The 51,829-nt window shown below is 42.7% G+C and carries 84 protein-coding genes and 1 tRNA gene (2 of these 85 only partly in view); 30 read left to right on the plus strand and 55 right to left on the minus strand.

The features are described from left to right. The 3 genes from MJ761_RS06325 to MJ761_RS06330 form a co-directional block, all read left to right on the plus strand. Positions 1–215, plus strand: partial view of an exonuclease domain-containing protein gene (locus MJ761_RS06325; protein ID WP_093093714.1) — the end only. Its footprint begins 1,075 nt before the window's first position; only the last 215 of its 1,290 coding nucleotides appear in the window; the start codon falls outside the window, past its left edge; its stop codon occupies positions 213–215. Positions 216–380: 165 nt separating this feature from the next. Next, the gene (locus tag MJ761_RS10970; RefSeq protein ID WP_353736168.1) at positions 381–722 is read left to right on the plus strand and encodes a helix-turn-helix domain-containing protein; all 342 of its coding nucleotides are present in this window, start codon (positions 381–383) and stop codon (positions 720–722) included. After that, positions 605–1,624, plus strand: coding sequence for a tyrosine-type recombinase/integrase (locus tag MJ761_RS06330; protein WP_369796864.1), 1,020 nt, complete (start codon positions 605–607; stop codon positions 1,622–1,624). The genes MJ761_RS10970 and MJ761_RS06330 overlap by 118 nt, the downstream gene beginning before the upstream one ends. Positions 1,625–1,917: 293 nt before the next feature. On the opposite strand, the gene lysC is transcribed toward MJ761_RS06330, so the two are convergent. The 52 genes from lysC to MJ761_RS10980 form a co-directional block, all read right to left on the minus strand. Next, positions 1,918–2,178: an Rz1-like lysis system protein LysC gene (gene lysC, locus MJ761_RS10975; protein ID WP_420853895.1), complete on the minus strand. Its 261-nt coding sequence runs from the start codon at positions 2,176–2,178 to the stop codon at positions 1,918–1,920. After that, a complete protein-coding gene (locus MJ761_RS06335) occupies positions 2,069–2,404 on the minus strand; it encodes a hypothetical protein (protein WP_239392887.1) in 336 nt (111 codons plus the stop codon). Before MJ761_RS06335 ends, lysC begins: the two co-directional genes overlap by 110 nt. 2 nt (positions 2,405–2,406) lie before the next feature. After that, positions 2,407–2,838 carry a M15 family metallopeptidase gene (locus MJ761_RS06340; protein WP_176715114.1) on the minus strand — a complete coding sequence of 144 codons (432 nt, stop codon included), beginning with the start codon at positions 2,836–2,838 and terminating at the stop codon, positions 2,407–2,409. A 167-nt stretch (positions 2,839–3,005) separates the two neighbouring features. After that, complete coding sequence (locus MJ761_RS06345; protein ID WP_143557892.1) at positions 3,006–3,341, minus strand: hypothetical protein; 336 nt, start codon at positions 3,339–3,341, stop codon at positions 3,006–3,008. Further along, positions 3,338–3,814 carry a hypothetical protein gene (locus MJ761_RS06350; protein WP_093093823.1) on the minus strand — a complete coding sequence of 159 codons (477 nt, stop codon included), beginning with the start codon at positions 3,812–3,814 and terminating at the stop codon, positions 3,338–3,340. Before MJ761_RS06350 ends, MJ761_RS06345 begins: the two co-directional genes overlap by 4 nt. 69 nt (positions 3,815–3,883) lie before the next feature. Beyond that, entirely contained in the window at positions 3,884–4,477 is a 594-nt protein-coding gene (locus MJ761_RS06355; RefSeq protein WP_239392886.1) for a tail fiber assembly protein, read from the minus strand. A 9-nt stretch (positions 4,478–4,486) separates the two neighbouring features. Continuing rightward, positions 4,487–5,401, minus strand: a complete 915-nt coding sequence (locus tag MJ761_RS06360; RefSeq protein WP_239392885.1) for a phage tail protein — start codon at positions 5,399–5,401, stop codon at positions 4,487–4,489. Then, complete coding sequence (locus MJ761_RS06365; RefSeq protein ID WP_218060225.1) at positions 5,398–6,006, minus strand: baseplate wedge 1 family protein; 609 nt, start codon at positions 6,004–6,006, stop codon at positions 5,398–5,400. The genes MJ761_RS06360 and MJ761_RS06365 overlap by 4 nt, the downstream gene beginning before the upstream one ends. Before the next feature lie 20 nt (positions 6,007–6,026). Beyond that, complete coding sequence (locus MJ761_RS06370; protein ID WP_093092951.1) at positions 6,027–7,223, minus strand: baseplate J/gp47 family protein; 1,197 nt, start codon at positions 7,221–7,223, stop codon at positions 6,027–6,029. After that, positions 7,220–7,573: a contractile injection system sheath initiator gene (locus MJ761_RS06375; RefSeq protein ID WP_093092949.1), complete on the minus strand. Its 354-nt coding sequence runs from the start codon at positions 7,571–7,573 to the stop codon at positions 7,220–7,222. The genes MJ761_RS06370 and MJ761_RS06375 overlap by 4 nt, the downstream gene beginning before the upstream one ends. Beyond that, positions 7,570–8,283 (minus strand): Gp138 family membrane-puncturing spike protein, encoded by a 714-nt coding sequence (locus MJ761_RS06380; protein WP_093092947.1) that lies wholly within the window; start codon positions 8,281–8,283, stop codon positions 7,570–7,572. The genes MJ761_RS06375 and MJ761_RS06380 overlap by 4 nt, the downstream gene beginning before the upstream one ends. Next, entirely contained in the window at positions 8,264–9,157 is an 894-nt protein-coding gene (locus tag MJ761_RS06385) for a baseplate hub protein (RefSeq protein WP_093092945.1), read from the minus strand. Before MJ761_RS06385 ends, MJ761_RS06380 begins: the two co-directional genes overlap by 20 nt. Next, complete coding sequence (locus MJ761_RS06390) at positions 9,147–9,425, minus strand: phage baseplate plug family protein (protein ID WP_093092943.1); 279 nt, start codon at positions 9,423–9,425, stop codon at positions 9,147–9,149. Before MJ761_RS06390 ends, MJ761_RS06385 begins: the two co-directional genes overlap by 11 nt. After that, positions 9,422–10,051 carry a phage baseplate protein gene (locus MJ761_RS06395; protein WP_093092941.1) on the minus strand — a complete coding sequence of 210 codons (630 nt, stop codon included), beginning with the start codon at positions 10,049–10,051 and terminating at the stop codon, positions 9,422–9,424. The genes MJ761_RS06390 and MJ761_RS06395 overlap by 4 nt, the downstream gene beginning before the upstream one ends. A gap of 209 nt (positions 10,052–10,260) precedes the next feature. Further along, positions 10,261–11,151, minus strand: a complete 891-nt coding sequence (locus MJ761_RS06400; RefSeq protein ID WP_093092939.1) for an LAPAL motif-containing putative phage structural protein — start codon at positions 11,149–11,151, stop codon at positions 10,261–10,263. A 167-nt stretch (positions 11,152–11,318) separates the two neighbouring features. Further along, positions 11,319–11,909 carry a DUF4236 domain-containing protein gene (locus MJ761_RS06405; RefSeq protein WP_093092937.1) on the minus strand — a complete coding sequence of 197 codons (591 nt, stop codon included), beginning with the start codon at positions 11,907–11,909 and terminating at the stop codon, positions 11,319–11,321. 75 nt (positions 11,910–11,984) lie between these two features. Beyond that, positions 11,985–12,509: a hypothetical protein gene (locus tag MJ761_RS06410; protein ID WP_093092935.1), complete on the minus strand. Its 525-nt coding sequence runs from the start codon at positions 12,507–12,509 to the stop codon at positions 11,985–11,987. Between the two features lie 37 nt (positions 12,510–12,546). Continuing rightward, on the minus strand, positions 12,547–12,960 hold the full coding sequence (locus MJ761_RS06415; RefSeq protein WP_093092933.1) for a DUF4431 domain-containing protein: 414 nt from the start codon (positions 12,958–12,960) through the stop codon (positions 12,547–12,549). Next, entirely contained in the window at positions 12,957–15,593 is a 2,637-nt protein-coding gene (locus MJ761_RS06420) for a phage tail tip lysozyme (protein ID WP_093092931.1), read from the minus strand. Before MJ761_RS06420 ends, MJ761_RS06415 begins: the two co-directional genes overlap by 4 nt. Beyond that, on the minus strand, positions 15,574–15,708 hold the full coding sequence (locus tag MJ761_RS10870; RefSeq protein ID WP_255356357.1) for a hypothetical protein: 135 nt from the start codon (positions 15,706–15,708) through the stop codon (positions 15,574–15,576). Before MJ761_RS10870 ends, MJ761_RS06420 begins: the two co-directional genes overlap by 20 nt. A gap of 74 nt (positions 15,709–15,782) precedes the next feature. Beyond that, a complete protein-coding gene (locus tag MJ761_RS06425; protein WP_093092929.1) occupies positions 15,783–16,205 on the minus strand; it encodes a hypothetical protein in 423 nt (140 codons plus the stop codon). After that, positions 16,205–16,654: a phage tail fiber protein gene (locus MJ761_RS06430; protein WP_093092927.1), complete on the minus strand. Its 450-nt coding sequence runs from the start codon at positions 16,652–16,654 to the stop codon at positions 16,205–16,207. The genes MJ761_RS06425 and MJ761_RS06430 overlap by 1 nt, the downstream gene beginning before the upstream one ends. 17 nt (positions 16,655–16,671) lie before the next feature. Beyond that, positions 16,672–17,190 (minus strand): phage antirepressor N-terminal domain-containing protein, encoded by a 519-nt coding sequence (locus tag MJ761_RS06435; protein ID WP_093092925.1) that lies wholly within the window; start codon positions 17,188–17,190, stop codon positions 16,672–16,674. A gap of 90 nt (positions 17,191–17,280) precedes the next feature. Further along, the gene (locus MJ761_RS06440; protein ID WP_093092923.1) at positions 17,281–18,747 is read right to left on the minus strand and encodes a DUF3383 domain-containing protein; all 1,467 of its coding nucleotides are present in this window, start codon (positions 18,745–18,747) and stop codon (positions 17,281–17,283) included. Between the two features lie 8 nt (positions 18,748–18,755). Continuing rightward, entirely contained in the window at positions 18,756–19,244 is a 489-nt protein-coding gene (locus MJ761_RS06445) for a phage neck terminator protein (RefSeq protein WP_093092921.1), read from the minus strand. Then, positions 19,232–19,612, minus strand: coding sequence for a hypothetical protein (locus MJ761_RS06450; RefSeq protein ID WP_239392884.1), 381 nt, complete (start codon positions 19,610–19,612; stop codon positions 19,232–19,234). The genes MJ761_RS06445 and MJ761_RS06450 overlap by 13 nt, the downstream gene beginning before the upstream one ends. Next, entirely contained in the window at positions 19,599–20,180 is a 582-nt protein-coding gene (locus tag MJ761_RS06455) for a hypothetical protein (RefSeq protein WP_093092917.1), read from the minus strand. The genes MJ761_RS06450 and MJ761_RS06455 overlap by 14 nt, the downstream gene beginning before the upstream one ends. A 1-nt stretch (position 20,181) precedes the next feature. Continuing rightward, the gene (locus MJ761_RS06460) at positions 20,182–20,589 is read right to left on the minus strand and encodes a DUF4054 domain-containing protein (protein WP_093092915.1); all 408 of its coding nucleotides are present in this window, start codon (positions 20,587–20,589) and stop codon (positions 20,182–20,184) included. Between the two features lie 9 nt (positions 20,590–20,598). Beyond that, positions 20,599–20,910 carry a hypothetical protein gene (locus tag MJ761_RS06465; protein WP_093092913.1) on the minus strand — a complete coding sequence of 104 codons (312 nt, stop codon included), beginning with the start codon at positions 20,908–20,910 and terminating at the stop codon, positions 20,599–20,601. A 54-nt stretch (positions 20,911–20,964) separates the two neighbouring features. Next, complete coding sequence (locus tag MJ761_RS06470) at positions 20,965–21,966, minus strand: DUF2184 domain-containing protein (RefSeq protein WP_093092911.1); 1,002 nt, start codon at positions 21,964–21,966, stop codon at positions 20,965–20,967. A gap of 12 nt (positions 21,967–21,978) precedes the next feature. Beyond that, on the minus strand, positions 21,979–22,452 hold the full coding sequence (locus tag MJ761_RS06475) for a structural cement protein Gp24 (protein ID WP_093092909.1): 474 nt from the start codon (positions 22,450–22,452) through the stop codon (positions 21,979–21,981). 17 nt (positions 22,453–22,469) lie between these two features. Next, positions 22,470–23,603, minus strand: coding sequence for a DUF2213 domain-containing protein (locus MJ761_RS06480; RefSeq protein ID WP_093092907.1), 1,134 nt, complete (start codon positions 23,601–23,603; stop codon positions 22,470–22,472). Next, on the minus strand, positions 23,600–24,397 hold the full coding sequence (locus tag MJ761_RS06485) for a phage head morphogenesis protein (protein WP_093092905.1): 798 nt from the start codon (positions 24,395–24,397) through the stop codon (positions 23,600–23,602). Before MJ761_RS06485 ends, MJ761_RS06480 begins: the two co-directional genes overlap by 4 nt. Then, positions 24,354–25,895 (minus strand): DUF1073 domain-containing protein, encoded by a 1,542-nt coding sequence (locus MJ761_RS06490; RefSeq protein ID WP_093092903.1) that lies wholly within the window; start codon positions 25,893–25,895, stop codon positions 24,354–24,356. Before MJ761_RS06490 ends, MJ761_RS06485 begins: the two co-directional genes overlap by 44 nt. A 1-nt stretch (position 25,896) precedes the next feature. After that, positions 25,897–27,240, minus strand: coding sequence for a PBSX family phage terminase large subunit (locus tag MJ761_RS06495; protein WP_093092901.1), 1,344 nt, complete (start codon positions 27,238–27,240; stop codon positions 25,897–25,899). After that, complete coding sequence (locus tag MJ761_RS06500; RefSeq protein ID WP_218060224.1) at positions 27,233–27,781, minus strand: terminase small subunit; 549 nt, start codon at positions 27,779–27,781, stop codon at positions 27,233–27,235. The genes MJ761_RS06495 and MJ761_RS06500 overlap by 8 nt, the downstream gene beginning before the upstream one ends. 63 nt (positions 27,782–27,844) lie before the next feature. Then, on the minus strand, positions 27,845–28,300 hold the full coding sequence (locus MJ761_RS06505) for a hypothetical protein (RefSeq protein ID WP_093092899.1): 456 nt from the start codon (positions 28,298–28,300) through the stop codon (positions 27,845–27,847). A 55-nt stretch (positions 28,301–28,355) separates the two neighbouring features. Further along, complete coding sequence (locus tag MJ761_RS06510) at positions 28,356–28,769, minus strand: hypothetical protein (protein WP_093092897.1); 414 nt, start codon at positions 28,767–28,769, stop codon at positions 28,356–28,358. A gap of 203 nt (positions 28,770–28,972) precedes the next feature. Further along, complete coding sequence (locus MJ761_RS06515) at positions 28,973–29,509, minus strand: hypothetical protein (RefSeq protein ID WP_093092895.1); 537 nt, start codon at positions 29,507–29,509, stop codon at positions 28,973–28,975. Then, positions 29,484–29,927, minus strand: a complete 444-nt coding sequence (locus tag MJ761_RS06520) for a recombination protein NinB (RefSeq protein WP_218060223.1) — start codon at positions 29,925–29,927, stop codon at positions 29,484–29,486. The genes MJ761_RS06515 and MJ761_RS06520 overlap by 26 nt, the downstream gene beginning before the upstream one ends. Further along, positions 29,924–30,505 (minus strand): recombination protein NinG, encoded by a 582-nt coding sequence (locus MJ761_RS06525; RefSeq protein WP_093092893.1) that lies wholly within the window; start codon positions 30,503–30,505, stop codon positions 29,924–29,926. Before MJ761_RS06525 ends, MJ761_RS06520 begins: the two co-directional genes overlap by 4 nt. A 3-nt stretch (positions 30,506–30,508) precedes the next feature. Then, entirely contained in the window at positions 30,509–31,024 is a 516-nt protein-coding gene (locus MJ761_RS06530; protein WP_093092891.1) for a DNA N-6-adenine-methyltransferase, read from the minus strand. Beyond that, positions 31,021–31,257, minus strand: coding sequence for a hypothetical protein (locus MJ761_RS06535; RefSeq protein WP_141683437.1), 237 nt, complete (start codon positions 31,255–31,257; stop codon positions 31,021–31,023). The genes MJ761_RS06530 and MJ761_RS06535 overlap by 4 nt, the downstream gene beginning before the upstream one ends. A gap of 2 nt (positions 31,258–31,259) precedes the next feature. Further along, positions 31,260–31,535, minus strand: coding sequence for a hypothetical protein (locus MJ761_RS06540; protein ID WP_093092887.1), 276 nt, complete (start codon positions 31,533–31,535; stop codon positions 31,260–31,262). Next, entirely contained in the window at positions 31,532–31,816 is a 285-nt protein-coding gene (locus tag MJ761_RS06545; protein WP_093092885.1) for a hypothetical protein, read from the minus strand. Before MJ761_RS06545 ends, MJ761_RS06540 begins: the two co-directional genes overlap by 4 nt. Next, a complete protein-coding gene (locus MJ761_RS06550; protein WP_093092883.1) occupies positions 31,813–32,115 on the minus strand; it encodes a hypothetical protein in 303 nt (100 codons plus the stop codon). Before MJ761_RS06550 ends, MJ761_RS06545 begins: the two co-directional genes overlap by 4 nt. Then, positions 32,112–32,330, minus strand: a complete 219-nt coding sequence (locus MJ761_RS06555; RefSeq protein ID WP_093092881.1) for a hypothetical protein — start codon at positions 32,328–32,330, stop codon at positions 32,112–32,114. The genes MJ761_RS06550 and MJ761_RS06555 overlap by 4 nt, the downstream gene beginning before the upstream one ends. Next, the gene (locus tag MJ761_RS06560) at positions 32,327–32,596 is read right to left on the minus strand and encodes a hypothetical protein (protein WP_093092879.1); all 270 of its coding nucleotides are present in this window, start codon (positions 32,594–32,596) and stop codon (positions 32,327–32,329) included. The genes MJ761_RS06555 and MJ761_RS06560 overlap by 4 nt, the downstream gene beginning before the upstream one ends. A 12-nt stretch (positions 32,597–32,608) precedes the next feature. Then, complete coding sequence (locus tag MJ761_RS06565) at positions 32,609–33,250, minus strand: hypothetical protein (RefSeq protein ID WP_093092877.1); 642 nt, start codon at positions 33,248–33,250, stop codon at positions 32,609–32,611. Beyond that, positions 33,250–34,101, minus strand: a complete 852-nt coding sequence (locus tag MJ761_RS06570; protein WP_093092875.1) for a helix-turn-helix domain-containing protein — start codon at positions 34,099–34,101, stop codon at positions 33,250–33,252. The genes MJ761_RS06565 and MJ761_RS06570 overlap by 1 nt, the downstream gene beginning before the upstream one ends. 9 nt (positions 34,102–34,110) lie before the next feature. Next, the gene (locus MJ761_RS06575) at positions 34,111–34,329 is read right to left on the minus strand and encodes a helix-turn-helix domain-containing protein (RefSeq protein ID WP_093092873.1); all 219 of its coding nucleotides are present in this window, start codon (positions 34,327–34,329) and stop codon (positions 34,111–34,113) included. Beyond that, on the minus strand, positions 34,319–34,555 hold the full coding sequence (locus tag MJ761_RS10980; RefSeq protein ID WP_093092871.1) for a transcriptional regulator: 237 nt from the start codon (positions 34,553–34,555) through the stop codon (positions 34,319–34,321). Before MJ761_RS10980 ends, MJ761_RS06575 begins: the two co-directional genes overlap by 11 nt. A 153-nt stretch (positions 34,556–34,708) precedes the next feature. On the opposite strand from MJ761_RS10980, the gene MJ761_RS06580 reads away from it, so the two are divergent. Continuing rightward, a complete protein-coding gene (locus tag MJ761_RS06580) occupies positions 34,709–35,458 on the plus strand; it encodes a S24 family peptidase (protein WP_093092869.1) in 750 nt (249 codons plus the stop codon). Positions 35,459–35,568: 110 nt separating this feature from the next. Further along, positions 35,569–36,306: a S24 family peptidase gene (locus tag MJ761_RS06585; protein ID WP_093092867.1), complete on the plus strand. Its 738-nt coding sequence runs from the start codon at positions 35,569–35,571 to the stop codon at positions 36,304–36,306. A gap of 572 nt (positions 36,307–36,878) precedes the next feature. Here the strand turns inward: MJ761_RS06585 and MJ761_RS06590 are convergent. Both MJ761_RS06590 and MJ761_RS06595 read right to left on the minus strand, forming a co-directional pair. Beyond that, positions 36,879–37,391 carry a hypothetical protein gene (locus MJ761_RS06590; protein ID WP_093092865.1) on the minus strand — a complete coding sequence of 171 codons (513 nt, stop codon included), beginning with the start codon at positions 37,389–37,391 and terminating at the stop codon, positions 36,879–36,881. Positions 37,392–37,401: 10 nt separating this feature from the next. Continuing rightward, a complete protein-coding gene (locus MJ761_RS06595) occupies positions 37,402–37,581 on the minus strand; it encodes a hypothetical protein (RefSeq protein WP_141683436.1) in 180 nt (59 codons plus the stop codon). A 244-nt stretch (positions 37,582–37,825) separates the two neighbouring features. On the opposite strand from MJ761_RS06595, the gene MJ761_RS06600 reads away from it, so the two are divergent. The 22 genes from MJ761_RS06600 (at position 37,826) to MJ761_RS06700 (ending at position 49,231) form a co-directional block, all read left to right on the plus strand. Further along, a complete protein-coding gene (locus MJ761_RS06600; RefSeq protein WP_093092861.1) occupies positions 37,826–38,122 on the plus strand; it encodes a hypothetical protein in 297 nt (98 codons plus the stop codon). Positions 38,123–38,150: 28 nt separating this feature from the next. Continuing rightward, entirely contained in the window at positions 38,151–38,390 is a 240-nt protein-coding gene (locus MJ761_RS06605; RefSeq protein WP_093092859.1) for a hypothetical protein, read from the plus strand. 12 nt (positions 38,391–38,402) lie between these two features. Then, entirely contained in the window at positions 38,403–38,645 is a 243-nt protein-coding gene (locus MJ761_RS06610) for a hypothetical protein (protein ID WP_093092857.1), read from the plus strand. 89 nt (positions 38,646–38,734) lie between these two features. Continuing rightward, complete coding sequence (locus MJ761_RS06615; RefSeq protein WP_093092855.1) at positions 38,735–39,412, plus strand: DUF5710 domain-containing protein; 678 nt, start codon at positions 38,735–38,737, stop codon at positions 39,410–39,412. A gap of 8 nt (positions 39,413–39,420) precedes the next feature. Continuing rightward, on the plus strand, positions 39,421–39,660 hold the full coding sequence (locus tag MJ761_RS06620; protein ID WP_093092853.1) for a hypothetical protein: 240 nt from the start codon (positions 39,421–39,423) through the stop codon (positions 39,658–39,660). Between the two features lie 51 nt (positions 39,661–39,711). After that, positions 39,712–40,455 carry a SprT-like domain-containing protein gene (locus MJ761_RS06625; protein WP_093092851.1) on the plus strand — a complete coding sequence of 248 codons (744 nt, stop codon included), beginning with the start codon at positions 39,712–39,714 and terminating at the stop codon, positions 40,453–40,455. 61 nt (positions 40,456–40,516) lie between these two features. Continuing rightward, on the plus strand, positions 40,517–40,837 hold the full coding sequence (locus tag MJ761_RS06630) for a hypothetical protein (RefSeq protein ID WP_176715087.1): 321 nt from the start codon (positions 40,517–40,519) through the stop codon (positions 40,835–40,837). Positions 40,838–40,839: 2 nt separating this feature from the next. Next, entirely contained in the window at positions 40,840–41,037 is a 198-nt protein-coding gene (locus MJ761_RS06635) for a hypothetical protein (protein ID WP_093092847.1), read from the plus strand. Between the two features lie 4 nt (positions 41,038–41,041). After that, positions 41,042–41,236, plus strand: a complete 195-nt coding sequence (locus MJ761_RS06640) for a hypothetical protein (protein ID WP_093092845.1) — start codon at positions 41,042–41,044, stop codon at positions 41,234–41,236. Positions 41,237–41,375: 139 nt separating this feature from the next. Next, positions 41,376–41,780 (plus strand): zinc-finger-containing protein, encoded by a 405-nt coding sequence (locus MJ761_RS10985; RefSeq protein ID WP_353736167.1) that lies wholly within the window; start codon positions 41,376–41,378, stop codon positions 41,778–41,780. After that, positions 41,707–42,693, plus strand: coding sequence for a recombinase RecT (locus tag MJ761_RS06645; protein WP_239392881.1), 987 nt, complete (start codon positions 41,707–41,709; stop codon positions 42,691–42,693). The genes MJ761_RS10985 and MJ761_RS06645 overlap by 74 nt, the downstream gene beginning before the upstream one ends. Before the next feature lie 91 nt (positions 42,694–42,784). Beyond that, positions 42,785–43,333, plus strand: a complete 549-nt coding sequence (locus MJ761_RS06650) for a translocation protein TolB precursor (RefSeq protein WP_239392889.1) — start codon at positions 42,785–42,787, stop codon at positions 43,331–43,333. 11 nt (positions 43,334–43,344) lie between these two features. Continuing rightward, entirely contained in the window at positions 43,345–43,812 is a 468-nt protein-coding gene (locus MJ761_RS06655; protein ID WP_093092839.1) for a single-stranded DNA-binding protein, read from the plus strand. Positions 43,813–44,247: 435 nt separating this feature from the next. Then, positions 44,248–44,466, plus strand: a complete 219-nt coding sequence (locus tag MJ761_RS06660) for a hypothetical protein (RefSeq protein WP_093092837.1) — start codon at positions 44,248–44,250, stop codon at positions 44,464–44,466. Between the two features lie 116 nt (positions 44,467–44,582). Beyond that, on the plus strand, positions 44,583–44,924 hold the full coding sequence (locus MJ761_RS06665) for a hypothetical protein (RefSeq protein ID WP_093092835.1): 342 nt from the start codon (positions 44,583–44,585) through the stop codon (positions 44,922–44,924). Positions 44,925–44,978: 54 nt separating this feature from the next. Continuing rightward, entirely contained in the window at positions 44,979–45,251 is a 273-nt protein-coding gene (locus MJ761_RS06670; RefSeq protein WP_093092833.1) for a hypothetical protein, read from the plus strand. Positions 45,252–45,311: 60 nt separating this feature from the next. Next, the gene (locus MJ761_RS06675; protein WP_093092831.1) at positions 45,312–45,722 is read left to right on the plus strand and encodes a hypothetical protein; all 411 of its coding nucleotides are present in this window, start codon (positions 45,312–45,314) and stop codon (positions 45,720–45,722) included. 43 nt (positions 45,723–45,765) lie between these two features. Continuing rightward, complete coding sequence (locus MJ761_RS06680) at positions 45,766–46,896, plus strand: DNA cytosine methyltransferase (RefSeq protein ID WP_093092829.1); 1,131 nt, start codon at positions 45,766–45,768, stop codon at positions 46,894–46,896. 30 nt (positions 46,897–46,926) lie between these two features. Next, positions 46,927–47,490 (plus strand): DUF7168 domain-containing protein, encoded by a 564-nt coding sequence (locus MJ761_RS06685; RefSeq protein WP_093092827.1) that lies wholly within the window; start codon positions 46,927–46,929, stop codon positions 47,488–47,490. 13 nt (positions 47,491–47,503) lie between these two features. Then, positions 47,504–47,743: a hypothetical protein gene (locus tag MJ761_RS06690; RefSeq protein ID WP_093092825.1), complete on the plus strand. Its 240-nt coding sequence runs from the start codon at positions 47,504–47,506 to the stop codon at positions 47,741–47,743. A 46-nt stretch (positions 47,744–47,789) separates the two neighbouring features. Continuing rightward, entirely contained in the window at positions 47,790–48,182 is a 393-nt protein-coding gene (locus MJ761_RS06695; protein WP_239392880.1) for a helix-turn-helix transcriptional regulator, read from the plus strand. An 8-nt stretch (positions 48,183–48,190) separates the two neighbouring features. After that, a complete protein-coding gene (locus tag MJ761_RS06700; RefSeq protein WP_239392879.1) occupies positions 48,191–49,231 on the plus strand; it encodes a tyrosine-type recombinase/integrase in 1,041 nt (346 codons plus the stop codon). 88 nt (positions 49,232–49,319) lie between these two features. Here MJ761_RS06700 and MJ761_RS06705 read toward each other — a convergent pair. Continuing rightward, positions 49,320–49,395 (minus strand) — tRNA-Ala (locus MJ761_RS06705). A gap of 250 nt (positions 49,396–49,645) precedes the next feature. On the opposite strand from MJ761_RS06705, the gene mltG reads away from it, so the two are divergent. The 3 genes in view from mltG to holB are tightly spaced (at most 14 nt apart) and all read left to right on the plus strand, a layout consistent with a single transcriptional unit that may run on beyond the window. Beyond that, positions 49,646–50,650, plus strand: coding sequence for an endolytic transglycosylase MltG (mltG, locus tag MJ761_RS06710; protein WP_093092821.1), 1,005 nt, complete (start codon positions 49,646–49,648; stop codon positions 50,648–50,650). Between the two features lie 14 nt (positions 50,651–50,664). Further along, on the plus strand, positions 50,665–51,291 hold the full coding sequence (gene tmk / locus MJ761_RS06715) for a dTMP kinase (RefSeq protein ID WP_093092819.1): 627 nt from the start codon (positions 50,665–50,667) through the stop codon (positions 51,289–51,291). After that, positions 51,288–51,829 carry the 5' portion of a DNA polymerase III subunit delta' gene (gene holB / locus MJ761_RS06720; RefSeq protein WP_093092817.1) on the plus strand. 448 nt of this gene lie beyond the right edge of the window, so the window shows 542 of its 990 coding nt (coding positions 1–542); it begins with the start codon at positions 51,288–51,290; the stop codon falls past the right edge of the window. The genes tmk and holB overlap by 4 nt, the downstream gene beginning before the upstream one ends.

The raw sequence follows: 51,829 nt of genomic DNA on the forward strand, positions 1-51,829 counted from the left end.
TCAGGTCGGACTATAATTTTTTTTATACGATACCTTATGATGTGATTGCAGCCTATTGGAGAGCCAATGGATACGTTAATAATCAATTAAAAATAACTGTTACAGATTTTTTAATACAATTTTATTCATATTTAAAATTTAATAATTCGGGGGACGCTGTTGCCGATGGACATATTGAAAAACCTGCTAATAGCAAAGAACTAGAGGAAGAATAAATAATTTTTTGACTGCGTTAACATGGAATCTTTCAAGATTAGACTGCACACTAAATTTATTATTTAATTATGTAACAGATTCAAGCCAGCATTAGCTGGCTTTTTTATTAACACCAATGTAACAACCCATGCCGGCAATTAACCGGTTTTTTTATATAGCTAACTATGAAAACTTTATTCACAACCGCAGATGTTGCTAGCTACCTTTCTCTTAACCCTAAGGTTGTGACGGAGAAAGCGCGAAACGGTGAAATACCGGCTCATAAAAAAATTGGGCGCTGGTATTTTTTTAAAGAAGAACTTGACGAATGGCTGAAAGCCGATGCAGATTCCACACTGCAAGAGGCTACACATGCGAAAAGGAGTAAAACATGTCGAGCCGAAAAACAATCCGCGTCTATGAGCGGAAAGACCGCCGCGGGTGGTACTACTCATTCACGGCACCAAACGGACAGCGCATACGCCAAGCTGCTGGGACTGAAAACGAGCAACAAGCGCGCGAATTAGCAGCCAAGCATTATTATGAGTTGTTTGCTGTACAAAAGCTTGGCTACAGTCGCGAATATACATGGCGCGAAACAGTGGTGGAATGGTTGAAAGAAAATCCCCACAAACAAAAGGATTACAACACAAAACTATTTTTACGCTGGTTAGATAAATATCTGGGCGATTTAACAATCAACCAGATAGATCGCGTAGTCCTGCGTACGATTCGTGATGCCAAGCTGAATGAAGGTCGGAAACCGAGAACCGTCAATGCTTACACGCAGCAAATCAGAATGGTTTTATTAGCAGCCAAGGAATGGGGATGGATAACCAATCTGCCAAAGTTCAAAATGCTTGAGGAACCTAAGCGCAGAGAACGTTGGCTGACTGCTGATGAGAAAAACAGACTGTTTAAGGAACTGCCGGAGCACCTGATACCGATTGCAGCTTTTGCGCTGGCTACCGGTTTGAGAAAAGCCAATGTAGCCGGTTTGCAATGGTCGCAGGTTGATATACCAAGACGTACTGCATGGATTCATGTGGATCAGACAAAATCATCAAGAGCGATAGGAGTGCCTTTAAATGATGAAGCGATGAATGTCATTTTAAGCCAGCGCGGTAAGCACAGAACTAATGTGTTTACTTACAAGGGCAATCCAATTAAAAATCCCGCAGGTACCGCATGGAGAAAAGCATTAAAGCGTGCTCGGATTACCAATTTTCGATTCCATGACTGCCGGCACACATGGGCAACCAACCATGTCATTCAGGGAACGCCAACGCGGCCACTTCAGGAGTTAGGAGGCTGGTCGAGTGAAAAGATGGTGCAAAGGTATGCCCATTTAAATACCGAGCACTTGCGCCGGTATGCTGGAAACTCTTCCCAATTTGACACCAGTTTGACACCAGCACAAACCCAATAAAAAAAGCCACAAGATTATGTGACTTAAACTATTGAATCTATACTGTAAATTGGTGGAGGTAAGCGGGATCGAACCGCTGACCTCTTGCATGCCATGCAAGCAGCCAAACATTTAGTTATTTATTATCAGTAATTTATATATTGCCGCTTGCCACACAATCAGCAATATTAATCAATACTAATCATTAATAGGTCGCACAAAACCCGCACAGTGGATTCGTGCCTTTTTGGACGTCAGATAATACATTTCAACCGTGGTGGAGATCACCACGGTTGATTCTTTACTTACAAGCTTTACTGAATAGCTCTTACCAGCGCGCTATGCCGCCTTGCACAGTCGTTATACTTCCCTACTACCCCAACTGCCCACGGCAAGATGTCTGCGCCTGTAGACCCGTTTAACGGGCTTAATTCAGGACATGGCTCGACAAGGTTGGCAGGAATGCTAGCGACTGCTGATTGCTTCGTTGATGATGCGCACCCCTGAAGCATCCAGACACACATTAGTGTACACAGGAACTTTAACAATCTTTGTAACTTGTGCTTGTCGTTCATCTTGTTTTACCTCACTCTTCGCTTTCTGTTTCTCATATTCTTGGCTGGCTTTGTTAGCCGCCTCCTGCTGTTTGTCCAAAGCTGCCTGATACTGCCGCCGAACTTCTTCCGCGCCCTTGCTATAGCCTTTCTTGTATTGCTTGCTGCCGTAGCTAAGTGCTGCAAACAACACCATCAAGGCAAGCAAAGCCCAAGCGCCCACAGCCATGTAATTAATGTATTTCATCGCTATACCTCAAAATGCGGATAATCTTTAGTCTTTACCCAATCCCCGCCCCATGCCATTTTTACGCCCAATTCTGCTGCAGCTCGTTTCATGGCGTCGGCAATTACCCGGAATTTGTTTAAATCATTCCAATCTACCGGACACGGTACTAAATCCACCGCTTTGCCTGTGGTGTGCTTACTCGCAAACGGGTTGTTGAGCCACGTAACTTTGCTCAAGCTTGGTTGGGCATATTTTGCCGGCACGCCTTTGATGGAACATTGTTGTGCTGTTCGCCCTTTGCCGTAGTTAATGCAACATTGTTCACGGCTGCGCAAACCCTCAGTTACCATAAAATCCTGTTTGGTGATTTCAATGGCACGCTTAACCACCTTAACCAGATTAGTATCTACTCCTTGCAGATTTCCTAATGAACGTTGGCTTAATTTGTACATAATTCCATTTCCTATATGAAAAAAAAGACAGTCCAGAAAATGGCTGTCTTTTTGCTTGAAAAATTAATATTACTAATCAGTATTTTACAATACAAAAAACTGCAGGTTTGCTGCAGCGTGAATTGTTTGTTGCATGAATAAAATTAATGCAAAACCAATTGCGTATTTTATTTCTGCCTGTCGTCTGTATCACCAATCATCTTTTCTGCCCTGTTACAAACCGCATTGATCAGCTTTTGTGCCAGCTTCGGTGCTGTGGCCTTGAATGCGTCCAGTAGAGACGTGGAAGCCATACCAGCAAATACGCCGGCACCTGCAAATAGCCAAGGGTGGTTCTGCGTGAAGAAATATTCCGTTAATGCTGCCGCAAAAACCATGCCTATAATGATGAATGTAATGGTTAGCACTGTCCCATAGCGTTTGTAATCAGACACCACCAGCGCGCCTAGAAAGCCACCAGCAAGGGCGAAGCAATTGGCTAATGTGAAAGCCTCGTTCATCATTCACCGCCTTTTTTGTCTTCTACCCGTTTGGTGTGTTTGATTAGATTCCTGCCGGCAAGGGCGCAGATGATGGCAATAACAGGATAGGTGGTCATGCCTGTAGACAAAGGCGGGTATGCTGCGATAAATGCTCCGGATATAACCACCCAGATTAATGCCGACCAGATCAGGAAACAGCCAGACAGGATATTGCTGCGGTTGGAATGAAAAAAGGCAGCAAATAGCTGCCCTGCTGCTACAATTACCAAGATGGCCACGAATATTTTAGGATGAAGATGCAAGAATTTTTCGTATAAGTCCTCTTTAATCATCTCTTCGCCATGCAGTGCAAATACTAGTGCAAATCCCAGCATAGCAAACCCGCTTAGCACTTCAATTATTCGTGTGCCGGTACCAAATAACCAATCTTGGCATTTATCCGGTAAAAAGCGTAAATCAAGCAACCAGTGCAACCACTTAAATGCTTTAAGCATGATGTATTTACTCCATAAAAATGCCCTCTGCTGAGGGCGTGCATTTTTAGAAATTTGTAATTTGCCAGATTATTCATTTGGTTCTGATGGCAATTCAGAAATTAAACCTTTCTGATACTTCAATAAAGCAGCTCGATACCTCCGCCAAACAAGCAATCCTTTTTCTGCTTCTGTGCTTTCTTCTTCGGTATAAGCAAAATCAAGCATATCTTGGTATGCTGCAATTTTTTCAGAAGCAGCTGATAGCAGTGTATTAATTTTTGCCTGCCGCTCATTATCTATTTGCTGCTGTCTCTGTGCCTCGGCTTCTGGTGACATAACCCATTTATTTTCTTTTTCTGACCAATGATGGAAAGAATCAGGACAAGAGGCAGTTGTCACTGTTTTCGGCAACTCACCCGGTTCGCTGATTTTAATTTCCTGCCCGGTTTCTTTGCTATAAACTGTTTCGCCGCGGTGGTCTTCGATATATTGCCATGATTCACTAGTCCACTGCGCGATATAACCGGCCTTAAAATCTGGCTCTTCTGCCTCAATGCATAATCTTGGTATTAGATAATGTCCATTACTTTCTAAAGGATCTAAATCTGCTGTAGTCATGCCAACAAAGTATTTGTTTTCGTCAAGCTGACATACAGGAATAGTGGGAGCATATATTTTCATTTTTAATCCTTAAATTTTGATACAAGCAAGTAAAGCAATATTCCGTGGTCGCGTTTCTGACCCTCCTGATACGCCTCCGTAAATCTCACCGCCTAACCCGACTGTTGATAGCTCGGCACCATAAGTTATAGAATTGCCTATATCAGCATTTGCTGATCTATAAGGGCCAAAAGAATGGCTATGTGCCGCCATCATATCCAACTGATAAGAACCCAATGCCCGACCCGTATCAACTCCTCGCCCATCATCCCAGCCGCGCAAGAACTCTCCACGCAAATCCGGCAAATTAAATGTAGTTTTACCGTCTCCTGCACCAAAGGTAGTACCAATGGCAGCAAACAGGTTGGCATAAGTTATCCGTGATATTTCAGCACCATTAGCTTTTACCCAGCCTGTAGGCGCAGTTGACATGGCAAAAAACTGAACCGCACCAGATGGCGTAGCATTAATATCTGCGCTGCCATCAAACTCAACTCCATTGATTCTGCGTGTCGTCTGTAGCTTTGTAGCTGTATCTGCATTTACACCAGCACCAGCCAGAATCGTCCAGCCTTCGGTGTTTTGGTTAGGGTTATTAGTATTGTTATCGCTGATTGAAATAAATAACTTGGTATTATCATCTGAAATCAGGATAGCTCCGGTTTGGTAACCGCCGAACGAATCAGAATAAGCCTTGTCAAAATAGAAAAAGCCACCTTTTTGCAGATGCACAGCAGTATCAGATAAGGCATTAAAGATGCCGTTAAAATCCATGCCTTTTGGTGGCAAACCTCCTGATTCGACTGGCTGCATGGTTACATTCGGAAAACCATCGCTCCATGTTGCGTCTTCGGGATCTTGCCCTGCCTGTCGCGTGTCATGAATGCTGTTTTTACTGCCATTTACAGCGAATGGACGTGGAATTAATACTGGATTTTTACTCATGCGAAACTTCCTTGATTGAATGGTTGAAAACCTGTTCCGGAAAAACCAAAAATCCCCATTGGCGGAGATTCTCGGTAATCGATTAATACTCCGCTTGGTCGGGGCAATAAGCCTAAGTTGTAAATAATGTGTCGTTCGAATTTATTGGGAATAAACTCAAAAAAATACCGGCCTTTCATGTGGCCGGTAATTAAAAAGTACACGCGCTTATCTGGGAATATCATGCGCAGGTATTTATTGATATTCGGCGCAGTAGCATTAAGGATATTTGCCGCAGCTTTAATCATGATCAGTGTGCGAAAACGTTCATCTGACAGTCTGTATGCACTGAACCGCGCGCCCGCCGAACTAAATGGCCGGCTATTAAATGGCTGAAATGATTGCGGGCTGGTTTTAAAGCCGAACGCTTCAACATCATCTGGCGGAATGCTGATATTGCGATTTACGCCAACAATCCGCCCCCAGATATCCAGCCCGAATCCCTGCGCTGTCTTTATATTGAATGCAAGCTTATAAAAATCAGCAATTGATTTTGCCGGGTCGATGCAATCATTAATACTGGCAATCAGATTGCAGATAATCGGGCTGTTTGCGTACTGCGACATCAATGTATCTTGGATATTTTTCATGCGATTTTTATCTGATAAATGGTTGTAGTCGGAAATTCATCAACGCCCATATTGAGTATATCAACCCATTCTGTGTCATTTTTGCTGATGCGCAATGAAATAACACTTAAATGAGGGATTGCGGCTGCTACAGGGCAGATAAACTTGGAGGCAATAACAGGTTGGCCTATGGCTGCTTTGGTAGCACCTGTGGCAAATCCTTTGGTAATCGCAGCTTTTATCGCTTCGCTGTCCTGATGGGATAATGAATCTTTATCATCAACCGTTACCTGAAAAAAAACCGGCACAATGGCCGGCCGTAAAAATTTAACTGTATAAGTGGGTGGTCGTACGGGGAAATTCTCCGTATCAGCAATAATGCATTCTGTGTTGCCGTTAAATGAACAACCCGACCCTGCCTTATTTAAAATGGTGCGGGCTATTGCTTCATCATTTCCTCCCACTACCGACACAAGGATACTGTTGCGAATAACCGGATAATTGGTTACGCCTACGTTAATCGTCTCATCGGTCGGGTTGTCAATTACATAAACGTCCTTTACATCAGGCAAATCAGCCACTGCGCCATATGTCGAGGCATTGGTGTTTTTGCTATTGATGGCTACTGATGCGTGCCGTCGCTTTTCAAAATCAACGCGGCTTTCTTCGTTTACGCCAGCAATTGCCGCATAGGGATTGGTAATCCGGTCTAGTCCGGCAATTGCTTTTGGTATGGTTGTTATCGTATCCGGCGCAGCATTAATATTCCCCGAAGTTGTGCATTGAGCCTGTGCTATGGCTTTACCGTCGCTGCCGATAACCGTTTTATGGGTTATTTGCCACGTATTGCTATTATCGTCATTAAACGATGTTCCTGCGGCGATAATTGTGCCAGCTAAGCCGGTTAGTACTAACTCAACACTGGAATGTGTTGCCATTTTGCGGGTCATGAAGTAAATATAGCCCAGTCCGTCCTGCCATATCCCCTGCGCGTAACGAGGGTCAAACTGGTTTAACAGGTTGATCATCTGGTTGCGCTCATCTGTGATGATGGCTGCTAATGATGTAACCAACTGCCCTTGCGGGGTGTTCATGGCTGTGTTTAAATCTTTGCCAAATGCCGCTTTAAACATATCCCACAGCCCACCAATCACTTCATCTGTGGAGGGGGATAAAATGCCGTTATCAGTTATCTGTAATTGTGGAATGCTCATAAGTCAATTACCCCTGTCTGATTCTTGTCATTAGTGAATTTAATCATTCCGCGCACAATCCGGTCATTCGCAAGATACAGCTCCGGCAGTGCGGTTAATACGCCCGGCACGCTTAATGCGGCATCCTGTAGATATTTGCGGTATAACGCCAAGGGATAGCGTCCGTTGCCAAGAATCTCTGTTAAATAAGGAATGCCCTCTTGCTGATTAAAGTACATATCCTGCTTCATTGTCCGGCAGGCACTGGCTATGTCCTGCGCCTGTTGGTAGGTGCTTTCAGCTACGGCAATATTGCCATTTGCGTCCAGTACCAAATCCCAACTATCAGGCATTAAAAATAATGTTTTCATGAATTAGGCTTCCCTGTATTGCCGCCACCTGTAGTCACGCCTTTATGGGTGTGATTTTTCAGGCTAACTGAACCTGCTTTTACGTCCCCGTCTGAGCTGATGCCCGCACCACCGGTAAACTGTGCGGTCTGGCTGGCATTAACGGCAAAGCTGACTGTTTGGGTGGTTACTGATGATGCCTGTAGTTTGATATCCGGTGCTTCTAAAGTAATGCCCTTGGGTGAATGTATAACGATGCCATCGCTGGCAAATTGCACGTACTGCGCCGGCGTACCATTCAGAAAACCACCAATATACAAGCCATCATTCCAATCATGCTGTCTGCGACTGGCTGGTGCTGATTCTGCTTTATTGCGCTTAACTGTGGATATGTCACGCGATGCAAATGCGCATAAGCCTATGTCTCCGACTGCTGGGTCGCAGATAATCGCATTCGCGCCACCCTGTAGCCGAAAATAAGGCACGCTGAATATTCGGCCAACCGGATAGACATTACCGGCACCATCAAGCATCTGCACTAATGGCTGTACATCTACCTCTCCTACGGGACTGACGCCGGTGCCAGAAACAGCCACCACTTTCACTACTGTAATGGTCTGGATTTTTGACATCAGATTTGTCACAACGGCGTTAAACTCTGCTGCTCCGCCTAATGAGTGATTGATGTTAAGGTTGCTCAGTTGTTCGTTGTTATTTGCTGATTGCGGCATCTTTACTGTCCCTCCATGTGGCAGCTATTTCACAATACCAGTTGCCGTTTGGCTGATTGGCTTCTAAGCTTTTGTACATGCCGTAAATCCGCCATTCGCCATTACACACTTCGACTATGCTGTCCTTGATTTTGCAGATACCGCCAAAGCGCAATAATGGGTCATATAAACACTTAAATGTCACACCACGAATATCAGGTGTGGGATAGCCAATCAGACCTGAGGTGGGTGTAATTACCGGAATCTTGATATTTCTTGCACCACCCTTTGGCGTAATGGCAATGAGGCGGTTTTCAATGTACATATCTAGTTTATGAGCCTGCTCCAGTGCCTTTAGTTTATCCAGATTCGACCCGTTCAGTGTTGCGTTTTGTACTTTGATGGATACGCCATTGTTTTCAAGCTGATAGCCCATATCGTCACAAATCTCTTTGAAGATATCAGCCACATCAATTTCACCTTTGTGCTCATATGGTTTTTTTGGCTTCGCGCTTTCAAACGCTGCCGCCTGTGATTCAATCACCAGACAAACATCGGGCGCATTAGAGAAGTCAGGATAAGCAAAGGTTATATTGCCCTCAAACTCATTAAGCAATTTATCACCCTCATCACCAACCTCAATTTTTACGCGATTCATCAATGCGCCCATAGTGTTCCAGCGCACGCGCAAGAGTTTGGTCATTTTCTCCATCGCCAGCCCATAAACACGGATTTGCGCGGTAGGCATGACTGCACCATAGCCATACATGATATCGCACGATACACGAAAGCCCGTGGCACTCATCTGATTAGCCTTATCCATGAAAACAATCTGTTCGCCTTTTTCGTCTTTACCTACTAGTAATATGGTTACTTTAATCTGCTTACGCTTCATCGCTATACACCAAAAGAAACCGGCCATTCAGGCCGGTATAGGTTGGATCTGCATCGCCATTGGTATCGATAAACACCAGATTTTTTGTGATTGGTGTTTTATTCAGGCATACGCGGTTATGTACTATTACCCCATCCTTGCTGTTTTCAACGCTGGCGTATAACCGTCCCAGACGGGTAAATAATGAAACAAACCAGCGTTTATTAGCCATGACAAAAGAAACAGTTTGGTTAGGGTATGCTTCAAGCGGAATGGTTACAGTTGTCATTTAAAGAATCCCATTGCAAGATCGTAAGCGGCTCTCGCCCATGATTTATTTTCAGATGGTTGCGGCTGTTTTTCGCCGCCATCTTTAGATTTGGCATCATCCGGATTTTTAACCTCTTCGGTGTCGTACTGCACCACCACTTCCCGCACTTCCTCTAAATGCAGATTAACCTTAATCAATTGCGCACCATCCGACGCCTCTCTTGCTGTGTCATACCCCGTAATACAGGCATTGGTGTAGACGTATTCAGGCGTGATGATATGAAATTTAAGCGTACTGGCCGCCAATGTTTCAATCTGTCCGATAAACGCGCCACGCATTAGCGTGCCACCTGTTCCTTTGGATAGCTGAACGGTGGCTTTGTACGGATTGGCCACTTTGTTGTAACAGGCAAATGAGCCTTTTTCTACCGGCGCCTGTGCTATCTTGGACGTATTGTTGTATTTCATGGAAATCACGTTATCAGCCAGCAGAATCGGGATACCGTATTCATTGAATACCCCCCAGTAATTACCAAACACAGCATTAATCAATGCTGCGCCTCCTAGGCTGATTAAGGCATTTGTACCTGCGGTATTAAGCCCTTTGAAGTTTGGCACTTTCGGAATACCCTCAATTGGCAGCATACAACCTCCAATAAAAAAGCCAGCACTAGGCTGGCTTGAATCTGTTACATAATCAAATAATAAATTTAGTGTGCAGCTCTTCAATAGGCACGTCTAAGCGTGAAAGGCTACATTCACCCATTGAGCTTAAAATTAATCTTATTTTGAAAATCAACAACTTACGATTATTTTTCCCAGTTTTGAAGAATTAAAGAATAAGCTCAGTCAAACTATTCAAACATGTCAGATTGGTGAAACATATCAGATTGACTACAACCCTCTCTATGTTCAAGCACTTCTAAAATTGTCCGTTTGATTGAATAATGACTACCTGTTCTCACCTGTTCTTCTCTCATTGTTACCAAAAGACTATCACCAACACCAAATCTTTCTATACCGTGATTTACTTTTTCCAAAAACTCTGCATCTTCAATTGATACAGAAAAGGAATTGATACCATCATTCATTTTCCACTTATTTTCTAATTTGATTAGATTAGGAGCTTCAATAAATAATAGTTTTTTCACATCATTACTGGATTCAATTGTTTCAACGTTTGGTACTTTAAAATAGTCTTTATTGGACTGATCCACTCCTGCAATTACTTCATTCAAAGAATTCATTAAAATGGCAGCATCAATACCTTCTTCACCCAATGGCTGCACAAAACAAGCATCAAGTGCTTTATTTACATCTTTATTAAGAGCAATATTTACAACTACGCGATTAAATATTTGAACATCGCCGCTGCCATTGGTAACCTTAATTTGGTCGCCATCAATAATGGTAGTGCTTTTAGGTTCCTCTCCGCCGGTAAATTTATAAAAATCAAATACAAATTTTAGGGTTTCTACAAAATCACTTACAGACAACCCAAGAGAAAACAAGGTGGCCAAAATACCTAATAAATCAAATCCAAACTCTATTGCAAAAGAACCATGCTTAAAAGCTTTAACCTCAATCTTCATTTTGGCTTTGTTGCCAAAATAAATTTTCCCTGATTTTTGGATAAATTCAGTAAATGCAAAAATGCTAGCCGCAGTTTTGTATGCGTCCATAGAGCCATTATCAACAGCCACACCCTGATATTTCAGAAATAAGTTTGTATTGGACTTGCTCATTTTTGGAATCTGGAAATTAATCTAATGGTTTAACTGATGTAATTATATCACTGACACAAACCATCAAAACAAACGCGGCCTTAATTAATTACTATTATAACTAACCTACGACTGGGACAATCAAAAAACACTCCTAAGAGTGGTTGATTGCGTAACAGAATCAAATTCTAAAACAAGTTATCAAGCGATTTTGCCTCGCTCTTGCCTTTATCCTCATCTAATTTTTTCAAGTCGCTATCTTTTCTAGGGTGCCTTTCAATTACTTCTTCCTGAATGGTATTGGGAGGAGGGAGATTAATCGGTGCTTCAGATGTTTCTTTCTTGGAAGATTTGCTATCATGGTAGATAGAGTAGCCAATCAGTAAAAAACAAATGAAGAATATCCATTTTATTAACGTCCATAATGAAGATAAACAACCTTTTTTCTGAATCTCTTCGCTAGGATATGCATATCCTAAAATATCTGCTCGCAGTCTCTGATACTCAGAATCAGAAAGATTTCCATTTATATACAGCTTTTCAAGTTTTTCCAGTTGGTTTATCTTGCTAGCTTTCATATTCCCAGTCTCTTTCAGCTTTATTTTATTACGATAGGATAAGCCTGTTCCGGGAATGCCTAAATTTGTATATACACCTTTTCTGCCAATATTTAGACTGGCTCCACGCTTACCTATCGTTGCGCTAGTAATCCCTGTTTTGCCTACATTAATTCTTAACCAAGGAGCAAGCTTGAATGCTTTGCGATATCTCCATCCCATATCCTTTCATCCTTTGCGCCAAATAAATGCTATTCCGTGTCATTGACACTCCAAGTCAACACATTACTTGAATGATTAGTCTTTGTGCTTTTTGATTTCAGTACGGTAGAAATCATCAAGGCATTTTGAGGTTACTTTAGTGAAAGGCTTACCATATTCAAAGATTTCTGTAATTTTGCAATCGCCATCTTTTTGGCATTTAACCTGATAAGTGACAGAACGCTCTTCTAAGTCCCTTGTAGCACCTATTGTTACTTTAACCCTACCTGCGCTTGGTTCGGTAAATGTTAGTTTAGCAAATGGATTTAAATCTTGCCCCTGCCATAAAACATTATGGTCTATACAAGCCATATCCCCAGTTGCCTCTTGGTATTCATCATTTCTTGCATAGATTTTTTTAATATTGCTATCTAGATAATCCAAAAAGAAAGATTGATCAACATCGTTATAAATATTTAGATCGTTATCTTCTGTTATGCTTCCTTTTGCTAGAGATGCGTTTAATTCATACATCCCTTTTATGTACTGCACTTGAGGGCTTTCGGCAAAAACATTAAAACCGATGCACAACCCCAAAATAGCAAGTAATAATTTTTTCATATAACAAAACTTTCAAGTTAGTTAAATATATAATTGTTTATTTCCCAAATCGCGCGCTATCGATTGTGCACAGCACGGCTGTTGTGTGGTGCCCATTCGTAGCGTGCCATAATTTTGAGCAATTGATAGTTACATGCTTGCCTTTTGAGGCTAATAATTTGGCATATAATCTATCTGTACGCTCCTCCGCAGAGTAAAGTTGGATGAGCTTAACATTTTTCTCTGAATCATCTATATCATCTGTTAGATCATCGTCCATTACGCTGATTGGCTTATCCAAGCGGATTGCCGGCTGCCTCTCGCCTTTATATATTGGGTTTGGGTGTATGCTTCTCACAATATCCATTGTGCCAGTTAATTTTACTGGCTTGAAATAAGTTAACGGCGTGGAAGCGGCTGCAAATCCTGCGATTGGCAGCATAAGTGTTGAAACAATCAATTTCTTAATCATGTCATTGAGGTTCCTAGTTGATTAAACGTGTAGTTGTTTAATTCTTTCATTGCTGCTACAGCGTTACCGCTCACTGTACTTGATGAGGTCTTAACTTCAAACTTTTGTATATTAACATTAACTTGCTTACTATTGTCGTTATGAGTTACTGAGCCAGCACCCGCTAGTTGGTTTTGGGCAACACCTTTAGATATCCGATTTGCGTTATACGCCATTTCCATATTAGCTGTCTGCTTAAAATAGGCATCTCGTCTAGCATGTCCGTTTTTATATCTAGGGTCATTTTGTCGCCACCCAATGTAATTCTCTCCTAAAATATCATTCCCTTTTTCATATGCTATATCAGGGTTGTTCAAAAATTCCTTTTTGGTTTTGGAGTACGCTGAATTGCTGGATATTTCGGATAACATAAATTCAACCATTGTATCCAGTGATTCTTTTGATTTGGTCATTTCCCCATTTTTATACAATCCTTTAGAAGTTAATAAGGCAAGCAGTTTTTTTGCTCGACTACCTTGCCAAGAAATGAGCCCAACATTCATTGCTCCATTTTTCGGGTCGGTATGCGAGCCAAACAGCAAATCTGGATTAAATGAGTTTTCTCGACCAATCTCCGCTGTCATTATTCTCGCTTGCTGTACTGACATCCCATGCTCCCGCAGAGAGGCGTAAACTTGCTGGGCATAGTTCATATTCACTTTTGCTTGTGAAGCATTGGCAGCTTTTCTTTGGATCGTTGCCTCTGATGATTGCATACGTGCTATAACCGGCTTGATTTTCCCAGACTTTATTGCTGTAAAGTAAGCATCTGCAGGAGCTGCTGTGTTGCCTCTCTTATTTTGTTGAACATAATCTGATACCCAATATTCACCATTCCAAATGGCTACATGCCCGTACGGATGCCCAGGTATAGGAGGTATAGACATAACATCACCTATTTGCGGCGCATAATTTTCGCTATAAGCAACCTCCTGAAATTTACCTGTTTTAAGTAAGTTGCCTGCGACATCCTTGCCATGCCCCCAAGCTTTAATTCCTTGCGCGCGCAAGGCATTGTTAACATACAAGCCACAATTACTTGTGCTTTTAGCTTCCGCGTGCTTAGTAGCGTAGTCTGCGGCTGCCTGCGCCTTGTTTGCCCCGCTTGTTCTGACAGGCAAATTAGCATCAACAGGCTTCTCAATACCATTCTGCTCGTAGTAGTCCTTACCGCCATGCATTAATCTGTACGCGCTTTCACCAATAAAATCGGCAATATCTTCCTTTTTCTCGCCAGTTGCATCGGCAATAATACCTGTGGCGATATCGGAATAAGTGCCAATCATCTCTTTAGCCTGTTTTGCAGCACCGTCATAGTCGCCTCGGACTAATTTGCCGATAATTTCAGCATAGCCTTTCAGTGTGGGCATAAAGTTGTTTGATATAGCTGAGCACAGGTTACTGAAAGCAGTACGCAAGGTATCAACAGACATTTTTGAATCTTTGATGCCGGCTACAAATGACGACCAGTCAAACAGGGATTTGCCTCCCTCCGACCATGTTTTGTAATCGTCATAAAGTAAAACAAAAGCAGCACCCAAAGCGGTAATGGCAAGCGTAACTGGGCTGATGGCTGCGCCCAATAATCCAAACACGCGGATTAGCGGTGTAAATGGCGCGATAAAACCCAGTAATGCACGCCCAGCACTCAGCAAGGTAGGGATTAATAGCATCCCGATAACCACGGCTGCGACTTTAAATACGGCGGTAACTACTTTCTCGTGCTTTTGCAGGAATTCAAAGAAACCATTTACTACTTTAATTAAGCTGATCAGTATCGGTGTTAGGGCGTCGCCTATCATCTGCTTCATGCTTTGCCAGTGTGCATTTAGTATTGCCTGCTGCTTGGTTAGCTCTTTGCTGCGGGCGATTGCTTTGGCATCGGAATGATACATCTGTTTCTGGATATCTAGAATTTCCTGTAATTCTTTGCGTCCAGAAACTAATGCATTGATGGTGCCATCATCAAAGCCCATCTTTTTGCCGATTGTATAGGCTTGGTCTCTGGGCATTTTCTGGAACGCATCAGCCAAATCAAGCATGACATCGTCTAGCTGGCGAACCTTGCCGGCATTGTCTACAACATTAACGCCTAATGCATTAAAGTATGGCAACATGCTGGCATCACCAAACATAACCAGTCCATTCATGGCCTGCTTAATGCCGGTTAAAGATGCTGTCATACCCTCAGCCGACCCGCCAAAAGCACCGGCTGCATTGCGCCAGTCGGTAATGCTTCTGGTGTTCATGCCTAGCTGTCCAGACAGCTTCGATACTTCCATATTGGCGCGGGCGGCATCGTTAGCCAGTTTAAACAACCCTGTTGAGCCGATAATGATGGCAAAAAAGCCTGTCAGCTCCTTTGTTACTTTGGCAATTGCTTCTCCAAATTTAGCAGTCTGCTCAATGGCATTATGCTGTTTTTTGGCTAGCTCATCATTCGCTTTTTCGGACTTTTTGGACGCTTTTTCGGTGTCGGTTAGGGACTTTTCAAGCTCCTTGTTTTTCTTTACCGCTTTCTCTGCTTCTGTTGCGAATTTAGAGGCGTCAAACCCCAGCTCGATAAGCATCTGCTCAACTACATTCGTTGCCATATTTCTGTACCAGTTGTTTGTTGTATTCGGTAACCTGATGCACTTCCAGAATGTTTAGTGCGTCTTCAAGGCTTAATACGGTGTCCAGTTCAATATAAGAAGCCAGCCCGGACATGATGACCTGACTGGCTATATTTGATACGTTGACTGTTCTGGCTAATACGCCATCCCTGAATGGCAGCCCCGCCGCTATTTGCTCATATCTGGGGAACTGCCGTCGGTTAAAAAATCCAGATGCAGGATTAAGGCTTCTTTGCGCAGGGTGAACAATGTTTTTAAGTCTTCGATGTCGCCACCATCATCATTCAACACCAGCTCACGAGGTACGCCACCTGACGGGATAATCTCAATACAGGTTAGTAATTCATTCATCAGCTCGTTGCCGATAACTGGGTCGATATTACCCAAAGCCTGCAATGCGAATCTGGCCATACCTAACATGCCCTCGCTTGGGTCTATGGCTCCTGGGCTATCAATACCGCTCTTGGCTAGTGCAAATAATGCCTGTTGCGCCCATCTGTCTGCCTGAAGTAAGGGCATTTCGGTAATCTGGAATGTTTTGCCTGCGTCACGGCCTGAATCGATTGTGACTACTTTAGTTTTGCGTGCCATTAGTTAATATCCTCTCCACCATTTAAAACTAATCTGAATTTGTACTGATTACCCGCCAGCAGTTTTTGCCCTGATACGCCACCGCTTAGGCTGATTAATGCGCCTGTGGCACTGTAGCGTTTCTTTACTGCTTTAATTTCCACAACGATGTCAATCGGGCGCGTTTCCATGTTGGCATTAAAATCCTTACGGATATTTTCCAGAATAGCGATGGATGGGCTATTGGCTTCAAGATGCAGCGTCCATTCAACTTCATGCGGGGTGTAGCCGATTGATTGCTGCCCATCGACGCCCATGCGAGATTCGCCGATGTTGGCGTCACCAAATCCCCATGCATTATCAGCCTGAAAGCCTTTTAGGGTTATGTAATTGTCGTAAACTCCTTGGCAGCGCAGCATTAACACGGAATTGGCTGCGGTGATTGTTAACGGATTATGTCCCATTGGCATGATTTATATCCTTTTGCTTAAGCTGTTTGTTTGAAAAGGTCGAGCTGGTTAATTGCCGCCAGTTGCATTTCAAGTTGGCGTTTTTCTAGTTTGCGCTGATATAAGGCTTTACCTGCTGCGCTGCCACGCGCCTCAGATTCAGCCTGCCGCTTTTTTAGCAGCTCCATTTCCTGCAAGATTTTTTCACGATTGACAATGCCGGTAGTCCAGTACTGCCACAGCACGTCGTCGCATTCTTCCTGATAACGAATGATGGTTTGCTTTTTGTGCGGCGCAACTTTGTCGGGGTTAATAGTCATCATCCAACCAAAGAGTTTTCTCAATGGCAAACACAGCATTTTGTAGTTTTTGCCGTCTTTCCCAGTTGTTGCGATCTCCACAACAACTGAAATAAATCTTTGTTTTATCTTCGCAAATTGACTAGCCCAGTTCAATCCCATACCATCAACCACTGTGCGCATGGCTACATAAGGGTCACCATTGTGGTTAATCACCATGATTTCTGAGCCAAGAAAATTTACATTTAAATATTCCATATATATCTCCGGAGGGATAAATAAAAACCCGTACAGTTTGCACGGGCTTTTAGGGTGTTTTTGAGGAAGTTCCCCAATTTGAATTAAGGGTTATTGCACGTTGATGGAAGCCAGATTGACGGTATGAACACTGCCGCCGTCGGTGTACCAAAGCTTTAATGGCAAAGAACCGCGATTGCCGCGCACCTGTGCCGTGGCCTGTTGAATCAGTAAGCAATAGCCAGTTGTTTCAATCTGGCGCGCAGCATCAAAACCTGCCTCATAATTAATCTGCGCCTTTTGCGCCTCAGACAGGTTTACACCACGTTGAATGCCACCAAAGTTAATCATTTCTTTAATCGGGTCTTCGGCAGCAGCGCGGTGAATGGCGACACCCTCTGGGTTGTATGGAATAGCCTTGTAACTAATCAGCATGTTCATAAAGGCCAATTGCAATTGGGCGTTGAAGTAAACCTGATTCAGGTAAGTATCTACCCAAGCAAAATCGCCGCTTACTCTGGTATTGCGGAAGAAGATAAAGCGATCGTTTGCTGTAGCCCATGCGCCGTAATAGGCGTAACCATTGCTTTCCAGTGCTGTTACGTCCTTTAATGCGGTAATGGAAGCAGCGATGCCGCTCTGGCGTTTAAACTCCATAGTGGCACGGCCGTTCATTTCGCTAAAATTAATTGAAGCAGCGTAGCCACAAGCCAAGCCGGCCTGTTCCAGTGTGCCGTAAATCGCTGTAGTTCCGGAGATAGCGTTTTCTTTCAACCAGGAGGCAAAGCAGTTGGTGTTGTTGGCAATCAGTGCGGTTGGTTCCTGTGCATAGTACACAAACCAGTAGCGTGAATTCTGCTTGCTGTTCCACTTGGCAAGGGCTTTCTGGGCATCAAGGCCAAACGTATTACCAATAGTGGTAATGACAGCATAATTCAGGGTGTAGCCTGATACCCGTTCCATAACTGAATCAGGACTGTCTGCTAGTGTGGCATTGTCTGCAATTGCGCCGGTGCTTTCGGTAAGCTTTAATGCCTCTGCTGCTGCGCCTGTAGCAAATGAAATGGCTGAATTAGCCCCTTTGCTGCGGGAGCTGATAATAAAAGCCTGTAACTGGGTATCAAAGGTTACGTCATGAGTTAATGCGCTGCTGATTTTTACTGCGGCATCGCTAAAACTGGTAACGCCGGTTAAATCCACTGTGGCACTTACTGCCGTGCCGTCAATGGTTAAAGCCAGTTCGCCTTTTACGGTTTGCAATTCGTCCAACTGCATTGTCTTGACACTAGCACCGATTAATCGTGCGCTTGTATCTTCTTTGTTGTAACGGGCAATAAACAAGGCTGACGGCTTAATGGTTGAGCCAGCATAACCATCAAAATAGCACTGAGCAAATTTATACTGGTCGCTTTTATAGCCGTATACACTGCCTACATCTGCCGCACTGGCATACTGGTTAATCGGATAAATACTGTTGTCGGTTAAAACAACTGTATTTAAGCTCAAGGCTGTGCCGCCAGCACTGATAACCGCTGGGTTAACGCGTACTATATTACTTGCTGGAATAGACGGTAACATAATGTTTCCTATGGGTTTAATAAATTAATAACTGGCATATCCAGATAGGTCTGTTCATGCTCAAATTCAGGGTTGTATTGCAGGGTTAATTCAACCATCCACCGCTGTTCATATCTTGATTGCTCATTAATAAAGGTCATTTGCATTGGGTCTTTAGCGTAAAGCGGCTGGCAGGAGGAAAGACGGGCGGTGGTATAGTGGTTCTTCCACAGGTTGCATAGCTTTCGCGCCCTATCTCCCGACTCTTCGCCGTAGAAATCTATCTGCATGGTGATTTCTACTGATTGCTGGACGACTGCTTTGTCTTCGACTGGTTCGTAATAGTTGGCAGCAACATCAAGGCTATGCTCAAATAAGATAGTCATCACAATGGCGTTATTCGGTAGCGGCGCATCATTCTGATAACCCTGAATAACTGAGCTTGGCAGGCAAGAAAAAAGCCCGAGCAAATAAGCCCGGACTTCTCGGTAAATCTGGTTATGTGTCACTGTCGCCATAGCAGCACCTTGCACCACGTCGCATACGATTCAACCACTTGTTTAACCACCCAATCAGATGGCTCATCCTCTCCATAAGCCGTAAACATAACGTGTTCAGCACCTTTGCCTTGCGAACGTCTTATCGCTGATATCTGCCCTGTTATGTAGGCATACATAAACTGCCCTTGCTGATTAATCAGATTAAGGTGTTCAAGGTCGGCAGTTGATATGCTTTGTGGCTGTATGGTGATTGGTTGTTCGGTAAAACTAGGGACAACCTTGCCGGAATCGTCCACGTCTGAGCCGGTGCTAATCTTTAACACAGCCTGCCGGTTCGGATTAACGCCAGCAATAATACTATTAGCCATTCCTCTAAGATTCATCATCGCCTGATACCTCCACACCGATTGCGCGCGCCATCTGCATGGTGTCGCGTAAAGGGGCATCGCTCCCTTTCTTGGCAATTGTTGATTTCGAATTGGGCGGGTCTTTCCATGTATTTATCGACTCAACTAAATCACCTTTAATCATTTCGCCGGTTAGCCTCAATGCTTTCGCTGCACTGTTTTGTTCAAGCAATTTGGGTGCACCATTCATCCACTTAGCTTTGTTTTGCCGGATAGTGGTACGAAAAAATGGGCGCGCGGGAATGTTGATTGTATGCGCTGGCACTGTATGCGTAGTAGCAAAATTAGCCTTGTTTCGCTTGACAAAACGACCATTACGCCGGAAATCGCCTGTTTTTTCATTAATCAGCCGGTAGATGGTTACTTGATGCTCTGGCACATGCACCTGTGCACCATACTCATTCCAGTAAGCTACTTGTGCGACATATAACGGTTCCCCGTCTGCTTTCGCATAGGTTGCTTTCTCAAATATTCCTACGCGCACCTTTTTGCCATTACAGGCTGCATATTTTCGTAGTGCATCAGCCAAGCTACCTGTCTTCTTCATGCTATCTCCTGACTGGCATGGCAATGTTGGTGACGACGTATAGGAACGAGCGGTATTTGGCCGTTAATGCCCAATACTTAGCCCCGTACGGCGTCTGCTGATACCATTTATCCGACAGCGTTGCTTGTCCATTGTCCAATGACACAGAAACACTACCCTCAGACGCACTTGCAACCCGACCAACCGCTTCATTCCCACCATCAATGCGCTGCTGTAATACTGCAAAATGCGCCACTAGCAGGAATAATAAAACCTCGCGCTCGGCAAGGCTTTTAACGCAGCTTTGTTCGGTGTTATTAAGCAGCATAGTGGCTTCAACAAAATACATACTTAATTGCGCATCTGTGGCCTTAAGGCTTGGGTAGATATCCCTGAATTTATTAACATTAAACTCAACAACGCCACTCATAGATGCACCTTATTTCACTTCGTCGTTTTTCGGCTGTTCCAGTGGCTCGGTTCCAGACTTAGTTTTAGTTTTTTCGCCCGCCTCGGCTTTGACATCCTTTTTATTTGAATGTGCAAACACAAAGCCATTTTTGACTAAATCGCGGTCTTTATTTTCTTTCAGCCACGCCGCCCATAAATCAGCCGGCACATCTTCTGTAATGCCGTGCCCGCCTATTACAACAGATGAGTTATATCCCTTAATAACATGAGAGACATCCCCCACTTGCATAAAAAAACCATTTGGCAACTTGCAGCCGATTGCAACAGTTTGATTGCTCATTTTAAACTCCCAAAATAAAACCGCCCGGGGGCGGTTATGTATGACAAATAATGCTCACGATACCAACATACTGGCAATAAACAGCGGACGATAAATAACCGCGCCAAGCGTTCCTTGTGAACGTTTTTGTTCCTGCCCAGATAGTCCTTGAATAAGCGGGTGAACGCGCATTTTTTCAGTAAACGCCAGCTCAACAGTCGGCTGCCCCTCGTAGTCATTAACAACTAACTGTACGTGCTCACCTGCGGCGGTAGCGTACTCAGGTACGGTGACAACTTTCAGATTCGGGAAGTTCTTGCCAATCTGGTCGGAAACGTTGACGTTATACTGATTCGTTTTCGTTAACTGCGCATCCATGGCTGGGGAAACAATTAGCGTCATGGCTGTAGAACGATCAATTAAACCCCCTGTTTGTTTTACTAGCTGATTGAATAGCTTCTGAATGGAGTCATAAACCCCTTGCCCATCTTTGGCTGCCCATGCTGTATCAGTGATTGCCGGCAATAAACTGGGGTCATTCAGCATGCCATAGTTTTGCAAACCAGCGATGCCGTAAATATAGCTCTTATTTTGAAATTTATTCAACGTTAGCGCGGCGGCAATCTGTTTCCGGCTAGCCCAATCAAATCGAGCTTGGCCAGCAATAGCCATCTCACGTTCACCTATGCGGATAATCGTCTGGTAGTGGTATGGCTGACGTGATGGATAGTTAACGTTCACGTCGCTCATGGCATTTTCATTAAAATCACCATAACTGGACACTTCGCCAACGCTTTCGATGACAGGAAATTGAATTGCAGTCGATGTCCAATCACCTTTTTTGGTTTCGCCGAAAACAGTCGCCATCTTCATCGGTTCGACCAGAATTTCTATAACTTTTGGGTCGACAAAAGTTGTAAATAACGCTGGAATTGCACCGTTGGCCGTTGTAATCAATGGCGAAGCATCCATTGCGATTTGGCTTCTGGCTTGTGAATTCAACTCAACGGGATTATGCCCTGTCATAAACACTACACCAGCGCGCTGAGCCAGTGCATCAAAATTCAATTTTGGCATTATGCCCTCCTGTTATTTAGTAATCTTAGCCAAAGAACCAGCCGTAGCATTAGAAGCAACGACAAAACCAGTATCTACCGTATCTGCTGGCGCGGTAGCCGCTGCGGTAACAGTGCCATCCGCAGTGCTGGCAAACACCTTTTGTCCAATCTCCGCCCCGCCTTGGAAGCGCGCCCAGAAGTCACCTTTGTCATACAGTGTGACAATAAAGCCAGCCGGAATGCGCATGCTTGATTCTGCGAGATACTGGCTAATCAAAGCAGTGTTGTCACGCCGAACAAATCCCAAAATACCATTTTGGACTTGCTTATTTGATACCAGCCCTGTAGTGGCATTCGCCCACGCGAACACCCCAATAGTTACGCCATCAGCTCCTGCTTTAAGCGCGCCCTCGCCAGCCAGTACGGTGTGATATGGATTGGTTGATGCAAAATCACCCTCAACACCAACTGGCAAATCACGATTTAATGTTTTTTGAAAACTCATATTTGTATTCCTTATCCTTACCGAAAACGCGCAGTCAGCTCATCAGGTTCACCAAAAGCAGCTGCGTCCATTGCCATTGCAGCCGGTTTTGACTGCTTGCTGATGAGGTCAACCATTGATTTATAGGCACTCGGGTGTACGCCTTTGGTATTAACGCCTTTCTGCTGTAAAGCGTATTTATAAACAGCTTCGGCACTGTCCATTGCTACTGCCACCACGCCAACCAAAGGCTTAACGTCTTCACGCGCCTGCCACAGCGCATTGATGCGGGCTACTGCGGCAGCCTCGATAGCGTCTGCATCCATAGCTGGCTTGTTTTTTTCGCCATCATCTGGCTCTTCGTCCTCCGCTTTCTTCTCTTCATCCGTAGAATCTTCGTCTTCCGCCGTTTTTTCTAATTCGTCTTCATCCTCAGTCACTTCAGTTACATCTTCATCTTCAGCTTCTGAGGATTGTGGCAGCACATTATCTGTCACGGTTTTAATAACACCCTCTACAATATCCGACGTGATATCGCCGTCCATTGCAACAATTGGTCTCAATTTGGCTGCTATAGCCTCAATTGCACCTTTTTTAAGCTTCATAGAACTCTCCATAAGTTCGATTGGTAAACCATCTGAAATAATCGCATCTCTACCGATGCGCCCACGCTCTACAAGTGCCACATGGTTGCCGTGTATATTCCGCATAACGCCGTCATAGCCTTGCCCATTAAACTCACCCGGGGTCATGTCGGCAGTGTAGGCATACCCAGCCGATAGCTCTTGTAACTTCCCGCTTTCGATTAGTTCGATTGCGTCCTTGTCAAACACCCGAAGACTGGCATATACATCGTTTCCCTCCATATCGACATCTGTGCCAATACTGCCTACGGTTAAATCGTTATGTGGGTCGTCAGCACTAACCGGTGTGTGTTTGATTAAAAGTTGAACCCCTTTAAACGACGAAAGAGCTTTTTCAAGCTCTTTTGGGTCGCGCAGTAGGTTGTATATCTTGTCTGGTTCTAGGCCTAAGCTTTCATAATTAGGCACTTCTCGGCCAAAATACGGATTAACCGATGCTTTGGTTATAATTGTTCGCTCAACAATCAAATGCCCATTGCCATCATATGAGCGCATGGATTTGTCCATCGCTATGGCTTTGTCCGTCATGTGTCAATTCCCTCAATAATGCTTTTGCTACAGCAGCGGCAGTTAATTAGCTCTCCCGGCTGAATCCACTTGCCATCTAGGTACATCCCTTTATCCACGTCAAATTCCTTGCCGTCTGCTGCCAGATGTGACGGCCTCGGCTTTTTCCCAGCGTGCGAATGCAACCAGATGGCTTTTGTAATCCCTAGCTCTTGCCGTTTAGCCTTTTCAATAACGGCGTGTGCTTTTGCGCCCTGGTCTCTTGCAATCAGTTCCGCCCGTCGTTTGGTAATGTCGTAAGCTTTGCTTAAATCTTTTGCCAGCGTGGATAGATCATAGCCATCGGTAACGCATTTCCAGACTTGACCCTGAACCTTATCTAAATATTGAGAACCAATAGATTTAATCAGTCCGACGTTGTTTTCCATAACCGCCTGTAGCGATTCTTTCTGAAAATCTGTAATTTGAAACCGCACAGTAAAACCAGCTTTACGCAAATGTGTTTTAAAGAGTGATTCGTAATTGGATACTGTGCGGTTTACAAACTGTAAAGCCAGTTGAGGAGCTAAATCTTCAAGCTTTTTCCCCCATCTGGAAATTAAATAATCAATAACATGAGCCACCCAATCAGCAATGCCGTCCATCGCTATTTTTTTCTGCTCAGCCTGCTTTTTAAACTCTTTTAAAAGTTCCGCATCTACATCAGATTTAATCTGCTGCACTACGGATACTAAAGCTTTTGAGTATGCTCGCTCGATACCTGCGTTTGGCCTAATCTCTGGTAGTGTCAGTGGTTTTTTCTTCTTTATCGGCATTGTTAAACAACTCCATTTCTGGCGATTCCGGAACATCTTCGACATCTATCCCGGAATAATCACCACTTTCATCTTTAGCCAATCGCTCGCGTATTTCCTCGGGAGCAAGCACACCATTCTGAACATACACCGCATCAGCATCGGCTTTAGTTTTAGTAATAGTGGCTTTCTGTTCATCATTCATTTGCTCAAGCGGGCTAAACTCAAACACAATCTGGTCATCAATCTCACCAAACAAGTCAAGCTGCACTAAATTTAGAATAGTCTCAATCTGCGGTCTTAAATGCGCTTCCTGCAGGGAGGCAATGTAGTCGTTGTATACTCGTATTTCACCCTCGCTATTGGCATTCAATCCGCTTGGTGTGATTCCAAGCAGCTTAACTAAAGGAGTATGGCTCGGCCCCGCCATCTGCTCTTGCGCTTTCTGCATTAAATTATCTAATGTAGATAGCGGTGTATTGAACTGGAAGAACTCTTCCGCGTTTTTATCCATCAGCATTAGATTTTGATTATTTCTAAGCTGTGAAAACATCTGCGAGCGCATAACCAGTTGCGCCATCCCCTCCTGTCCGCCCTCTAATAATATGTTTTGCATATCGGTTTTGAGGCCGGTGATTGAAAACGAATGGATTAAGTCAGACACACTGTCAACCGTGCGCTGCCACCGCTCCACATAGGGCTGCATCAGTTGCAGCATAGATACGCCGCTAAAGTTATATGCTGGCTTCAGCATATCCGGCACTGGGCGCATAATTAAAGTCATCAGTCGGTCAGCGTGAATTTCTTTGCCAAGCACAAACCATTTAGAGGGCACAAAAAAATCCGACTCAGTCGGATCAGTAGCGTTATACATGCTCGGCGTCGACCATATTGGCTCAATCAATCTGAACCCTTTAAGACATCCCTTGCTAAGAGAAGTACCATTCACCAGCAGCGGCAAGTCGGTTTGGTTTTCATGCCCTTTGATATCAATAAACAGTTGCGAACGGCCAAAAATCATTTCTGTCTCTATATGGCGACGCATCAGGTCACGGATACCCAACACCTTTATGCGCTGCTCAATCTCGCTAATTTTATCGGCGTAATCCTTATTGCTATCGCCTTTAATCTTAACCTCCCCCCATTCCCGCGTCATCTCGTTTGCGGTAGTTTCTGGGACGCTCCGATAATCGCTGGACTGAGCCATCCATGCCAGCTTTGGGTAGCCGGGGAATGAGCTGTAAAACTGAGGGTCTGAATTGGCAAACGCCGCCATACCTGCGCATGAATCCATAGCAATAGCCGGCTTTTTGCCTTGGGGCGTCACAAAATCGGGTATATCCGGCATTGTGTAACCCCGTGCTTTCTGTTTTTGCTCAGCTAACATCGCTAAAACCGCTGCCGATAATTCCGCGTTGCGTTTTCCAACCTTGAGTTTTTCAGCCTCCAGCCGATTAGCTTCCTCCTGTGCTGCAATTAGCCGTTCTTGCTGTTTGCGTTTTTTATTCCATTTCCACATATCAAAATCCACCTAAAACCGCAGGATTAATATTCAATCCGGTTTGAACTGGCGCAAACGCCATAATCAGCGCATCCGCACGGTTAGGAGAGGGAATGCCGCGCTTTTTCATATCTTTCTTACTCTCCACCTTAACCCGCCCATTCTGGTCATAATCAACCTGAGGGCGGCTTAATTCGGCTTTTAAGTAATCAATATCCTTGATGCCGCCATCCAGACTAATTAGCTCATCAGCAGGATATTTATCGCCATGTTCAACGGCGCGCCATGTTTTATAAAACCGGTCGCGAACAATCCACCATGCTTGCGCTTTGATATTGGCAAACATGTCCTTGTTCTTTTTGCCCGGCATGTACAGCGATTCAGGCTTGTAGACCTTGCCCCCCGCATTAAACCCTACCGTTTGAATGCGTCCTTTCTTGCGGCTAAACTGGGCTTTTACACCAGCGCCTACGCCAATACTGTCAAACACCACTTTATCAATATTGGCTTCTAATGCATCCTGATAGACTTTATCAGCAGAATAGATGACATCCTGCCCACGCCACTCGCTCATACTGAACACAATTGAGCCATGACGCCCTACAGTTGCATTAGCGTCCTCGCCCTCGTCAGCAACGTCAAACCCAAGCGTGCGTTTCCCTGCTGGCGTTAAATCAAGGCGGGTATGCGCATTAGTTGCAGCTTCAATCCATGCCGGCTTGATAATGGCCAGCTCGCTGTCTGCAACAGGTTCGCCTAGCCATTTATGCCTGTATAAGTCAGGGTCGTGCAGCCTATCTGCTTCCATCTCGTCTCTAAGGACTTCTGGGAAGTTGGGGTTATCATAGTAATTCGCTTTAATTACTACAGCATTAGATGGCGGGTTAACAACAAAACGCTGATATGTTTCATCAAGACGATTTTTTGGATTAAAGCTAACCCATATCTCACTGCCCGGCGTTCGGATTGTAGGCGTTAATGTATTCCACATGTCTGCCGTAATACTTGCCGCTTCCTCAATCCAGCAAATTCCCGCACCCTCAAGCGACTTAATTTTTGCAGGGTCATTCTTGATGCCAAAAAATATGAAGTTTGTGCCGGTACCGCGATGCACTATCGTTGACTTTAATACCTCGAACTCATCCGAATGCCCAAGCCGGATAATAGTGTCAGCTAATAATTTATGGACTGAATCGCCAATGGATAATTGCAACTCACGCACGCACGGAATAGTCGTCCTAGTTCTTCTAGCAACCTCAATAGCCATTTCTGCAAACACCCACGACTTACCTGAGCCACGGCCGCCATACGCCACCTTGTAACGCGCCGGCTTGGCAAATGCTGCGAAGTGTTTATTAATCATTAGGCTGCTCAAATATAGAACTAATAGGCCGCGTCTCTATTCTTACTTCACCAGACACAGAAGTCTTTTCATTAAACGCCTGAACAGTCACATGCTTCCCTAACAGTTCAAGATTTTTAACCTTGTCCGGCCACTTAATCTTTTTAAGAATGCTTTGGCCATCTTCCTTGTCCATCATCGTAAGCACATCCATGCCGCTTAATGTGATTCTCCATACCTTAGGCCATTGACTGATTGGTAATACAGAACCGTCAGCATTAAGAATGTCCGCAACATCCATCTGGTCAATCTCTACCAACCTGCTTAAGACATAATCAGCATCAATTTGGGTGCGCTCACATCGCGCCTGCTTTGCTTTGTTAAGCGCCGCCACAATTTCAGGTTTTCTCAAGTTTTCATGTCCAACTGAGCCTGCTGTTTTTTGGCTATATCCAGCCCTTATTGCTGCCTGTGTGGCGTTAAAATCAATTAGGTACTCTTCAACAAAACGTTGCTGCTTGTCAGTTAATCCGCACATGGCGGAGTTGTCTTTATCCGTCATAGCGAACTCCAATAAAAAAGCCCACACGCATATGCGGTGGACTTGTCTTAATTTAATACAGGATTAGTTATAGTCGTTACCATTAACCGCTCGTTTTTCATTCATTAGAGAATATATAAGTTCTGCTATGGCAGGAGCTTTAAGCATGTCGCCCAAAACCTGCACCAGATCATCTTTATCTAATACAGCTGTACCATATGATTGGCGACAACCGGCATCACGATCCTCTTTATACAAATATGATATGTGCCCAGGATAACCTCCATGATCTAGCGTGAACTCCACTAATGTTTCCTGTCTGCCTGTTTCTAAATTTTTTAATACAACCCAGAAATTTACAGAATTAACAGGAATTAGAAGAAACGCTTTTAATCTACCATTAGCGGCGTCCTCTATTTCGTCAGCCAGTCGTTCTACTATAGCTACGATTTCTTTATGCTCAGCCTCTTTTTTAGCTTTTTCTTCAAGGACGCCTAAAGCTGTTAAACAAACCTGCTTAAAATCTACGGTTTTAGTCATTCGTAATCTCCAATAAAAAACCAGCCATATAGGCTGGTTGTGAATAATGCTAAAGTTAATATTCCGCTTCTATACCCATCTCTATACAAAAAACCCCTTTCGCATGTGGATTATATACATCATCCAAAGGGGAATAGATTAACCTCAACTTAACATTTTGGAATGAGTGCTTATCAAGCCATCTTTCTAAGGATTTAATAACCTCTTTTCTAGAGGATAAGGCGTAATAATGCACACATATCTGGTAACACTCACGGCTCTTTTCTCCTACCTGCACATCAAAAGGGACTTCAGGGCGACCAGAATCACGTAATCTAACCCAATAGTATAAAGCATCAGGATTTTGTTCTAGGAAATTACATATTGCGCGTCCTAAGCAAAGGTTCTTATACTCAGTTTTTGCTTTCCTCGCGCGTCGATAATCGTCGGTGCACTTTGCCACACGAAAACTGTAACTCTCAAAGCTCATGCCTCACCCCATCTGCTCTAAAATGCATAATAAAAAACCCGCCTAGGGCGGGCTGAAAGATTCCAAAATTGGTGTACATAGATGGAATAATAGAAAACAACATCCTCGAAAAAGATTTGTCTTAAGTCTTATCCGAAGAATAGCTTAATTTTAATTTTTCACTACGCTTTTTTCAAGCATAAATGACTGTTAATGCATATATTTTACATTATTTTGCAATCTTCATTTATTTGACCGTCTAGCTTTGAAATGCAGTCACAATGCAGTTTATTTATTATTGTTTTTATGTGCTTCAATTTTCTGTTTAGTTTCGGCGCGCTAAAATTAAATTTATCCTGCATCTGAGTGTAAGTTCTATTCTTCAAAAATAAATACTCCAGCAAAGCATCGCACTCCAATGGCTGAATATATGAATCTCTATCTAATACATAACTTGTTAAATCAATAATGCCTGATAAGTCATAGCCATATTCAGCTTTAATCAGCGTCCATTCAATATTATTTAAAATATCCTCGGTACGTTTTAATACCATTGCACTATTTGCGTGCCATTCATGTTGACTTAGGCCAGAACGGCAATTATCAACTACACCTTTACTTTTAAGCCATTCCTCAATTCTTGCCGAGTTGCTTTTACCCATTATTAATGTATTTTTAATATAAAACGCCTGACATAATATTTCATCAACCGATTTGCAGGACGGAGGGGGATCATTAATTAAATCTGTTATATATGTCATATTTTTTCCAGTCAGTAAACTTAACATCATTTTCAACTCCCCAAGCTGTTATATACTCAATCAGACTAGCCATACGCTTAACTCCCATCTGCGCCGTCGATTCCCTTAGATTGATAACCTCACCCTCTAGCCCTATCGCCATTTCTGCTTGCCCGCCAGTGGCTATCCGATGGCCACTTACAAAAATCATCTTCCACTGCTCAATACTCAGTTTTTTACCGTTGAATGTTTTTTGTTTAGCTATATCTCCCAGCATGGCATGTAATTTGGCATTCTGTTCATCTGAACGTGTAACGCTTCGCACCTCAATGAAAATATCATCATGAGTATTTAGTAATGTGCCTACAAAATCCCAAGCAAGCGTCATTACATCCCGTTTATTTTTTTTGTTAATTTTTCGCTTAAATCTTTCAGTCATAGCAATGCCCGCCTTTTTTCCTTGTATAACCTCTCTATCTGGCGTAAATCATCTTTAGTGTAGTGGAGTGGCTTGTTATCAGATTCCAGCTTTTCTACAGCCTCTAATCCAATACGCTCAGCTAACCTGAGGCGATAGTTAACATGGTTACCGCTTAAATAATTGTTGCAACGCTTACATTGCCCATGACAGTTGTTTTCATTAAAACGCAGGTTAGGTGCTGAGCCTACTGAACGATAATGCCCTGCATCGTAACCGTTAGGCGTATCAGGCAAGGGATTACCACAGCTAATGCAAGACTGGTGCTTATCTCTCAATCTGATAAAGGCATTAAATGCCGCCTGTGCGCGCTTCGTAAGCTGCGGTTTGGTTTCTAATGCGTGTTTGCGGGCTTTTATAACCGCCCTTTCCCGTCGTTTTGCATCCGCCTGTGCTTTTTTGTTTGCAGCCTCACGTTTCCTCTTGTTCAAGGATATAGCGCAAGCTGAACTGCAAACAATCTGTAATGGGCGCAGCTTTTCAAACTCTGCACCACACCAGCGGCATTTTCGCTTGGGTGGTTTTCGTTGAGACTTCATTTATTAACCCCCAAAATGCTTTTCAGAAATCAATTCCAAGTGGCCTAGCTCATCTTCTACAGCCACCAATGCTGATACCGCTTCGCCACCCCAGCCGATCAATATCGACCCACAGCCCGGACTGGATTTGCCCGTTTCGCCATTAGCGTCCACAAAGCGTATCCTACGTCTTACATACAGAATCGCATCCGCTTTTGTGGCATAGTCGTGAAACCAACTACTGTCTGTACGGGAAAATACAAGCGCAATACCCTGCCGGTGCTCATGCATACGCTTCAGCCATTTGCCCGTTTCTGTACCATAGGGAGGATTGAGCCAAACAATTCCATGCCACGGCTGCCCCAATCCATCATCTTCCTTGCAATAGAATTTCTGCGCAGGTATCCATGGAAGCCCGCCTTTAGGTGCTGCTGGATCAATATCAAATTTAAGTCCTAGTTTTTGAAACAGCCATGCGGGCGTATACCACTCAACGGAGTTAGATTTAGAATTTTTCTCGTGCGTGAAACCTTTATTCATTTCCCACCCTTTTTATTTTCGTAATCACTTACCAGCTTTGTATAGGTATCAAAATCTGTTTCAATGATTTTGTAATATCTGGTCTTGCCATCTTTATTCTCATATTTCAAACCACCTACTTTGAGGCCATGTTCTATCGTTATTTGCGCAGATTTGACTACCGCATATACCACGAGAATAATAAGGAAAACTAAAGACACAAAATCAGCAAGTAAGTTTCTACCAATATCCATTTTCACCATCTCCGCAATGTCCGTAACCCGTTTTCTATCGTGTCTGGCTCAATTTCAAAACCAGCCCATTGGCATACCCTTTCAAAATCTCGACTTGTGAAATAATCCATCTCTTGACGTACTGCCCATTCGAGATCTTTGGATTTTGTGCTGCCTATTCTTTCGCGTGCGTCTCTTAGTGCACAAAATATAACCACCACCCATAAGCGTTGGCATGCTTGTGCTTGTTCTTTAATAGCTGCCAGATCAATGTCTATTTCAGTCTCAATCTCATTCATTTGCTTATTCCCTGTCTTTCCATCCGCATAAGTTCTTGGCAGCGTTTTTGTCGCTCAGCATCTTTTCTGGCTATCCACTCTTCCCGCTGTCTTCTCTTCTCGTCCTCTATTGGCTCAAATTTGTTTTTTGGGCACTCCCTGCAATAAGGGAAATATCTCCATCTCTCATCAAACCGACACCAGCCCCAACCGCCTTGTTTTATCAATTCATCGGTGACGTATTCGCCCTTGTGATTTTTTTCTTTCAGTATCCAGTGACGGCAAGCTACGCAGGTACTCATATAACCACCTGCTTTGGATTCTTTCCCTCAAGCACCGCCTCAATTTCATTTAAATACTTCAGAGTAACGGCAAATTTAATATCGACTTCGGCGAGAAAATCGGTGAGTTCAGCGATCCTTTTTTTAAATTCTTCAATATCTGTATCATCGGTAACGATATCTTTAAATTCATTAAATGACGCCTTTATGCCCTTAAAATATGCAGCCTGTACCAATGCTATCCATTGAGCACCTTGATAATCTCCGATAGATATGAATTGCTCGATTTTTTCCGACGTCCCAAATAGATCAGCATTCATCTCTTGCCCTCCTTGTCCAGATTTTCTAAAGATTTAGCCCCAATAAGAATGATAGGAATTGGGAAAATCCATATCAGCGAAAGAACTAAAAATGAAGATAAATATTGGAATGCCATATAGAAATTTTTCGCCGCAGCTTTAATGTCGTTTAACATGCCCTTAGTCATAGAAAACAACCACACATGCGCTGCCTCTTTGATATATTTAATTTTCATTTTTTACCTCTACGCTTCTCAACATCCCGAATGAAGGCATTTATGAACTTTTTATTTTTATTTTTCTTCATGCCGTACCAAACAATTGGAATTACCAAAAACGGGCAAAACAGGACAAATATCAAGATAACGGGAGCAAATACGCCGTTGTCTTCTATAAATTCTTTAAAGGTTATGATTCCATCCCAGATAGGCGTAAATATTGCCTTTAGCGTATCCACCCATATAAATAACCACGCCCAAAAAGCTATTTTTAAGTTATCCACGATACGACCCCATCAGCTCATTGCGCATTTTTGCGTTAGTAGATTAATCAAATTCCCCAACTTCGCCTTGCCCTCTGCTTTTTGCTTATCAGTCAGTAAATTGCCCGTCTCGATATCCATGCGCTCTTGAGATGCCGGCAATAAAGCCAAGGCATAATCGTTTGTGATGCGCCCGTTAGCTGTAGCCTCTTTGACCACTTGCGCCAGTTGCTCTTTGTCCAGCCCTGCACTAACGTACCAATCAGGCTGTATGCCCTTTGCTTTTTTCTCGCTAACTATGCGCTCGTATGCGGTTTTGAAAGCAGTCCCTGCGCGGTATTTATCGCCTGCATTAAACAGTGCTGCTGCGCTTTCTGCTGCCCGCATGGCGGTGTGAGTTGTCAGGATTGACAGGTTTTCGTTATTCCACCCCGCCACCAAAGCGTTAAATGCTTCTTCTGCGGGTTGCCAACCATCGTCTATGCGCTCCAGTATCGCTGCTATCGTCAATTTGCCTTTTAGCTCCCGACGGCAACGCGCAAATGCGATTAAAACCTTATCCAGCGGGTAAGCCAGTAATTCTTCGGCCATGACAAACATGGCGTTATCGGATAATTGCGTGCCGGTTAATTCGGCTGTAACGGCAATTGCCTGCATGATTTTTTCAACACTCATTACGCCAACCCCTTTGCTCGCAGTTTGGCTAGCGCGCTCTTGGCCGCCTCGTAATTGCTTTGTGTGCTTTCAGTCTGGCGTGCTTTGGTTTGTGTCATCTGCTCGCCCCTATGCATGTCAGTCAATACCTGCTGATAGGATTTGAGCAAGCAGCCAAATTCATGTCGGCATTGCACAAACCAGCTGCCGTTGTGTGATAAAAAATATTCAGCTAGCGCTGGCGCAACCTCCTTGCCAACGTACCTAACCAGCGTTGCGACCTGTCCACGGGTTTTTTGATTAGCGGCTGGTAGCACCCCGTACCGATTGCGATAGGCTCTTGCGTATGACTCCCAGCAGGCGACATTGTCAGGGTTCGCTTGTTTGGATTTTTTCACTTGACCCGATGGCACTGTGGGTGCGTTAGCAACCCCCGTGCCTATTATTGATGGTTCTAATTGATGGTTCTTTGATGGTTCTTCTTTAAAGGAAAGTGCAGAATTTGCAGGTAACTCTGCGGTAATTTGCACATTGGTAGGTGCAGATTCTGCATGTGCAGAATTTTCACATGCAGATTTTGCAGGTGCAGAATTTGCACCTTGGCTAAAATTATCTAAGTTGATAACGTATAAATTTGCCAGCCGTCCACCACCTTTTTGCCTGCGCTCAGCAGTTAAAATCCCATGCTTTTTTAGTTTGTTAATCTGGTCTATTAAAGACCGTGGGCTCATGCTGCATTTTTGAGCCAAATACTCTTGGCTTGGGTAGCAAACACCATCATCATTAGCGTGGTCGCATAGTGCTAATAACACCAGCTTTTCGCCTTGTGATAAGTCCATTTCCCAAGCTTTAGCCATTAATTTAACGCTCATATTGCACCTCTAATCTAGGCTAGCCAGTGAGTAACGCGCATAACGTACTCCTGATTTTTCATCTTTCACCATCAGCGTATTAATTACGTGCCCATCTTGCTTTAGGTCATAAATCCGCGCGCCTAGTCTCATACAGCCAAACTTGCGCAAAGCATCTAATGGCGTTATTGAATTGCCAGCTCTCATATACTCAAGAATCTGACTTGTCTGAGTTGTTTTAGTCGTCATCGCGAGCATCCTCTAGCTCCGGCCAATATTCCATGTAATCTAAAGGTCGGAGATCTTTCCTTGTCACTTCGCCATTAGTAAAATTTTCTATCGCGACAGCTAATCGCAATGGTATTTTTTTTCTCCCAGTGGCGATCATTGATACAAATCCTCTGGTAACACTTAAAGCCTTTGCTAGTTGCGAGCTTCTGCCTCGCTCTTGTAGAAGATAAACCCTTAGCTCCATATAAACCTCATTAGTTTTTTATAAATATACCATAGGTTAAAAAATAAAGGTGAATATATTTATATTTATACACCTTTGGTATGTAAAAATTTATGTAATGTTTATCATTGGTAAGCATGTATAATTTATTCCTTTAACAAAAGGAACATACATATGAACAACCGAACACTGAAACTGCGTTATTTAATTGAGCGAGATTTTGGAGGCAGCCAAGTCGAGTTTGCAAAAGCAATTAAGCGCAAGGCTGCCCAAGTTAATGCGTTGGTCAAAGGAGGAGAGGCCAAAGGCGGCAAGAATCTTGGAGATGCCTTAGCCTTATATATTGAGCGGACATTAGGGCTAGTAATAGGATGGTTTGATGAACCAATTGAGGGCGATAACAGTCTTTCAAAGTCTAATGAAACAGTCAACAAAGCATTAGGTAGAGAATTGGGCTCGTCGAGAGTGGGGTTCGTTGAGGCTTTTGATGAATCAAGTGATTTATTTGATTGGGAAGTTGAGGTTCCGTTTTATACAGATATTTGCTTATCAGCTGGTAATGGATTTTCGGCTGATATTCAAGACTATAATAATTTGAGATTAAGATTCTCGGCCGATATGTTGCGTCGTTATAATGTTAATCCTAATTATGCAGTATGCATTGCGGCGGACGGTGATAGTATGGAGCCGGTGATACCAGATGGGGCAATAGTTGGGATAAATACAGGGGATAAGACACTTCGGGATGATAAATTATACGCTATCAATCATGATGGGCTTTTGCGCATCAAAACTTTGCGTAAACTCCCTAGTAATAAAATTTTAATTCAAAGTTATAATAAAGCTCTATACCCTAACGAAGAGGTTGGTATGGAGGATATTAGTATCATAGGGCGCATATTCTGGTGGTCGGTTTTTATTTGAGAGTTAATACATATTAATATACGTATTTCATTGAATATTACCTCCCTCTACATAATTTCACCAGATTAATCCTTATACTTCTGCCGTTTGTTTAGTTAGGAAGATTTTGGATGAAGACTATACAAGAAACGTATGCGGAACGCTTGGAAATGCTGGTGCAAAGGTACGGACAGACTAAATTAGCCGAAGTGATAAATTCACATGCAATATTAATACAGGACTGGATTAATAGTTTAAAATCGGAAGATGAAACAAAAACATCTTGTACGCGAGCTATAGAGGCTGTTAGACAGATAGAAAAACTGCTCGGGCTTGAACGCGGATGGTTTGATCAGCCTGTCAAAGAGGGGGAGTTTATCAAATTATCCAACTTGCCAAAATCTGATGAGACCATCACTTATCAAGTAAAACAATCGCACAACAGTGGCGATTTAGTGCAATTTAGGTTGTTGGATATAGAAAAGTACACATGTGACACAACCTCTGGTATAAATCACAATAGTATTAAGCGCGTAGATATAGATCGAGGCTGGGCGATCACTCACCTAGGCTTAGATTTGGATGATATCGCATTGGTTACAGTCTATGGGGACAATATGTTTCCGACACTGGTTGAAAATGATGTGTTGTTTGTTGATATGTCTGTAAAAGATTATATAAATGATGGGGTTTATCTACTATCCGAAGCATCTGTAATTAAGGTTAGACGGTTACAAATGATATTCAGTGATATCCATATCATCAATGATAATGACAAATATTCTAATCAGAAAATTTCTATAAAAGAAAAAGATAAGATTAATATTCTAGGGAAAATCAAAAGAGTATGGTCGTTACGGCGATTTTAAAACTCTCCAATAAAAACTCCAAGGCGCATTCTAAAATTGAATGCGCTTTTTTTGGGCAAACCTGAGTCCATCAAGCCCAATCATCAAGAAATAAACATTAATTTCAACTACTAATCACAATTTTACAACAAAAATAAATCAATAAAATAAACCACATACACAAAAAGTAAACCCATAACAACCTTTATAAATACACCTTCGATTAATTTTATCTTGCAATTTAATTTACCTGAGGTATACTAACTGCATCGAAGTTAAACAACTTCACCGCATCGGCTCAGGGCAGCGGAATATAAAAGCCCGAGGCAAGTTAGGGAGCTTGCTGGCAAGCCGTTAAGCCCTCGCGGGCGGCCAGAACAAAACCAGTAAGCTCGCCGAAAAAGTAGGCTTTAATGTAGGGCTTACAGACAGACAAGTCTAAAAATCCAAAGAACTTTATGAAAGGAGAACGACTTCAAACACCAACTTTGACATATATCTGAATGTACAAATACTTAGATATATTAATAGGCTAAAGAAAAAGCCGATTCTAACGAGTCGGCTTCATTGTTTGGCTTACTAGCTTAATGATATTAGTTTTTAAATCTGTACTCTGGTATTTCACCAGCAAATAAGGCTGCAAAATATTCAGATAATCTTAGTTTTCGTTCTTCCGGATATTGTCTGTCTGGGGTCATTCCCAACATTTCTAAGGCAGACAAACGTGCCGGATGAGAAAGGAGACCAATTTCATCTGTATCGTATTTAGTTGAATCCGCCAGATGGTTTGCAATCTCTTCATTACTCATGCTACCCATCTTTTTATACAATTTACAGTATAGGCAGTAGTTATCTTTTGCAGCCTGTGTTTTAGCACTAGGAGTATAAATGATTTGAATTGCAGTTATAACTGCTAAAAATATGCCAGAAAAAGTACCATTAACTAAACCTCCAATACTTCCAATTGCTGTCATACTTGATAGTATAAGGAAAAATGAAATTAACTTATCTATTCTACCGAAAAATTTATACATTAATTTTTCAAAGCACAAAGAGTAAGCTACTTCAAGTTCTAAGTCTGGTCGGTTCTGTTCTGGGTTGGTCATTTATGTTCCTTTACTTTTTGTTTGTACCTCCATTTTGGGAGGTACCTGTTGGCACCGGGGCTGGAGATTTTGACACATGTCCTTTAACAGATGATGAAGCTGGATATTTTGACACATGTCCTTTAACAGATGATGGAGCTGGAGATTTAAGGGCATGGTCATAAGCCATTTTATTTTTATCATTACTCATGATAAGTACCTTATTTTGCTAGGTTGTTTATGGGAAATTCAATTCTAGCAGAAACCACATACTTAGTGGCTAAAAGAGTGACAGCTCGGAAAGACGGGCAATACATCTAAGTTTAAAAATCGCAGCCCATTCTAACGAGTGGGCTTTAGTTTTTGAGCTTGATATCAGTATGTAACTAACTACCCAACAAATCAGCGAGCTTCAACTACTCTTTAGAAGCACGCACCGCCAATAGGAGACTTCAATGCTAGAACTTCAACCAGATGTGCAATGGGGCAAAGATGTAGCTTATGAAGAAGCCATTGATGCGGAAGTTGATTTAAAGATAACTACAGAACCTATTGAGTATTTAGAGGGATTGGTTAGTTATCAAGTATGGGACGAGATAGTTTTAGCCCTCGAATGTAATCCCATTGAGTTAAATATAAGCACAGAACTTATTGAGTGCTTGGATGACATGGTTGATTACAAACTATGGCGCAAGATAGTTTCAGCACTACAACGCGTCGCAGAAGAGGAGTTGGAAACTAATGGATATTAACCATCAAAGTAATAGCAAGGAGTAAAACATGGGAATAACCACTGAACGACTAGCTGATGATGAACTAGTAAGGGTAGCCAATGATGCTATTGGCGAACTGCGCCGCTCAGAATACTACGAGGCCATGCAAAAAGTAGCAAATGAGCTGGCTAAGGCAATTTATTTAGGCGGCCATTACAAACAGCAGACAGTTGGGCAGATATTAAGCCATCTGCCACTAGAGGCTGAAAAAATGGTTATTAAGTATATTAAAAAGAACGCAAATTGAAAGGATTTAATCATGATTGAAGTTACTAAAGCAAAGAAGATTGAAACAAAAGCATCTGAAATTAAATACCCTGTAGCTCGAAAATCAAAACACAACGGGGAGGTTGTTCTTTTTTACGGGGAGAAAAGCGGCGTGGTGGTTGAGGCTGGCGACCCGCGCAAATCACGCAACTCTGTGGGAACTATATCGGAGAATTGGACTTCCTACACAGATGAAAACACGTGGGAGCCTGTAGACGCTCACATTTACGGATAACTTATCAATTCAAATGCATTCAATGAGTGCATTTTCGTGGATGAGTAGACGCAGCCAGCTAGTAGCTGGCTTTTTATTGGAGTTAAATAATGAGCACAGCTATACAGCAGTTCAGGCGTGACCAGCCTAGGCTTAATGCTGAATTTTTGGCTAAAAAGCAGGCCGAGCATGAAAAATTTATCAGTTATACACCTAAAAAACAAGCTCGACTTAAACTACGTAAATTTCATAAAGAATTTCAAGCAGATAGTCTTATAGACAAAGATTATAGCTTTAATCCAGTAGACTCTAAAACCTTAGATAAATTTGCCGATTTCTTAACACATAAGTTGAAATACATTAAAAACCCGCAGCAATTAGCAAACACTGGAATTTTTGATGAGCTTTTGGATTACGGGGATTTTAAAAATGATGAACTTGAACAACTACTCTCGGGCGGTTTGATTGAAGAGGCTAATACTAGGCGGGATAGGGATTATCAATATACTAAGGCAGCCAAGCTTTTAGCCAGTGCGCTATACGCAGACCCACCAGATTTTTCAAAAGTTAATGCTAAAGCCGCTGAGCGTGAAAAGAAAAAGGAAGAGGCTAAAAAAGCAAAAATAATGAGCCAGCGAGCAGCTAGGACATATTTAAACGTCCCCTACCCTGAACGGTGGATTGCTAAGCAGCATGGAGCCAGATGGGATAAAGACGTAAAAAAATGGTATTTGCCCGAGGGCGTAGAAATGCATGAGGATTTAAAACAGTATGCCCTCAAGAAGTAGAGGAAACCATGATTAAACTACAGATAACTGCATTTATTGCGGTTTTTTTTATGACTGTATCAATGATGATATTGCCTGTACAAACTGAACAGGAATTACAGCGCGAACGTCAAGATTATGCAGCCAGACTTCTAAAGCTGGAAGAAGAACAGGCAGATTTAGAAGTTAAACGGATAGCTGATGCATATGCGCGGATGAGTGATGAAGAACGCTTGCGTGGTGATGCTGAGGCTCACAAGAATTATTAACTACAGACTATTTTTGGATTGTGCAATCCAAAAAATGGATAAGGTAAAAAAATGAGCGAAATGCCTACTAGTGAAATCTACTCTTTTCTTCAGGAGGCTTATGATTATTTTAACACCAAACTCTTCAATGGTGCACTACCTCACTGCCTGATAACTCTTCAAAGAGAGAAAGGATGTAGCGGCTATTTTTCACCTGAGCGGTTTATTAATTCTAAAAATAAAAAAACAGATGAGATAGCTTTAAACCCAAGCGTCTTTGCGGTTCGAACTATAGAAGATGTTTTATCAACCTTGGTTCATGAACAAGTACATTTATGGCAACACCATTACGGGAAACCGGGACGACGCGGTTACCATAACAGAGAATGGGGCGTCAAAATGAAAGAAGTGGGGTTATTCCCTAGTTCTACCGGCAAAGAGGGCGGAAAAGAAACTGGTGAATCTATGACGCACTATATCATTCCGGGCGGAATGTTTGATGTTGTTTGCGCATCGCTGGTTAACAAATATTCGCAAATTCCGTGGCTTGATACTCGCCCGCCTTATATATCACCAACTCTATTAGAGTTAATAGAAATGCTTTCTAATGAAGAAAGCGATAACACAGAAGATAAACCTGTCGAGCCGTTTGTACTTCCACCTGAAAAAAAGATAAATAAAAGCAATCGCGTTAAATATTCCTGCCCATATTGCAAAACTTCGGTATGGGGTAAGCCTGATATTCGGATTGCTTGCGGCAATCCTGATTGTGATCATGTTGAATATGAAGAGGTAATAAAAAATGTATATGTTTAAATTTGCAGAGGCGGTATCAACCATTCCCAGATGGACGGTTGTGTATGCGGACAGCTGCAACATGACAATTCGCTCCCCATTTGAACTTGGCGATGGGGTGCGACTTATGTTTACTGTTTACAGCGGAAATGAATTATCGTTTGAGTTGACAGATGGTTGTCGAACTAAAGCGTACGTCGTTGATAGAGGATTAGGCCTAACAGAAGAATTAATACAGGAATTAAATAATACGCATGGCATTAAATACGCACAGGTTATTGATGGTGAAATCATAGCAGAGCATAGGGATTTAAATCTATTGCACAAAGCGATTGAGGACGCAGCAAAGTTGGCACTCGCTATGGTATTTAGGTGCTCAAATATCAATAACCGAAAGGAATAAAAATGAAACAAGGTAGCCTTGAGGATGATGTAGTTGAGATTGTTAATGCCTTAAAACTAAGGGAGTGGGCGGAGCATTGTACTACTACCGAGCTGGGGCAGGAATTAGAGGCAGAAATTACTAAATTAATTGGCCAGCTAAATCATTATATTCAGCTATATATTCAGCTATGTGAGAAGCATACCATTCCCAGAGAGTAATCAAATGAATAATGTAACTTACAAGCCGGGAAAGAAAGGTATTCACGTTGTTGCCTTCCGCACAGCCCTAAAGAAAGAAAAAAGCAGCAATCCCAAAAAAATCGAGCAAGGGAAATGCAAACTTGTCAAAACAGTTATCGCAGAAAAAACATTTGACGAATGGAAAGCAGCTTACGCATGGGGTAATCAGTTTTTGTGAGGTGTGTTCTGACCCGCCCAGCGCGCAGGTGGCGGGATTAATAACAGCGCGCAGCACATGGTTAGTCTTCCTTAGCTTCCGTATGTGCCGACTGACCGCCGTAAGCGGTCGTTATTCAAAACAGATTATCGGAATTGAAATGGTTAAATGCATATACTGCGGCAATGACGCGGAGCTAGTTACTGGGGAAAGAATTTACCCACATCGGCCAGATTTATACACGCTTAACTTTTGGCTGTGTGCACCCTGTGATGCGTATGTAGGCTGCCATAAAAAAGGCGCAAACATTCCAAGAATTGGGAAAAGTGATGGCACATTACCGTTAGGCAACCTTGCTAATGCCGAGTTAAGAAAGTGGCGAAAATCTGTACATTCAGTACTAGACCCTGTCTGGCAATCTAAACAGATGGGGCGTAGAGATGTTTACAGAAAGCTGGCAAAGCATTTAGGCATACGCTATAGAAAATGCCATGTTAGCTTGTTTAGCATTGATAGATGCCAAAAAGCTATTGAATTTTTTAAAAAAGAATTTCCGGCTAGCTAATCGCTGGCTTTTTTATTGGAGCTTGAAAATGAGTAACACTAACGCAATCCAAAAAGCAAAAGATATTAAAACCTTTTTAAACAGCCCAGCTATTCAAAAAAAAATGTATGAGCTGGTTAATAAAAATACTGCCAGCTTTGCAACCTCAGTTATGCAAATTGTGAATAATAATGAAATGCTTTTGAAGGCTGACCCATTATCTATTTTTAATGCAGCTTGCATGGCAGCAACTTTAAACCTGCCAATTAATAATAATTTCGGCTTTGCCTATATCGTCCCCTACCATAATAAAAAAACAGGGCGAGTTGATGCGCAATTCCAGCTTGGCTATAAAGGGCTAATACAGTTGGCTCAGCGTTCAGGACAGTTTGAACGCCTTGTTTCATTGCCGGTTTATAAAGCTCAATTAACTGAGAAAGATTTAATTAATGGCTTTAAGTTTGACTGGGAGGTTGAGCCTGATGAAAATGAAAAACCTATCGGCTTTTATGCTTATTTCAAGTTAATTAATGGGTTTACTGCTGAGCTTTATATGACAACAAGTCAAATTGATAAGCACGCTAAACGCTACAGCCAGTCATTTAAAAAGGGTTATGGTGTATGGGCTGATAATTATGAGCAGATGGCCTTGAAAACAGTAACTAAATTGTTGTTATCTAAATATGCTCCCTTGTCTATTGAGCTGCAAAAGGCCGTTTTATCAGACCAATCAGTCATTAAGGACGTGACTGAGGATAAGTTTGATTATATAGACAATCAAAATACATCTCTGGATTTATCCGTGGCAGTTGATGACGGGTTGATGCAAACGCTTGTAGAAAATATTACTACAGGAGAGGTAAGTAAAGAAGCGGTATTAAATGGGGATTACAAATTTACACCCGAACAACGGGAAGTAATTGAGGGACTTTGAAATGAAAATAAGATGCTCAGCAATATCACTGATAATCGGGGATGGTCGAACTAAAGGAAACCATCTTTCTGATACGGCTAAATCGTACTTGATGACCTTGGCAAAAGAAAACCTATACAGCGTTCAGAGATTCGCCGGCGATAAGGAAACTGCCAAAGGCAAGCAGTTGGAAGACTTGGCTATAAAGGCAAGCGGAATGAAGCGCGGGCGGGTATTTACTAAAAATACCACCCGTTTGGAAAATGACTGGATTACAGGTGAATGCGATATTTATGTGCCAAGCGAACGGCTGATTATTGATACAAAATGTTCATGGGATGTTTTTACACACCCGCAGTTTGTCGATGAGGCTCAAAAGAAAGCTCAAAAGGCCGGATATATTCATCAGATGCAGGGTTATATGTGGCTTTATGATTGCGATAAGGCCGATATTGATTTTTGGCTATTCCCCTGCCCTGAAAACTTATTGGGTGCTTACGACCGCGCGGAAGTGCTGGTTGATGCGGTCGAGGATATTCCATTGCTTAAACGAGTTACTACTGTAACGATAGAAAGGGATGAAAAGGCAATTGAGAAGATTAAAGAAAAGGTTGAAATTTGTCAGGAATATTATGCAATCCTGATGAAACAGGCGGCGTGAAAGGATAATCCATGTCTGTTAATAAAGTTATTCTAGTCGGTCGCTTGGGTCGCGACCCTGAAACTCGATATATGCCCAGTGGCGAAGCTGTAACCAATTTTTCTATTGCTACCGAAGAACGATGGAAAGATAAATCTGGGCAGTCTCAAACACGTACCGAATGGCACAACATTACCCTGTTTGGCAAGCTGGGCGAAATCGCCAGCCAATATTTGCATAAAGGTAGCCAAGTATTTATTGAGGGTCGTATTCAAAGCCGTAAATACAGTGGCAAAGATGGTATCGAACGTACTGCTTACGACATCATTGGGAATGAAATGAGAATGCTTGGCAGTAGCAATAATTCCCATGATTCAGGCGGACATAATACTGCACCCGCGGCTTCCAATTCTCCACCAGCACCACCACGCCGCCAAGCACCACGACCAGCACCAACTCCGGCGCCGGTAGATGATATTGACGATGATATCCCATTTTAATAATTATCTATTACAAGCCGCCTAGTGCGGCTTTTCTATTGGAAATTCCTATGCCTAAATAGCCAAGCCCGCCAAATAAAATAAACTCAGTGAAGCTGCAACTTCACTGAGTTTACCAAGGTAGACAGAATTATTACCTGTCTTCTGTAAAAGTCAAGAAAAAAATCACTTGCATTTTTACTATTCAAGCAGTAATGAGTGTACAGTAATTATATATTCTTGTCTATTCTATCTCATTTAAAAGCTAATAGCAAGGATCATGATGCCGGATGCGTATATGCTTCTAATTATACTTATAGGATTGGCATTTATTTTCGCAATATCAACAATGTTTGCCGCACTTTTGGAAGTGTTGCTAGATAAATTCGACAGATTTAGAAAATGAGACATTGGGCATTTATTGATTATTTAAATCCAAATTGAAAGGAATTAATCATGCTTGAAGTTAAGAAACCAGATGCATCTGAAATTAAATACCCTGTAGGCAGAAAATCAAAGTTTACAGGGGTAATTGTTATCTTTTGGGAAGAGAAGTGTGCTACTGTTGCTTCACCCGGTGAAACCGATGACCGAGCTGGGCTTGGGCATGATGGGTGGCCTTCATGCACGGATGAAGATACATGGGAACCGGTAGACATACACATTTACGGATAGCTTATCAATTCAAATGCATTCAACGAGTGCATTTTCGTGGATGAGTAGACGCAGCCAGCCAATCGCTGGCTTTTTTATTGGAGTTTTTAACTTTTTAACCACGTTGGAGACAAAAAATGAACGAAGAAATGAAAGTTTTTGCTGAAGAAATTTATGAAAAAATTACCAATGGCGTTGAATTATCTGAGGATGAACTTAGAGAAGTGCTTAACTGTTTTGAAGTAGACGAAGAGGTCACTGATAAAAATCGATGGGACGAGGATGTAACAACAATTGTTCGTATAGGAGATAAATATTTTGCGATTGATTGGCGTCGGGGTTTAACTGAGAATCAGGATAATTGTATTGAAAATCAACCGTACGAAGTTTTGAAAAAAACCAAAACGGTTACAGATTGGGTGCCGGTATCATGGGAACAGAATGAAGATGAAGATGATGAAGATGATGAAGATTATTAATATATTTTAATACAGAAGCCAGCCTAGTGCTGGCTATTATTTTGGAGAGTAACAATGAGTAATGAAAACTTAGAGATTAAATATTTCCAGATTGGGCTTGAACCCGAAATATTCCCAGCTCATGACATAGATAGCGTAAAAGAATATCTTGTAAAGCACAATTGGCCAAAAGAGTATATACAAGATATAGATGATGGCAACTATAAACTAGTTAGTCCAGATTTTGAATTTAAAGACGATGATGGCGATAAACATAAGTTGTCTGAATGGTTTTTACGGGACAGAACAGGGCAACTTATCCCCGGGCAAGTACTTGAACTAGAGTGATAGTAACCAGTTAAACAACCAGCCGCTATATGCGGCTTTAATTTTTTGGAAAAATTTATTATGGAAGCAAATAAAGAAACAAAACTTTGTTACGCGGTTGTCGATGAAAATGGTAACGCCTATGACAACAAAGTACATGATTCTATTGAGGAAGCTGTATCGTTTGCTGACGAATTCGTAAAGTCAAGAGTATTCACAACTGTTCACGCGTATGAGCAAGTGCCAATCTCACCTAGTGGCGTTAGTCTTATTGATGTGGGCGATTTGCTTTTGGAATTAGATGAAAGGCTTGAGGATAACGGGTTTGAGGGGGCTGAAGTAGCTGATTCGTTGTCTGATGACGAAGTTAAAGCGTTACAAGACAAGATTGATAAGCTTTTAGATGAGCATATTAAAATTCCTTATTATGAGTCTGGCGAATTAGTTAAGAAAATCACATTAACCAAAGATGATTTAAAAAATTATTTGTAAATCCATAGGCCAGCAACTGCTGGCTTTAATTTTTGGAGGCTACATGCTCACATATGGAAGTGTATGCAGTGGTATCGAGGCTGCCAGCGTGGCGTGGCGGCCTTTAGGATTTAAACCTTTATGGTTTTCTGAAATTGAACCATTCCCCTGCGCTGTACTGGCTCATCACTGGTCTAACGTACCCAATCATGGCGATATGACAAACCTTACAGATGCCATTCTTTCTGGGCAAATACCAGCCCCAGATATTCTTGTAGGTGGTACGCCATGTCAAGCATTCAGTGTCGCAGGTGGTCGCGAATCATTAAATGATGAACGCGGTAATTTAACTCTTGAATTAGTGAGATTGTTAGATGCAATTGACTTTGTTCGAAAACGAAGCGGTGAGCAACCCGCTATCCTTGTCTGGGAAAACGTCCCCGGAATTTTGTCAACAAAAGATAATGCGCTGGGCTGCTTTCTGGGAGCACTTGCCGGCGAAAGCCTACCATTGCAGCCGGCAGGGGGAAAATGGACAAACGCTGGTTTTGTGTCTGGACAAAAACGCAAAATCGCGTGGCGCACCCTTGATGCTCAATTTTTCGGAGTGCCCCAACGACGCCGTCGCATCTTCCTTGTCGCAAGTGCTCGAGACAACATCAGTGTCGCAAAAATACTTTTTGAGCAGCAAAGCTGCTGCGGGGATTTTGCGCCGAGCGCAAGAGAAAAAACAACAATTGCCAAAACCCTTACAACAGGCATTGGTACACGTCTCAATGCATCAACAGATACATTCGTTGTAGTTAATGGCAGGCAAGACCCTGTAGTCTCTAGTATAGCGGGTGTTGTGGATACTCAAGCTAATACTAATATTGTTATAAATTCCAATATCATCAACAAAACAATTAAATCCGGTGGTAATGGTAAAGGAGTAATAGATGACAACACAATGTACACACTAACTGCTACAGATAGGCATGCAGTTATGCATCTTGATTGCGTGCGTCGCTTGACGCCTATTGAGTGCGAACGCTTGCAGGGTTTTCCAGATAACCACACATGTATCCCCTACCACAACAAACAAGCGTTTGAATGCCCTGATACGCCACGGTATAAAGCCATTGGTAACTCGATGGCCGTCCCTGTAATGCGATGGATAGGGCAAAGAATTAAACAGCACATAGCCAGCAACTAGCTGGCTTTTTAAATCGATAAAGGATTTATTATGGTAATACCCAATGATAAACAGTCTATTGAAAAAATTAAAAAATATTTGAAAGTATCGCTATCAGCAAACGCCGATGAGAACGCCAAGACATTAAATCAGGCTATGATCATGATGCGTGATTTGCGCCAGCCAGATGAGGATATATCTTCTGTGGAAGTGAAAACTTCACATTCGAGACTTTATAACTATAAAGGCTTTGATTCGTACTTACATTGGCAAAACGAATTATTTTCCATGTGCCAAAGAGTATTTGAAACAAGGCATTGCCTAGTAAACAAATTTAATTGGTCTTTTGGTAAATATTACCTGCATGTAATGTTCTACGGACTTCCGCCCTGCCCCGAGTTGAGTGTATACGCTTACAGAATTTTAATGCAGCAAATTCACGCCATACGCCCTGAATTCATGAAAAGCGTATCAAAGAATAAACGCAAACATGCAGATGCGCGTTGTTTGGAATGGGTGGACGAGATTAGATCTAAATTAGATAGACATGATGTGCCGCTTGAAGTGCAAAGAAAAATTGGAGCTTTTAGAGATAGTTTAACTTTTATTGATTAACAGGACAGATAACATGAAAACTAAATTGATTATAGCTGCCATAGCGGCTTTTTTTATTGCTGGTTGTGAAATGACAGAAGCCGAGAAAGCTGAAGCACGTAAAATTAACGTAGAAACAGATACCTCGCGTATAAAAGAAACACATATGACTTTAAGTGATGGGCGCAAAATCACCTGCCTTTTTTACGACGGTTATTATGCCGGAGGTCTATCCTGCGACTGGCATAATACACAGCAACCTAAACAACCTTAAGCAAATGTAACAACACACACACCGGCAATTGGCCGGATTTTTATTAATGGAACGACAAATGCAACCACGATTACTTAGAGTTGCGCAAGCGGCCGCCTATTGTGGCTGTAGCATTAATCACTTTAAGGCTCATATTGCGCCTCATATACCAGCACAGAACTGGCTGTTTGAAAATGGATCAGTTTATGACAGGCATGACATAGATAAATTCATTGAAGATAGAAAAACTGAAAATCTTGCCGAAAACGTAAAAAAGAATAAAAATACATCACGTGGCAAGCGGCTTTATTTAAAGAAAGGAAATACTTTATGGCCGCAAAAGGACTGTCAGGACTTATACTCCGCAACGGAATCTGGCACCTCAACAAGCAATATCGAGGCAAAACAATTCGCCGAAGCACTTACACAAGTAAGAGGAAAGAAGCGGAAGCTGTCTTAATCCAGCTTATGGCTGAAATTGATAGGATGAAAGACTTTAAAGAACGCCCTGTTTATACTTGGCGGCAAGCAGCAACTAAATATCTTCTTGAATACAAGGATAAGCCAAGCATAGGCTTATTGGCCTTGCAGCTCGAATATCTGGATGGCTTTATAGGAGATTTACCATTAACACAGATACATGATGGAACTTTACAGCCTTTTATAGAATACCGAAAAAAAGTCGGATTTAATAAACAGGCAAAGAATGGGGTAAAAAATAGGACGATTAATATTGCCCTTAATTATGTAATAGCAATACTGAATTGTGCTGCAAGGTCGTGGCGCGATGAAAATGGATTAACTTGGATAGAAACTGTACCGAAGATCACAAAACTGGATGAGAAAAAGCAAGAACGCCCACCTTATCCGTTATCGTGGCTTGAGCAGCGAATTTTCTTTAAAGAACTGAATGGACGTTTACGAAATATGGCTCTCTTCAAGGTTAATACAGGAACCCGAGAACAGGAAGTATGCCAGCTTAATTGGCAGTGGGAGGTTAAAGTGCCTGAACTTGATACCAGTATTTTTATAATCCCGGCTGATTTCGGCGGTCGCACCGGAAATGGGGGCGTAAAAAATACTGATGAAAGGATAGTTGTACTCAATGACACTGCTAAACAAGTTATAGAAGCCCAGCGCGGATTACATCCTAAATACGTATTTCCATACAACGGGAAAGCAGTTGGCCGAATGTTAAACAGCTCATGGAAAAAAACCAGAACACGAGCGGCAAAAGAATATGAGCGAATAACTGGAGCGCCAGCCAATAAGGGCTTTAAAAGTTTGAGAGTTCACGATCTTAAGCACACTTTTGGCCATCGACTAAGAGTCGCAGGTGTATACGAGGAGGATAGAAAAGATTTGATGGGGCATAAATCCGACAAAAGTGTAACTACACACTATTCAGCGCCAGCGCTTGAATACATGATTGAATTGGCGAATAAGGTATTGGAAACTGCTCCTCAGCAAAGGAAGTCCCTCACCATTATAAGGAAGAAAGCAGCATGACCCGCACAAAACCCGCACAATAGATTTAGCAAATAAAAAATTAGACGCCCGCCAGCGCCTAATTATTCTTACTAATCAATATTTTATTTGGTGGAGGTAAGCGGGATCGAACCGCTGACCTCTTGCATGCCATGCAAGCGCTCTACCAACTGAGCTATACCCCCAACTGCTATCCAGCCAGTTATTGCTGAATAGGTTGCGCATTTTACCTGAACTACTGAATTTTGCAAGTACTGATTTAATCTTTCGCCATGAAAGGAAAAGATACAATGCTCAACCGGCAAAAACTTTCTAACAAACGTACATCAAATCTTTTTATAACCGGATGTTGATGGGAAGAGTGGTCGCACCTGAGAATTAAATTTATACTTGCAGGCTGATTCAGATTATTTATGCTTAAACAGGAATGCTTCTATGCAGCGCCAACAACGACATGCTGTACTTCTGGTATTTACGTTTCTATTGATACTTGCGCTGACATGGGCGGTGCTTTTATTCTTACCTAAAAGTAATGCGGGCTATCGTTTAAAGGTACCAGCCGGCTATGGCATCAGTGGAGTAAGCCGTACTCTGGCTGCCAATGATATGATTTACAATCGCTGGGTATTTGTCGGTACCGCATATATGCTAGGGATGGGAGATAAAATTCATCGTGGTAACTATCGTCTGCCACGTTCAGTTTCCAGTTGGCAGATTCTGCAAAGACTGCGCACCGGCAAACCTGACAGCATTACGGTACAGTTTATTGAGGGTAGCACATTTGCGCAAATGCGCAGAATTGTTGATAACATACCTGATATTGAGCACACTACACGAGATTGGTCAGACAGCAAGCTGTTACAGAAACTGGATACCGATCGTCATTATACACATGCAGAAGGTCTGTTTTTTCCAGCCACTTATGATATCAGCTCTGACAGTAGCGATTTATCTCTGTATCAACAAGCTTATAACACTATGCAAAAGCATTTGCAGGCTACATGGGAAGAACGACGCAGTGATTTACCTTACCAATCTGCTTACGAATTACTGATTATGGCCAGCCTGATTGAAAAAGAAACCGGCCATGCTGAAGACAGAGGTAAGGTAGCGGCAGTGTTTGTTAACCGCCTTAATCTGCATATGCGGCTACAAACCGACCCCAGTGTAATTTATGGCATGGGCAGTCGCTATAAAGGTAAAATTGGCAAGGCTGATTTACGCCGTGATACACCGTACAATACTTACACCCGTGCCGGTCTGCCACCCAGTCCTATTGCACTACCGAGCAAAGCAGCGCTGGAAGCGGCTGCTCATCCTGCCAGTAATGATTATCTGTACTTTGTGGCGCGTAACGATGGTACTGGCCGCAGCCAGTTCAGTCACAGTCTGAATGAACACAATGCGGCAGTACGCCAATATATTCTGAAAAAACGCTAACCGGATTTGTATAGATGAAAGCAAGTTTTATTACACTGGATGGAATTGATGGTGCCGGCAAATCCACCAATCTCAATACCATACGCAGCTGGTTTGAAAAACATCAATTACCGGTACTTTTTACCCGTGAACCGGGCGGTACTGCCGTTGGTGAAGCATTACGCAAGCTATTGCTAGATCCAACTACTCATGTCAATGCTCGTACAGAAACGCTGATGATATTTGCTGCACGCCAGCAGCATCTGGATGAAGTAATTAAACCGGCACTGGCACAAGGGATACATGTAGTAAGCGATCGTTTTACCGATGCCACATTTGCCTATCAGGGCGGAGGTCGTGGTCTACCACTAGCCGATATAGCTATTCTGGAAAACTGGGTACAGCAAGGCTTGCAGCCCGATTTGACCTTACTGCTGGATGTACCATTGACAGTAGCCCAACAACGACTGAGCCAAAACGGCAATCCCGACCGCTTTGAACAGCTGGATACAGCCTTTTTTGAGCACGCGCGGACAATCTACTTGGATCGTGCCGCATCTGCACCGCAACGCTATGCTATTATCGACAGTAGTTTAAATTTAGATGAAGTAGCGCAGCAGATTAATCAGGCACTAGCACAATTATTTGGATTAAATGCATGATTTATCCATGGCTCGAATCTGTCTGGCAACAAATTGCCCAGCATTGGCAGCAGCAACCACACGCATGGCTGCTTTACGGCCATCCGGGAATTGGCAAACGTGAATTTGCCGAATATCTGGCACAGGCACTGCTATGTGAATCGCTACGTGCCAACCATCAGCCATGTGGTGAGTGTACATCCTGCCATTTGTACAGCCAGCACAGTCATCCCGATTTCCTACTGGTAACGCCAGAAGAAGCTGACAGCGAAGGCGGTGAACGCAAGCAAGCACTAATTAAAGTAGAAACCATACGCAACGTATTGGATTTTGCTCATCTGAGTGCCCATCGGGGTGGCAAACGGATTGCTCTGATTTATCCAGCTGAAAGCATGAATCTTCAGGCAGCCAATGCCCTGCTGAAAATTCTGGAGGAACCACCGGCGGGTATGGTTTTTATTCTGGTGAGCCATCAGAAAGACCGCCTGCTGCCAACAATTAAAAGCCGTTGCCGCCAGATAGCTTTAACCATGCCCGCACGCGCGCAAGCATTGGCCTA

Origin of the sequence: Snodgrassella communis (assembly GCF_914768045.1) — a bacterium.
Taxonomy (GTDB): Bacteria; Pseudomonadota; Gammaproteobacteria; order Burkholderiales; family Neisseriaceae; genus Snodgrassella; species Snodgrassella communis.

What these genes read in the sequence shown, in the direction of transcription:
- MJ761_RS06660 (WP_093092837.1), top strand. Translation starts at nt 44,248, where the DNA reads ATGCTTGAAGTTAAGAAACCAGATGCATCTGAAATTAAATACCCTGTA.
- MJ761_RS06695 (WP_239392880.1), top strand. Translation starts at nt 47,790, where the DNA reads ATGGAACGACAAATGCAACCACGATTACTTAGAGTTGCGCAAGCGGCC.
- MJ761_RS06670 (WP_093092833.1), top strand. Translation starts at nt 44,979, where the DNA reads ATGAGTAATGAAAACTTAGAGATTAAATATTTCCAGATTGGGCTTGAA.
- MJ761_RS06530 (WP_093092891.1), bottom strand. Translation starts at nt 31,024, where the DNA reads ATGAATAAAGGTTTCACGCACGAGAAAAATTCTAAATCTAACTCCGTT.
- MJ761_RS06360 (WP_239392885.1), bottom strand. Translation starts at nt 5,401, where the DNA reads ATGAGTAAAAATCCAGTATTAATTCCACGTCCATTCGCTGTAAATGGC.
- MJ761_RS06400 (WP_093092939.1), bottom strand. Translation starts at nt 11,151, where the DNA reads ATGAGCAAGTCCAATACAAACTTATTTCTGAAATATCAGGGTGTGGCT.
- MJ761_RS06570 (WP_093092875.1), bottom strand. Translation starts at nt 34,101, where the DNA reads ATGAGCGTTAAATTAATGGCTAAAGCTTGGGAAATGGACTTATCACAA.
- MJ761_RS06335 (WP_239392887.1), bottom strand. Translation starts at nt 2,404, where the DNA reads ATGAAATACATTAATTACATGGCTGTGGGCGCTTGGGCTTTGCTTGCC.
- MJ761_RS06495 (WP_093092901.1), bottom strand. Translation starts at nt 27,240, where the DNA reads ATGATTAATAAACACTTCGCAGCATTTGCCAAGCCGGCGCGTTACAAG.
- MJ761_RS06545 (WP_093092885.1), bottom strand. Translation starts at nt 31,816, where the DNA reads ATGAGTACCTGCGTAGCTTGCCGTCACTGGATACTGAAAGAAAAAAAT.
- MJ761_RS06565 (WP_093092877.1), bottom strand. Translation starts at nt 33,250, where the DNA reads ATGAGTGTTGAAAAAATCATGCAGGCAATTGCCGTTACAGCCGAATTA.
- lysC (WP_420853895.1), bottom strand. Translation starts at nt 2,178, where the DNA reads ATGAACGACAAGCACAAGTTACAAAGATTGTTAAAGTTCCTGTGTACA.
- MJ761_RS06590 (WP_093092865.1), bottom strand. Translation starts at nt 37,391, where the DNA reads ATGACCAACCCAGAACAGAACCGACCAGACTTAGAACTTGAAGTAGCT.
- MJ761_RS06575 (WP_093092873.1), bottom strand. Translation starts at nt 34,329, where the DNA reads ATGACGACTAAAACAACTCAGACAAGTCAGATTCTTGAGTATATGAGA.
- MJ761_RS06690 (WP_093092825.1), top strand. Translation starts at nt 47,504, where the DNA reads ATGAAAACTAAATTGATTATAGCTGCCATAGCGGCTTTTTTTATTGCT.
- MJ761_RS06520 (WP_218060223.1), bottom strand. Translation starts at nt 29,927, where the DNA reads ATGACTGAAAGATTTAAGCGAAAAATTAACAAAAAAAATAAACGGGAT.
- MJ761_RS06540 (WP_093092887.1), bottom strand. Translation starts at nt 31,535, where the DNA reads ATGAATGAGATTGAGACTGAAATAGACATTGATCTGGCAGCTATTAAA.
- MJ761_RS06580 (WP_093092869.1), top strand. Translation starts at nt 34,709, where the DNA reads ATGAACAACCGAACACTGAAACTGCGTTATTTAATTGAGCGAGATTTT.
- MJ761_RS06390 (WP_093092943.1), bottom strand. Translation starts at nt 9,425, where the DNA reads ATGACAACTGTAACCATTCCGCTTGAAGCATACCCTAACCAAACTGTT.
- MJ761_RS06415 (WP_093092933.1), bottom strand. Translation starts at nt 12,960, where the DNA reads ATGATTAAGAAATTGATTGTTTCAACACTTATGCTGCCAATCGCAGGA.
- MJ761_RS06345 (WP_143557892.1), bottom strand. Translation starts at nt 3,341, where the DNA reads ATGATGAACGAGGCTTTCACATTAGCCAATTGCTTCGCCCTTGCTGGT.
- MJ761_RS06555 (WP_093092881.1), bottom strand. Translation starts at nt 32,330, where the DNA reads ATGAAAATTAAATATATCAAAGAGGCAGCGCATGTGTGGTTGTTTTCT.
- MJ761_RS06380 (WP_093092947.1), bottom strand. Translation starts at nt 8,283, where the DNA reads ATGCCGCAATCAGCAAATAACAACGAACAACTGAGCAACCTTAACATC.
- MJ761_RS06655 (WP_093092839.1), top strand. Translation starts at nt 43,345, where the DNA reads ATGTCTGTTAATAAAGTTATTCTAGTCGGTCGCTTGGGTCGCGACCCT.
- MJ761_RS06535 (WP_141683437.1), bottom strand. Translation starts at nt 31,257, where the DNA reads ATGGATATTGGTAGAAACTTACTTGCTGATTTTGTGTCTTTAGTTTTC.
- MJ761_RS06440 (WP_093092923.1), bottom strand. Translation starts at nt 18,747, where the DNA reads ATGTTACCGTCTATTCCAGCAAGTAATATAGTACGCGTTAACCCAGCG.
- MJ761_RS10980 (WP_093092871.1), bottom strand. Translation starts at nt 34,555, where the DNA reads ATGGAGCTAAGGGTTTATCTTCTACAAGAGCGAGGCAGAAGCTCGCAA.
- MJ761_RS06505 (WP_093092899.1), bottom strand. Translation starts at nt 28,300, where the DNA reads ATGACTAAAACCGTAGATTTTAAGCAGGTTTGTTTAACAGCTTTAGGC.
- MJ761_RS06700 (WP_239392879.1), top strand. Translation starts at nt 48,191, where the DNA reads ATGGCTGAAATTGATAGGATGAAAGACTTTAAAGAACGCCCTGTTTAT.
- MJ761_RS06485 (WP_093092905.1), bottom strand. Translation starts at nt 24,397, where the DNA reads ATGCCGATAAAGAAGAAAAAACCACTGACACTACCAGAGATTAGGCCA.
- MJ761_RS06550 (WP_093092883.1), bottom strand. Translation starts at nt 32,115, where the DNA reads ATGAATGCTGATCTATTTGGGACGTCGGAAAAAATCGAGCAATTCATA.
- MJ761_RS06490 (WP_093092903.1), bottom strand. Translation starts at nt 25,895, where the DNA reads ATGTGGAAATGGAATAAAAAACGCAAACAGCAAGAACGGCTAATTGCA.
- MJ761_RS06510 (WP_093092897.1), bottom strand. Translation starts at nt 28,769, where the DNA reads ATGAGCTTTGAGAGTTACAGTTTTCGTGTGGCAAAGTGCACCGACGAT.
- MJ761_RS06340 (WP_176715114.1), bottom strand. Translation starts at nt 2,838, where the DNA reads ATGTACAAATTAAGCCAACGTTCATTAGGAAATCTGCAAGGAGTAGAT.
- MJ761_RS06585 (WP_093092867.1), top strand. Translation starts at nt 35,569, where the DNA reads ATGAAGACTATACAAGAAACGTATGCGGAACGCTTGGAAATGCTGGTG.
- MJ761_RS06640 (WP_093092845.1), top strand. Translation starts at nt 41,042, where the DNA reads ATGAATAATGTAACTTACAAGCCGGGAAAGAAAGGTATTCACGTTGTT.
- MJ761_RS06480 (WP_093092907.1), bottom strand. Translation starts at nt 23,603, where the DNA reads ATGACGGACAAAGCCATAGCGATGGACAAATCCATGCGCTCATATGAT.
- MJ761_RS06445 (WP_093092921.1), bottom strand. Translation starts at nt 19,244, where the DNA reads ATGGCGACAGTGACACATAACCAGATTTACCGAGAAGTCCGGGCTTAT.
- MJ761_RS06365 (WP_218060225.1), bottom strand. Translation starts at nt 6,006, where the DNA reads ATGTCGCAGTACGCAAACAGCCCGATTATCTGCAATCTGATTGCCAGT.
- MJ761_RS06460 (WP_093092915.1), bottom strand. Translation starts at nt 20,589, where the DNA reads ATGAGTGGCGTTGTTGAGTTTAATGTTAATAAATTCAGGGATATCTAC.
- MJ761_RS10970 (WP_353736168.1), top strand. Translation starts at nt 381, where the DNA reads ATGAAAACTTTATTCACAACCGCAGATGTTGCTAGCTACCTTTCTCTT.
- MJ761_RS06435 (WP_093092925.1), bottom strand. Translation starts at nt 17,190, where the DNA reads ATGGAATATTTAAATGTAAATTTTCTTGGCTCAGAAATCATGGTGATT.
- mltG (WP_093092821.1), top strand. Translation starts at nt 49,646, where the DNA reads ATGCAGCGCCAACAACGACATGCTGTACTTCTGGTATTTACGTTTCTA.
- MJ761_RS06370 (WP_093092951.1), bottom strand. Translation starts at nt 7,223, where the DNA reads ATGAGCATTCCACAATTACAGATAACTGATAACGGCATTTTATCCCCC.
- MJ761_RS06680 (WP_093092829.1), top strand. Translation starts at nt 45,766, where the DNA reads ATGCTCACATATGGAAGTGTATGCAGTGGTATCGAGGCTGCCAGCGTG.
- MJ761_RS06675 (WP_093092831.1), top strand. Translation starts at nt 45,312, where the DNA reads ATGGAAGCAAATAAAGAAACAAAACTTTGTTACGCGGTTGTCGATGAA.
- tmk (WP_093092819.1), top strand. Translation starts at nt 50,665, where the DNA reads ATGAAAGCAAGTTTTATTACACTGGATGGAATTGATGGTGCCGGCAAA.
- MJ761_RS06420 (WP_093092931.1), bottom strand. Translation starts at nt 15,593, where the DNA reads ATGGCAACGAATGTAGTTGAGCAGATGCTTATCGAGCTGGGGTTTGAC.
- MJ761_RS06620 (WP_093092853.1), top strand. Translation starts at nt 39,421, where the DNA reads ATGATTAAACTACAGATAACTGCATTTATTGCGGTTTTTTTTATGACT.
- MJ761_RS06615 (WP_093092855.1), top strand. Translation starts at nt 38,735, where the DNA reads ATGAGCACAGCTATACAGCAGTTCAGGCGTGACCAGCCTAGGCTTAAT.
- MJ761_RS06635 (WP_093092847.1), top strand. Translation starts at nt 40,840, where the DNA reads ATGAAACAAGGTAGCCTTGAGGATGATGTAGTTGAGATTGTTAATGCC.
- MJ761_RS06410 (WP_093092935.1), bottom strand. Translation starts at nt 12,509, where the DNA reads ATGAAAAAATTATTACTTGCTATTTTGGGGTTGTGCATCGGTTTTAAT.
- MJ761_RS06630 (WP_176715087.1), top strand. Translation starts at nt 40,517, where the DNA reads ATGACAATTCGCTCCCCATTTGAACTTGGCGATGGGGTGCGACTTATG.
- MJ761_RS06525 (WP_093092893.1), bottom strand. Translation starts at nt 30,505, where the DNA reads ATGAAGTCTCAACGAAAACCACCCAAGCGAAAATGCCGCTGGTGTGGT.
- MJ761_RS06350 (WP_093093823.1), bottom strand. Translation starts at nt 3,814, where the DNA reads ATGCTTAAAGCATTTAAGTGGTTGCACTGGTTGCTTGATTTACGCTTT.
- MJ761_RS06515 (WP_093092895.1), bottom strand. Translation starts at nt 29,509, where the DNA reads ATGACATATATAACAGATTTAATTAATGATCCCCCTCCGTCCTGCAAA.
- MJ761_RS06605 (WP_093092859.1), top strand. Translation starts at nt 38,151, where the DNA reads ATGGGAATAACCACTGAACGACTAGCTGATGATGAACTAGTAAGGGTA.
- MJ761_RS06395 (WP_093092941.1), bottom strand. Translation starts at nt 10,051, where the DNA reads ATGCTGCCAATTGAGGGTATTCCGAAAGTGCCAAACTTCAAAGGGCTT.
- MJ761_RS06385 (WP_093092945.1), bottom strand. Translation starts at nt 9,157, where the DNA reads ATGAAGCGTAAGCAGATTAAAGTAACCATATTACTAGTAGGTAAAGAC.
- MJ761_RS06475 (WP_093092909.1), bottom strand. Translation starts at nt 22,452, where the DNA reads ATGAGTTTTCAAAAAACATTAAATCGTGATTTGCCAGTTGGTGTTGAG.
- MJ761_RS06405 (WP_093092937.1), bottom strand. Translation starts at nt 11,909, where the DNA reads ATGGGATGGAGATATCGCAAAGCATTCAAGCTTGCTCCTTGGTTAAGA.
- MJ761_RS06665 (WP_093092835.1), top strand. Translation starts at nt 44,583, where the DNA reads ATGAACGAAGAAATGAAAGTTTTTGCTGAAGAAATTTATGAAAAAATT.
- MJ761_RS06595 (WP_141683436.1), bottom strand. Translation starts at nt 37,581, where the DNA reads ATGAGTAATGATAAAAATAAAATGGCTTATGACCATGCCCTTAAATCT.
- MJ761_RS06685 (WP_093092827.1), top strand. Translation starts at nt 46,927, where the DNA reads ATGGTAATACCCAATGATAAACAGTCTATTGAAAAAATTAAAAAATAT.
- MJ761_RS06455 (WP_093092917.1), bottom strand. Translation starts at nt 20,180, where the DNA reads ATGAAGAAGACAGGTAGCTTGGCTGATGCACTACGAAAATATGCAGCC.
- MJ761_RS10870 (WP_255356357.1), bottom strand. Translation starts at nt 15,708, where the DNA reads ATGTCCGGGCTGGCTTCTTATATTGAACTGGACACCGTATTAAGCCTT.
- MJ761_RS06450 (WP_239392884.1), bottom strand. Translation starts at nt 19,612, where the DNA reads ATGATGAATCTTAGAGGAATGGCTAATAGTATTATTGCTGGCGTTAAT.
- MJ761_RS06425 (WP_093092929.1), bottom strand. Translation starts at nt 16,205, where the DNA reads ATGGCACGCAAAACTAAAGTAGTCACAATCGATTCAGGCCGTGACGCA.
- MJ761_RS06470 (WP_093092911.1), bottom strand. Translation starts at nt 21,966, where the DNA reads ATGCCAAAATTGAATTTTGATGCACTGGCTCAGCGCGCTGGTGTAGTG.
- MJ761_RS06650 (WP_239392889.1), top strand. Translation starts at nt 42,785, where the DNA reads ATGACCTTGGCAAAAGAAAACCTATACAGCGTTCAGAGATTCGCCGGC.
- MJ761_RS06600 (WP_093092861.1), top strand. Translation starts at nt 37,826, where the DNA reads ATGCTAGAACTTCAACCAGATGTGCAATGGGGCAAAGATGTAGCTTAT.
- MJ761_RS06645 (WP_239392881.1), top strand. Translation starts at nt 41,707, where the DNA reads ATGTTAGCTTGTTTAGCATTGATAGATGCCAAAAAGCTATTGAATTTT.
- MJ761_RS06500 (WP_218060224.1), bottom strand. Translation starts at nt 27,781, where the DNA reads ATGACGGATAAAGACAACTCCGCCATGTGCGGATTAACTGACAAGCAG.
- MJ761_RS06610 (WP_093092857.1), top strand. Translation starts at nt 38,403, where the DNA reads ATGATTGAAGTTACTAAAGCAAAGAAGATTGAAACAAAAGCATCTGAA.
- MJ761_RS06430 (WP_093092927.1), bottom strand. Translation starts at nt 16,654, where the DNA reads ATGCCAATGGGACATAATCCGTTAACAATCACCGCAGCCAATTCCGTG.
- MJ761_RS06375 (WP_093092949.1), bottom strand. Translation starts at nt 7,573, where the DNA reads ATGAAAACATTATTTTTAATGCCTGATAGTTGGGATTTGGTACTGGAC.
- MJ761_RS10985 (WP_353736167.1), top strand. Translation starts at nt 41,376, where the DNA reads ATGGTTAAATGCATATACTGCGGCAATGACGCGGAGCTAGTTACTGGG.
- MJ761_RS06355 (WP_239392886.1), bottom strand. Translation starts at nt 4,477, where the DNA reads ATGAAAATATATGCTCCCACTATTCCTGTATGTCAGCTTGACGAAAAC.
- MJ761_RS06625 (WP_093092851.1), top strand. Translation starts at nt 39,712, where the DNA reads ATGAGCGAAATGCCTACTAGTGAAATCTACTCTTTTCTTCAGGAGGCT.
- MJ761_RS06465 (WP_093092913.1), bottom strand. Translation starts at nt 20,910, where the DNA reads ATGAGCAATCAAACTGTTGCAATCGGCTGCAAGTTGCCAAATGGTTTT.